Consider the following 57,671-nt stretch of genomic DNA (forward strand, 5'->3'; position numbering starts at 1 on the left):
GGCAGATCATCCGGCAACTCGCCATCTTTCATACGGTTACCCGCTGCACGATGAGCATTGGCCGCCGCCTCTTCACCGTGGAAGCGCGCAACGATCTCTTCAGCCAGCTTGATTTTGACGTCGCGCGGATTGGCGCCAGCCTCTACATCGGAACGCAACGCATTGATCTCATCCATCGAGCGGAAGCTCAGCAGCTCGAAGTAACGCCACATCAATGCATCCGGAATCGAAACCAGCTTGCTGTACATGACACCCGGCGCTTCTTGAATGCCGACATAGTTGCCCAACGACTTGGACATCTTCTTCACGCCATCCAGACCTTCAAGCAGCGGCATGGTCAGAATGCACTGCGCTTCTTGACCATAACCGCGCTGCAGTTCACGCCCCATCAGCAAGTTGAACTTCTGATCAGTGCCACCCAACTCCACATCCGCGCGCAGAGCCACCGAGTCGTAACCCTGAACCAGCGGATAGAGAAACTCGTGAATAGCGATTGGCTGGTTGGTCGTGTAGCGCTTGTCGAAGTCATCACGCTCAAGCATGCGCGCGACGGTGTACTGCGAAGTCAGACGAATGAAGTCCGCCGGCCCCATCTGATCCATCCAGGTGGAGTTGAATGCAACTTCGGTTTTCGCCGGATCAAGAATCTTGAACACCTGAGTCTTGTAGGTTTCGGCGTTTTCCAGAACCTGCTCGCGAGTCAGCGGAGGACGAGTGGCGCTCTTGCCGCTTGGATCACCGATCATCCCGGTGAAGTCCCCGATAAGGAAGATCACTTGATGCCCCAGCTCCTGGAACTGACGCAGCTTATTAATAAGCACGGTATGACCCAGGTGCAGATCCGGAGCGGTCGGATCAAAACCAGCCTTGATACGCAGCGGCTGGCCGCGCTTGAGCTTCTCGATCAGCTCGGACTCGACCAATAGTTCTTCCGCACCACGTTTAATCAGCGCTAGCTGCTCTTCAACCGACTTCATAACAGACCCGCAAGGCTCAGATTCAAAGGGAACCAACCATACAAGATCGCGCACCAATTACAAGTTTTGCCCGGCGCACGGACACCAATCCACAGACGTACTGTCTGTAGACTTGCTTCAGAGATGATTTGGTTATATTTTATACAGTTATTTCATCTTCATCATGTCATTCATCTTTTCCAATTCATCACTTTTCAAAGTCAAAATTACCTATGACCACAGAACCGTCTAAAGCGCCCCCGCTTTACCCGAAGACCCACCTGCTCGCCGCAAGTGGAATCGCCGCCCTTCTCAGCCTGGCTCTCCTGGTATTCCCTTCCAGTGACGTAGAAGCCAAAAAGACGACCCTGAGCCTTGAACTGGAAAGCCCTGCCGAACAACTGACACAAGATCAAGACGCAGCTGACGCAACTCAAGCCACAAATGAGCCAGTAACTTCGCCGTTTGCTCAAATCGAAAACAGTAACGAAAAAAACCCGCAAACCGCCGAAGCGGCACCTGCGCCAGCCGCCGAAAAGCCAAAGTCACCTGGCCATCGTGAAGTCATCGTAGCCAAGGGCGATACGCTGTCGACCCTGTTCGAAAAGGTCGGCCTGCCCGCCGCCTCCGTTCATGAAGTTCTGGCCAGCGACAAGCAAGCCAAACAATTCAGCCAGCTTAAACACGGCCAGAAACTCGAATTCGAATTGAACCCTGAAGGCCAGCTGACCAGCTTGCACAGCAAGGTCAGCGACGTCGAAACCATTACCCTGACCAAGAATGACAAGGGTTATGCGTTCAATAGGGTCACCGCAAAGCCGACCGTTCGCACCGCTTACGTCCATGGCGTCATCAACAACTCGCTTTCACAATCTGCTGCCCGTGCCGGCCTCTCCCACAGCCTGACCATGGATATGGCCAGCGTCTTTGGCTACGACGTCGACTTTGCTCAGGACATCCGTCAGGGCGACGAATTTGATGTGATCTACGAGCAGAAAGTGGTTAATGGCAAATCGGTTGGCAATGGCCCGATCCTGTCTGCCCGCTTTACCAACCGCGGCAAAACCTACACCGCCGTGCGTTACACCAACAAGCAAGGCAACAGCAGCTACTACACGGCTGACGGCAATAGCATGCGCAAGGCGTTCATCCGTACGCCGGTGGATTTCGCTCGCATCAGCTCGAAGTTCTCAATGGGCCGCAAGCACCCGATCCTCAACAAGATCCGCGCCCACAAAGGCGTCGATTACGCAGCGCCACGCGGTACGCCAATCAAGGCTGCCGGTGACGGTAAAGTGCTGCTGGCCGGACGTCGTGGTGGCTATGGCAATACCGTCATCATCCAGCACGGCAACACCTACCGCACGCTCTACGGCCACATGCAAGGCTTCGCCAAAGGCGTGAAGACTGGCGGTACCGTGAAACAGGGCCAAGTCATCGGCTACATCGGCACCACCGGTCTGTCCACCGGCCCGCACTTGCATTATGAATTCCAGGTCAACGGCGTTCACGTCGACCCACTGGGGCAGAAGTTGCCGATGGCTGACCCGATAGCCAAGGCCGAACGCGCTCGCTTCCTCGCGCAGAGCCAACCGCTGATGGCACGCATGGATCAAGAGAAAGCCACCATGCTGGCTTCGAGCAAGCGTTAAGTCATGGCCCTGTATATCGGCGTGATGTCCGGAACCAGCCTCGACGGTCTGGACATTGCCCTGATCGAACAGACCTCGGCGATCAATTTGATCGCCACGCACTACATTCCCATGCCTGAATCCCTGCGCGCCGAGCTGCTCGGCTTGTGCGCCAGCGGCCCTGACGAAATCGCCCGCTCGGCGATTGCCCAGCAGAACTGGGTGAAGCTCGCTGCGCAGGGCATTCACACCCTCCTCGCTCAGCAACAACTCAAACCCCAAGACATTCGAGCGATTGGCAGCCACGGCCAGACCATTCGCCACGAACCGGCGCGCGGTTTCACCGTGCAGATCGGCAACCCGGCGCTGCTGACCGAACTGACCGATATCACTGTCGTCAGCGACTTCCGCAGCCGCGATGTCGCAGCCGGCGGCCAAGGTGCGCCGTTAGTTCCTGCATTCCATGAAGCTTTGTTCGTAGAGCGTACCGGCAACCAGGCCGTCTTGAATGTCGGCGGTTTCAGCAATTTGAGTCTGATAGAGCCGACCAAGCCTGTAGCCGGTTTCGACTGCGGCCCAGGGAATATGCTGATGGACGCCTGGATTCAGCAGCAACGTGGTGAAAACTACGATCGTAATGGCGACTGGGCAAAAACCGGTTCGGTAGAGCCGACGTTGCTGGAAGCACTGCTCAGTGATCCGTTCTTCGTTACCAAGGGCCCAAAAAGTACTGGCCGCGAAGTGTTCAACCTGCCATGGCTGGAGCGACATCTGTCACGGCTCCCAGCCTTCGCTGCGGAAAACGTGCAGGCCACATTGCTTGAGCTGACTGCGCTGACCATCGTCGAGTCGCTGCACAGTGCTCAATCCGATACCCAAGAGTTGTTGGTCTGCGGGGGCGGCGCACACAACAGCACACTGATGAAACGCTTGGCCGATCTGCTACCCGACACGAAGGTAGCCAGCACCGAGACCCACGGCGTTGATCCGGACTGGGTAGAAGCCATGGCTTTCGCATGGCTGGCCCATTGCTGCCTCGAAGGAATCGCCGCCAACCGCCCAAGCGTCACAGGCGCACGCGGTCTACGGGTACTCGGCGCCATCTATCCAGCCTGATCAACTCGCACACAGCAAAACGCCGCAGAACCGTAAGGCTCTGCGGCGTTTTGTTGTCTGTAACGAAAAGCGATCAGATCGAGAACGAAGACCCGCAACCACACGTCGTGGTGGCATTCGGGTTTTTGATCACGAAACGCGAACCTTCCAGACCTTCCTGGTAATCCACTTCAGCACCGGCCAGGTACTGGAAGCTCATCGGATCAACCACCAGACTCACGCCTTCGCGCTCGACGATCGTGTCGTCATCGGCCACGTCTTCATCGAAGGTGAAACCGTACTGAAACCCTGAACAACCACCGCCCGTAACGAATACGCGCAGCTTCAAGCGATCATTCCCCTCTTCATCGACCAGGCTCTTCACCTTGTGCGCAGCACCTTGAGTGAATTGCAAAGCCGTGGGGGTGAAGGATTCGACGCTCATGCTGACTATCTCCCGGCGTTACGCCGCCATAATGCGTGATGACGCGCATTATCCGCTTGTCCTAGAAAATCGGTCAACTATTGTTACGGTATATCAATAAAGCCGACGAGCTGTCTGGAATGCAAAAAGGCCCGTTTGACGGGCCTTTTCGCTGTGTTGCCGAAAGTGTTACGGCAGCATGCCGGCGTGGGACAAACCGAAGCGCTCATCCAGCCCGAACAGGATGTTCATGTTCTGCACCGCCTGACCCGACGCACCTTTGACCAGATTGTCGATCACCGACAACACCACCACCAGATCGCCATCCTGCGGACGGTGAACGGCGATACGGCAAACGTTGGCGCCGCGAACACTGCGCGTTTCCGGATGGCTGCCGGCCGGCATCACATCGACGAACGGTTCGTTGGCGTAACGTTTTTCGAACAACGCCTGCAGATCCACCGAACGATCAACCACGGTCGCGTAAAGCGTGGAGTGAATGCCACGAATCATCGGGGTCAGGTGCGGGACGAAAGTCAGCCCTACATCCTTGCCCGCAGCGCGACGCAGACCCTGGCGTATTTCCGGCAGGTGACGGTGACCTTTGACCGCGTAGGCCTTCATGCTTTCAGACGTCTCGGAATACAAGGAGCCTACGGCCGCACCACGACCAGCGCCGCTGACACCGGATTTGCAGTCAGCGATCAAACGCGAAGTATCCGCCAGACCGGCTTCCAGCAATGGCAGGAAACCCAACTGGGTAGCGGTCGGATAGCAACCCGGCACCGCGATCAGGCGGGCCTTCTTGATCTGCTCGCGATTGACTTCCGGCAGACCGTAAACCGCTTCATCCAGCAACTCTGGGGCACCGTGCGGCTGGCCGTACCATTTGGCCCACTCTTCAGCGTCTTGCAGACGGAAGTCCGCCGACAGATCGATCACCTTGGTGCCCGCTGCCAGCAATTCGCCTGCCAATGCGTGAGCTACACCGTGCGGCGTGGCGAAGAACACCACGTCGCAAGCGCCGAGGGTCTTGATGTCCGGCACGCTGAAGGCCAGGCCGTCGTAGTGGCCGCGCAGGTTCGGGTACATGTCAGCCACGGCCAGACCGGCCTCGGATCGGGAAGTGATCACAACCACTTCTGCCTGCGGATGCTGCGCCAACAGACGCAGCAGTTCGACACCGGTGTAACCCGTGCCGCCGACGATACCGACCTTGACCATAAACCTGCCCTCAACGAACCCACTGGAAAGCCGTCGATAATAGGGGCCGCGCGCGCCTGCGACAACCGTCAAGGTGACGTGCGGACGCTCAAGCCTCTACTATCCGGCTTACCGTGAATTAGGGAATAACTAAAAATGCTCTATCTGTGGATCAAAGCGTTTCACATTGTCAGTGTTGTTTGCTGGTTTGCCGGGCTGTTCTATTTGCCGCGACTGTTCGTTTATCACGCGCAAAGCGAAGACACGATCAGCAAAGAGCGCTTCAGCCTCATGGAGCGCAAGCTGTATCGCGGCATCATGGGCCCGGCGATGATTGCGACGCTGATCTTCGGCGGCTGGCTGATTTACCTGAACCCGAGCATTTTCAGCATGGGTGGCTGGATTCACGCCAAACTGACCCTGGTCGTGTTGCTGATCGGCTACCACCACATGTGCGGCGCGCAGGTAAAACGTTTTGCCCGTGGCGAAAACACCCGCAGCCATGTCTTTTATCGCTGGTTCAATGAAGTCCCGGTTCTGATATTGCTGGCTATCGTAATTCTGGTCGTGGTCAAGCCGTTCTAACTTCAACAAGAACAGATCTTTGGGGTATTCATAATGTCGCTGCCCGCTTTGCTCGAACAACGTCTGCGTCTGCCTGTGGTAGCCGCGCCGATGTTTCTGATTTCCAACCCGGATCTGGTACTCGCCTGCTGCCGTAATGGCGTCGTCGGCAGCTTCCCGGCGCTGAACCAGCGTGAAAGCAGCGGGTTCAAGGCCTGGCTGGAACAGATCGAAGCGGGACTGGCGGCACTGGATAACCCGGCCCCCTATGCAGTGAATCTTATCGTTCACAACAGCAATCCGCGCTTGCAGGCAGACCTGAACATTTGCGTCGAACATAAAGTGCCGATCGTCATCACCAGCCTCGGCGCGGTAAAGGAACTGGTCGATGCGGTGCACAGCTATGGCGGTCTGGTCTTCCATGATGTCACCACTCGCCGGCATGCCGAGAAGGCGGCCGAGGCCGGTGTCGACGGCTTGATCGCCGTGGCGGCCGGCGCCGGGGGCCATGCCGGGACCTGGAGTCCATTCGCGCTGATCGCAGAGATCCGTCAGTTCTTCGATAAAACCCTGCTGCTTGCAGGATGTCTTAACCACGGTCATGAAATTCTCGCCGCGCAACTGCTCGGCGCGGATTTGGCCTACTTCGGTACGCGATTTATCGGTACCACAGAAAGTCATGCGCCTGACGCCTACAAGGAGATGCTGCTGACAGCCAAGGCTGCAGACATCATCCATACTCCAGCGGTGTCGGGGGTGCCGGCGAGTTTTATGCGCCAGAGTCTGGAGGCGGCCGGCTTCGATATGGCGGCTTTGCAAGGCAAAGGCGAAGTGAATTTCGGTGACAAGCTCAAGCCGATCAATGATGAAGCCAAAGCCTGGAAAACCGTGTGGTCCGCCGGTCAAGGCGTAGGGCAGATCGATGATCTGCCGAATGTGGATGATTTGATCGCACGACTGGACGCCGAGTATCGCCAGGCGCAGGAACGCGCGGCACAGTTGCCGAAACGCTGGCCACGCTAAGAAAAATCAGGCCAGCCCCAATGGGCTGGCCTTACACTGCTGACCTTTCAATCCATTCGCGACAAGGATGCCTCGGCCATGAGCGAACCCCGTTACAAGATCGTCTTCGACGGTGCTCTACAGCCCGGTGTCGATCTCACCACTGCCAAACTCAATCTGGCGGATCTGTTCAAAAGCGATGTGACCGCCATTGAGCGCCTGTTTAACGGCAGCGTCGTCGCACTCAAGCGCGAGCTCTCCCACAGTGATGCTCAAACGTACCTGCAGGCACTGAACAAAACCGGGATCGCTGCGCGAATCGAGACGGAAACAGCCATTGAGCTGAATCTGGCCGATGTCCATGAGCAGGCTCAGGTTGTCGCAGAACCTGACTCTCCTTACGCGCCACCTCGCGCCAGCGTCGGTGAAAATCTGCCGGAGTTCGCCACGCTCAAGCCGTTCAGCGTCGAAGGGCGGATCGGACGCCTGCGTTTTCTGGCCTGGACAATGGTGCTGAGTCTGGTGACATTGCCCATTGTCGGCGTGTTCGCCCTGCTGGCTCTGGGGCTGGTCAGCGGTGATTCCACTACCGGCCTGATCATCGGCGGGATCTTCGCGTTTTTCCTGTTTATCGCTTTCCTGATTGTCAGCATTCTGTTCAGCGTTCAACGCCTGCACGACATCGGTTGGTCGGGTTGGCTCTGGCTGCTGAACCTGGTGCCTTTCGTGGGTAGCTTCTTTCCGCTGGTGATCATGGTTGTACCGGGCAACACCGGCGCTAATCGCTATGGCCCTCCCCCGCCGGCAAACAGCACTGCAGTAAAAGTGCTGTGCTCCCTGTGGATCGTGTTCTTCGCGCTGATTTTCGCAGGTGGAATGCTGGGCGGGATCTCGGCGATCCAGCAGGAATACGAAAGCAACCTGGAAAGCAGCTACGAAAGTGGCTCGGTGACCACTGATGAAGTCGAAGTAGAAGTCGAATCACCCGTGGATTCCGCCGACGAAGCAGCCGAAGCGGCGCAGGCCCCTGTAGACTCTGCGAAAGAATGAACAGCGCTCCCCGCCGTGACACCCGCGTCGCTGGCGCGGAGCTGTTGCGATGGAGAATTGCATGACCCGTTACGCTCTGATCACTGGCGCTTCCAGCGGCATTGGCCTGGCCATGGCCGAAGCGCTGGCCCGGCGCGGCCGCAGTTTGATTCTTGTGGCTCGACAGCGTGATCAGCTGGAAAGTATTGCGATCGAGTTGACCCAGCGCTTCGGCGTCGAGGTGTTGTTCCGCGCCTGCGATCTGGGCGAGCCGCTGCGCTTGTCCGGCTTTTTGCTGGAGCTGGAAGAAGGCGACCGGCAGATCGACTTGCTGGTGAACTGCGCGGGCATTGGCACCTGCGGCCCGTTTCTCGCGCAGGACTGGATGACCGAGCAGGACCTGATCGAAGTGAACATCCTCGCCCTCACCCGCCTGTGCCACGCGATCGGCAACAGCATGGCGCTGCAGGGTGGCGGGCAGATTCTCAACGTTGCTTCGGTGGCCGCGTTCAATCCCGGCCCGTGGATGAGCACTTATTACGCCAGCAAGGCCTATGTTCTGCACTTCTCCGAAGCCTTGCGAGTAGAGCTCAAACAGAGTGCAGTGAAGGTTTCGGTGCTTTGCCCCGGGCCGACGCGCACGGCATTTTTCCGTACGGCGCAACTCAACAGCGACAAACTCAAAGACAGCAAATTGCTGATGAGCCCCGAGGAAGTTGCGCTGTACACCGTCCGCGCCCTCGACAAGAACCGAGCGATCATCATCCCGGGGCGCCGCAACCGCTGGTTCGCCTTTTTGCCGCGACTCGGTTCGCGCTGGCTTAATCGCACCATTGTCGGCATGGTCAACAAAGCCTATTGCCCGCGCTAAAGAATCCGGATTCAACGCGGTACACTCGATTCAGCCCAAACAACGGAGAAAACAGCAGTGGATACTCTGTTCACCAAGATCATCAACCGGGAGATCCCGGCCAAGATCATTTACGAAGACGACCAGGTTCTGGCGTTTCACGACATCGCCCCTCAGGCACCGGTGCATTTCCTGGTGATCCCGAAGAAACCGGTGCGCACCCTCAATGACCTGACCGAAGACGACAAGGCACTGGCCGGGCATATTCTGTTCACTGCGCAGCGTCTGGCGCTGGAACTGGGTTGCGAAGAGGGTTTCCGCGTGGTGATGAACTGCAATGAAAAGGGCGGCCAGACGGTCTACCACATTCATATGCACGTACTCGGTCAGCGCCAGATGAACTGGCCACCGGGCTGATCGATCGCACCTCTCTGCGTAGGAGCTGCCGAAGGCTGCGATCTTTTGATCTTTAGAGAACTTACAGCAAGATCAAAAGATCGCAGCCTTCGGCAGCTCCTACATATAAGCCCATCAAGCGTGGCAAATGACCCAGCGCAAACCTTCCCCGGCCGATTCGGTTAAACTGGTCGCCGAGATTCTTCCCGGAGGTCAGCATGACTACCCAACGTCACTACTCGCCGATTGACCGTCTTCTGCTGCAAGCCGATGCCGCGATGCGTACCCTGCTGCCCTTCAGCGGCCAGCCGTACCGTCCGTCGCCAGCCATCCTGCAGCCGGATACGCAGATGAGCGATGAAGACACCCGCCACGTCGCCGGCCTGATGCGCATCAATCACACCGGTGAAGTCTGCGCCCAGGCGCTGTATCAGGGGCAGGCGCTGACCGCCAAGCTACCGCAAGTGCGCGCGGCCATGGAGCACGCGGCCGAAGAAGAGATTGATCACCTGGTGTGGTGCGAACAGCGCATTCATCAGTTGGGCAGCCATACCAGCGTTTTGAATCCACTGTTTTACGGTATGTCGTTCGGAATTGGCGCGGTGGCCGGATTGATCAGCGACAAGGTCAGCCTCGGGTTTGTCGCGGCGACCGAGCATCAGGTGTGCAAGCATCTGAACGAACACCTGGAACAGTTGCCGGCTGAGGACGAAAAGTCCCGGGCGATTCTGGAACAGATGCGCATTGATGAAGAACATCATGCGGAGAGTGCGCTTGAGGCTGGCGGTTTCCGTTTTCCGGCGCCGGTGAAGTTCGGGATGAGCTTGTTGGCCAAGGTGATGACCAAAAGCACTTATCGGATCTGAGATCTGTTTGGGTGCTGAGGGCCTCATCGCGAGCAGGCTCACTCCTACAGGGTTCTTTGTTTGAGCAATAAAAAAGGCGATTGTCCTGAGACAGTCGCCTTTTTTGTGCCCGGGAATCTTAGGTCGGCATGTTGCGCGCGTAGAAGATTTCGAGCATTTCGTGTTTCACCCGGTCGGTCACCTGAGCGCGCTGCTCGGAAGACAGGTTGCTGGTGGCGTCGCCGAACAGGTAGTTATCCAGTTCGAAGTTTTTCAGCAGCATTTTGGTGTGGAACAGGTTTTCCTGGTACACGTTCACGTCGGTCATCTGGTACGCGTCGCGAGTGTCTTCGGAAAGGTAGTTCTGGATCGAATTGATCTCGTGGTCGATGAAGTGCTTGTTGCCTTCAACGTCACGGGTGAAGCCGCGCACACGATAATCCACAGTCACGATGTCCGAATCGAACTGGTGAATGAGGAAATTGAGCGCTTTCAGCGGTGAGATGACACCACAAGTCGACACGTCGATGTCCACACGGAAGGTTGCAATACCGTCGTCCGGATGGATCTCCGGGTAGGTGTGCACCGTGATATGACTCTTGTCGAGGTGGGCCAGGATAATTTCGGGCAACGGGCCCGGCGATTCTTCGATCTGGCTTTCAGTCGGGGTTACCGGCTCTTCAGAAATCAGAATCGTGACGCTGGCGCCCTGAGGTTCATAGTCCTGACTGGCAATGTTCAGGATGTTGGCACCAATGATCTCGACAACTTCTGTGAGAATCTGCGTCAGGCGTTTCGCGTTGTACTCTTGATTGATGTACTCGACGTAAGCCTGCTGGTCTTGCGGGGTTTCCGCGTAGCAGATGTCATAGATGTTGAAGCTCAAGGTCTTTGTCAGGTTATTGAACCCGTGGAGCTTGAGTTTGCTTTTCACCGTTAAAAACTCTCTATGTATGCGGCGCAGCCGCGTGATCAAGCATGCCCGTCAAGTGCGAACAACGCACCTGCGTAGGACGGTTAACACCTCTTCGCGATGGCGATTTTGGTTATCTGTTCAGGCGGATGACCTGTCGGCTGACCGATCACTGCCCTGAAAAAAGTGGCGCATTATGCAGACGTCAGCGGGGGATCGCCAGAGTCTGCACTGCTTTTATGATAGTTGAATGTCGGTTCAACCGAGTTCGACGATTTCGTAATCGTGAGTGATTGCCACGCCAGCGGCGCCGAGCATGATCGAGGCCGAGCAATACTTCTCGGCGGACAGCTCGATCGCGCGTTTGACCTGGGCTTCTTTCAGACCACGACCCTTGACCACGAAATGCATGTGGATCTTGGTGAACACCTTCGGATCTTCGGTCGCGCGCTCGGCTTCGAGGAAGGCTTCGCAGCTTTCAACAGCCTGACGGGACTTCTTCAGAATGCTGACCACGTCGAAGTTGCTGCAACCGCCCACGCCCAGCAGGAGCATCTCCATCGGGCGAACACCCAGATTACGGCCACCGGCGTCCGGCGGACCGTCCATCACCACGACATGACCGCTGCCGGATTCGCCGAGGAACATGGCTTCGCCAGCCCATTGGATGCGTGCCTTCATCGCCCAGACTCCACTGTAAAAAAAGGGTCGCCAGCTTAGCACAGGGCTTTGCCCGGACAGCGAGCGACATTCCTAGGACAGATGCTTCTGCGCTGTAGGTAATTTCTCGAATTTGCGACGAAGTGTCTGTTAAGCTGGCGCCAATTCGCTGGCGCCCACGCCAGCTGTGTAGCGACCGCCTTCAGCGCCTCATAAAAAAATCAAACATCACCGTGCAGTCTTTTCGGGATACAACCATGGTTGCTATTACCCCCACACCCAAAATCAAGAACCTCGACAAGCTGTTGATGCATTGTCAGCGCCGTCGCCATGCGGCCAAAAGCAATATCATCTGTGCGGGCGATCGCTCGGACACGCTGTACTTCATCATCAAGGGCTCGGTGACGATCCTGATCGAGGATGACGACGGCCGCGAGATGATCATCGCTTACCTCAATGCCGGGGATTTCTTCGGTGAGTTGGGGCTGTTCGAGCAGGCAGGTCAGGAGCAGCAACGCAGTGCCTGGGTGCGGGCCAAGGTCGAATGTGAAACCGCAGAAATCAGCTACGTGAAATTCCGCGAGTTGTCGCAACAGGATCCAGACATTCTTTACGTGCTTAGCGGACAAATCGCACAACGCCTGCGCAACACCACGCGCAAGGTCGGCGATCTGGCGTTCTTCGACGTGACCGGTCGTGTAGCCCGCTGCCTATTGGAATTATGCAAGCAGCCGGACGCGATGACGCACCCGGACGGCATGCAGATCAAGGTGACCCGTCAGGAAATCGGCCGGATTGTCGGTTGTTCGCGGGAGATGGTTGGTCGCGTGCTCAAGGATCTTGAGGAACGCAACCTAGTCGATGTGAAGGGCAAGACCATGGTGGTCTTCGGTACCCGCTAAGGCCGAAACTCAGGCGCGGTACATCTGCGCCAGCATCAGACGAAACAGCTCATCGAGACGTGCCAAGGCCTGTGGCGCGTTGAATTTTTCATGCAGGGCAATGTGGCTTTCAGCCCGCACGCGTTGCTCCAGGCCGCACGCTTCGTTGAAGCGATTGACCGCCGCAACCATCGACTCGCGCTCGTTATCCATCAGCATCGCACCGTGCACCAGACCGACCGGACGCTGTCCGCCCTGGCTTTGGCGCCAACGCTGGGCGGTGCCAACCATTTTGCGGCCATCGAGGTTGACGTTGAAGCGACCGTCGCAGAATGCGCCATCGATTTCGCCCAACGATGATGTGCCGCCCAACTCGTCCAGTAACTCACAGATCGGATCGCAGAGACGGTGGTAGCCGGTTTCTATGCGGTTCAAATCACCTTCGCTGCGGGGTGGCGCGTAGACGAGCGCGATATTGATTGTCGCGGCCGATTGCGGGACGGGTTCGCCACCCGTTTCACGCAAGAGCACCGGCCAGCCAGCGGCGGCAGAGACTTCGCAGGCGTGGTCGAAACCGGGAAGACGATTGAGGCGGCGCGGCATGACCAGAGCGCGATCGCTGGGTTGCCAGAATAGAAGGCCGAATTCGGCGTCGCCGGCGCAGACCGAGGCCAGCAAGTCTTGTTCGGCTTGCAGGCCGGCTTCGATGGTCAGGCGGGTTGGCAGCGACATTGAGGGCTCCGGCAGATCTGGAATCTTTGGGGATTTCTAGGACCTCATCGCGAGCAGGCTCACTCCTACAATTGAAATGCGTTCTCCTGTAAGAGCGAGCCTGCTCGCGAATGAGTCGACTCGGTCTGAATGAATCAGTCGAGGGTCGAACCACTGATCGAAGCACCACGCTCCGGGAAGAACAGGCGCTGCAGTTCAGTGCCCGGACTTTCCGCACGCATGAACGCTTCACCGACCAGGAACGAATACACGTCGCTGATTTCCATCAGCTCGACATCAGCGCGATTGAGGATGCCGCTCTCGGTAATCACCAGTCGATCGCGCGGAATGCGCGGCAGCAGGTCGAGGGTGGTTTCCAGGCTGACATCAAACGTGTGCAGATTACGGTTGTTGACACCCACCAGCGGCGTGTCGAGGGTTTTCAGCGCACGCTCCAGCTCATCACCGTCGTGCACTTCGACCAACACATCGAGACCGACGCCTTTGGCGACCGAGGCCAGTTCAGCCATTTTCACGTCATCCAGTGCGGAGACGATCAACAGCACACAGTCGGCACCCAGCGCACGGGCTTCGACGATCTGGTACGGATCAATCATGAAGTCCTTGCGGATCACCGGCAGTTTGCACGCGGCACGGGCCTGTTGCAGGTAGGCATCGGCGCCCTGGAAGTAGTCGATGTCGGTCAGTACGGACAGGCACGTCGCCCCGCCCTTCTCGTAGCTTTTGGCGATGTCGGCGGGAACGAAGTTCTCGCGGATCACGCCTTTGCTCGGCGAGGCCTTTTTGATTTCGGCAATCACCGCTGGCTGTTTTTTCTTGGCTTGCGCCAGCAGTGCCTGGGCAAAACCACGGGGTGCATCGGCCGCCTTGGCCAGACCTTCCAGCTCGCTCAGGCTGACGCGAGCGCTACGCTCGGCGACTTCCTGAACTTTGCGCGCCAGAATGTTTTCCAGAACCGTCGGTACACTCATCCCTCATTCTCCACTCTGAATACCGCGGTAAAGGCACCCAGCTCCTCGAGTTTTTCCCGAGCAAGACCGGTGTGCAGAGCGTCGTGCGCAAGCTCCACGCCCTGTTTCAAACTGCTGGCCAGGTCAGCGGCGTATAGCGCTGCACCGGCATTGAGGACAATCATTTCAGCGGCTTTCTGACCGTTTTCGGTCTTGCGCTTGCCGAGTGCGTCGCGGATCAATGCCAGCGACGCTTCCGGGCCTTCGACCGACAGGCCGTGCAGGCTCTGGCTCTTCATGCCGAGGTCTTCCGGCTCGACCCAATATTCGGTGATTTCGTTGTTCTTCAACTCGGCTACGAAGGTCGGTGCGGCGAGGCTGAACTCGTCCAGGCCATCCTTCGAATGCACGACCAGCACATGCTTGCTGCCCAGACGCTGCAAGACTTCGGCCAATGGCCGGCACAATGCCTGGGTGAACACGCCCACCACCTGATGTTTGACACCGGCCGGATTCGTAAGCGGGCCGAGCATGTTGAACAGCGTACGCAGGCCGAGATCGCGGCGCGGGCCGGCGGCGTACTTCATGGCTTTGTGGTGGGTCTGGGCGAACATGAAGCCGATGCCGACGTTGTCGATGCAACGCGCAACCTGCACCGGTGTCAGGTTCAGATAGATGCCGGCAGCTTCCAGCAGGTCGGCGCTGCCGCTTTTGCCCGAGACTGCGCGGTTGCCGTGCTTGGCCACGGTGCAACCGGCAGCGGCAACAACAAACGAAGAAGCGGTCGATACGTTGAAGATATTGGCACCGTCACCGCCGGTCCCGACCACATCGACCACGCCGTCGAGGGTCTTGAGTTCAACCTGATCGGCCAGCTCACGCATGACCGACACGGCGCCGACGATCTCGTCGATGCTCTCGCTCTTCATGCGCATGGCCATCATGAACGCGCCGATCTGCGCGTCGGAGCATTGGCCAGTCATGATTTCGCGCATCACGTCGCGCATTTCATCGGTGCTGAGGTCGAGGTGATCGACGATACGGCTCAGGGCTGTCTTGATATTCATGGGAAGTCCTTAGCGCGTGCCGCCGGTTTGTTTGAGGAAGTTGGCAAACAGTTCATGGCCCTGCTCGGTCAGGATCGACTCGGGGTGGAACTGTACGCCCTCAATGTTCAGGGTCTTGTGACGCAGGCCCATGATTTCGTCGACGCTGCCGTCATCGTGTTGCGTCCACGCGGTCAGCTCCAGGCAATCGGGCAACGTCTCGTGCTTGACGATCAGCGAGTGATAACGGGTTACGGTCAGCGGATGGTTGAGACCCTGGAAAACACCCTTGTCCTCGTGGAATACCGGGCTAGTCTTACCGTGCATCACTTGGCGCGCGCGCACCACATCACCGCCAAAGGCCTGGCCAATGGACTGGTGGCCGAGGCAGACACCGAGAATTGGCAGTTTGCCGGCAAAGTGCTTGATCGCTTCGATGGAAATACCGGCTTCGGTCGGCGTGCACGGGCCTGGGGACACCACGATGCGCTCAGGCTTGAGTGCTTCGATCTCGGCGACGGTCAATTCGTCGTTACGCACGACTTTGACGTCGGCACCCAATTCGCCAAGGTATTGCACAACGTTGTAAGTAAAGGAGTCGTAGTTGTCGATCATCAGCAACATGGCGTTTCGAACCTCTTGAATTCTGACTTGGAGACAGCCTTCAGATGACTTGCCCGCAGGGTGCTGCACGATGTCGGACGCAGTTAGGCGCGTCGGCACAGCGGCATTTCAAACAGGCAAGGAAGGCAAAGCGATACAGATCCGGCGGGGCCGGCAGAAAAGATTCAGGCGCGCCAACGCCAGCGGGCGTGTGCCTTGATGACTTGATCCAGAAGTTTGCTGGTGATCAACACGGGGAAGGTCTCGTTCATACGTTCCGGCACAGTAACTTAGCTGGGCGGGGCGTGCAATATGGCCGGGCCTTCGGGGGATAAATCCAGGGGAGGATTCGCGACCGATGGCAAAACGCCGGGAGTTTTTGGTACTGTCGTTTCGTTCACCTACAACAATAAATAAACGGACTTGCTCATGATCAAACAGACGTTGTTTGTACCGCTGGCTGGCTGTCTGCTCGCACTGGCGTGTGCTCAGGCCAATGCCGCACCCAATCCCTATTCGAGTTTCATTGTTTTCGGCGACAGCCTGAACGATGCCGGGACCTTTACCGATACCGGCGGCCCGGCCGGCGCCACCCAGCGCTACACCAACCGGACGGGGCCGGTGTATCTGGATGGCAGCGGTGAGCTGCGCTCGCTGAACTCCACGCAATTGCTCGGCGGGCGCCTTGGCTTCACAGCGGATCAGACCGCATCGTCCAGCTCGGCGGTGCGCGCCAATGAAGGTTTGCCGGACGGCAACAACTGGGCGGTCGGCGGTTATCGCACCGACCAGATCCTCGACTCGATTACGACGCAATCGGCTACCGGTGAACGTACCCGTGCCGGTTACCTGCCCTCGAACGGCTTGCGCGCCGACCCAAATGCGCTGTATTACATCTCGGGCGGCGGTAACGACTTCCTGCAAGGTCGTATTCTCAGCCTGCCGCAAGCCAACGCCGCCGCCGATCGACTGGCCGACAGTGTGCAAACCCTGCAAACCGCCGGCGCCAAATACGTGATGGTCTGGCTGTTGCCTGACGTCGGCCTGACGCCGGCCATCAACGGTACGCCGCTGCAAGCCTTCAGCAGCCAACTCGCCACGCAGTTCAACAGCCAGTTGGTCACACGTCTGCAAGGCATCAACGCCGAAATCATTCCGCTGAACATTCCGGTGCTGCTGTCAGAAGTGTTTGCCGACCCGGGACGCTTTGGCCTCGCCACCGATCAGAATCTCACCGCGACCTGCTTCAGTGGCAGCGGCTGCACCGAAAACACCCGTTACGGGATCAACAGTGCAACGCCAGATCCGACCAAGCTGATCTACAACGACGGCGTGCACCCGACCGAGGCCGGGCAAAAGCTGATCTCCGACTATGCCTATTCCCTGCTCGCCGCACCGTGGGAACTGACGCTGCTACCAGAAATGGCCCACGCCACGCTGCGCGCGCATCAGGATGAACTGCGCAACCAATGGCAGGCGGACTGGGAAAACTGGCAAGCGGTGGGTCAATGGCGCGCCATTGTTTCGGCGGGCGGCCAACATCTGGATGTCGACAGCCAAAGCAGTGGCGTCAGTGCCGATGGCAGCGGTTACAACCTCAACGTCGGTGGCAGCTATCGTTTGAATGACGCGTGGCGCGTCGGTGTGGCGGGCGGTTTCTACCGGCAGAATCTGGAGGCCGGTCATAACGATTCGGACTACAAACTCAATAGCTACATGGCCACGGCATTTGCCCAGTTCCAGCAAAACCGCTGGTGGGCTGACGCGGCGTTGACCGGCGGCAAACTCGACTATGACAACCTCAAGCGCAAGTTTGATCTGGGCGTGAGCGAAGGCGCGGAAAAAGGCGACACTGACGGTAGCCTCTGGGCCTTCAGTACCCGCGTCGGTTACGACATCGCCCAGCCGGGCAGCGAGTGGCACCTGTCGCCATTCGTCAGTGCCGACTACGCCAGCGTTGATGTCGACGGCTACTCAGAGAAGAGCAATCGCGCCACAGCGCTGACCTTCGATGATCAGACCCGTGACTCGAAGCGCCTCGGCCTCGGTTTGCAGGGCAAGTACAACATCACCGCGCAAACTCAGGTGTTCGGCGAGTACGCCCACGAGCGTGAATATGAAGATGACGTGCAGAAGGTGCGTATCGCACTCAATACCCTGCCGGCCAACGACTTCAAGCTTGAGGGTTATACGCCGCAGAGCCATTTGAACCGTTTGAGCCTGGGCGTCAGCCACAAGCTCACGGCGGATCTGGCGCTGCGTGGCGGCTACTCGTTGCGCAAGGATGATGACTTTACCCAGCAAGGGGTTAACGTCGGAGTCGTGCTGGACTTCTAAATCACTGGCAGAAAAAAAGCGGTGCCCTCACAGGCGCCGCTTTTTTATGGCTGAACACAAATCGAATGTGGGAGCGAGCTTGCTCGCGAAGAGGGTGTGTCAATCGCCATGAATGTTGACTGAGCCACCGCTTTCGCGAGCAAGCTCGCTCCCACAGGGAAGATCAGTGATCAGTCCGGGGTTTGCTCGGCCAAAGCCACGGCGCGGAACATCGCGCGGCGTTTGTTCAGGGTTTCTTCCCATTCCAGCGCCGGCACCGAGTCAGCAACGATGCCGCCACCGGCCTGCACGTGCAGCTCGCCGTTCTTGATCACCGCCGTGCGAATCGCAATCGCGGTGTCCATGTTGCCGTTCCAGGCGAAGTAACCGACTGCACCGCCATATACACCACGCTTGACCGGTTCCAGCTCGTCGATGATTTCCATCGCGCGAATCTTCGGTGCGCCCGACAAGGTGCCGGCCGGCAGAATCGCCCGCAGTGCGTCCATCGCCGTCAGCCCTTCTTTCAACTGGCCGGTGACGTTGGAAACGATGTGCATCACATTGGAATAACGCTCGATGACCATTTTCTCGGTGAGTTTCACCGAACCGATTTCCGAGACGCGACCGGTGTCGTTACGACCCAGATCGATCAGCATCAAGTGCTCGGCGATCTCTTTGTCGTCCGACAGCAGGTCTTCTTCCAGCGCCACGTCCGCTTCTTCGGTGGCGCCACGCGGGCGCGTACCGGCAATCGGGCGCACGGTGATCAGGTTGTCTTCAACGCGCACCAGCACTTCCGGCGAACTGCCAACGACGTGGAAGTCGCCGAAGTTGAAGAAGTACATGTACGGCGTCGGGTTGAAGCAACGCAGAGCGCGATACAGATCGATCGGTGCAGCCTTGAAGTCGATCGACATGCGCTGCGACGGCACGACCTGCATGCAGTCACCGGCAAGGATGTACTCCTTGATGGTGTCGACGGCTTTTTCGTAATCGTCCTGAGTGAAACTGGAACGAAACACCGGATCAGCCGCTTGCTGCTTGCTGAAATCCAGACCGCGGCGCGGGGTGATCGGCTGGCGCAGTTTCTCCAGCAATGCCTGCAACTGCGCCTGACCTTGTTCAAAGGCATCGGCCTGCGCAGGATCGGCCAGCACGATTGCGTGCATCTTGCCAGCGAGGTTATCGAACACCACAACAGCGTCGGAAACCATCAGCAGAATGTCCGGCACGCCCAGCGGATCCGGGTTCGGACACTTGCCCAAGCGCTTCTCGACATAACGCACGCAGTCGTAACCGAAATAACCGACCAGACCGCCGTTGAAGCGCGGCAGACCGGCGATGGTCGGCACGTTGTAACGCGCCTTGAAGGTTTCGACGAAGGCCAGCGGGTCTTCGACGTCGTGGCTTTCGGTTTCGACGCCATCAACGGTGATGCTCACGTGATGATCGTGAACCCGCATGACTGTGCGGCACGGGAGGCCGATGATCGAGTAACGGCCCCATTTCTCGCCGCCCTGCACCGATTCGAGCAGGTAGGAGTTGGGTTGGTCGGCCAGTTTCAGGTAGATCGACAGCGGCGTGTCGAAGTCGGCCAGGGTTTCGCAGGCCAACGGAATGCGGTTGTAGCCGTCAGCGGCCAAGCGCAGGAATTCTTCGCGGATCATAAGGTGCCTCGTGGTGTGAGGGGCAAATCAGTCAGGTATGCAAACGCGCCGGCGGGCCGGCCAGGAACAAGTCAGGCGCGCCAACGCCAGCGGGCCAGGGCCTTGATGACTTTCATCCAGAGTTTGCGAGTGACCACCACGATGGCGTTTCCAGCAGGGGGTTGAACAGCGTCGGGCAACGTTATCCCACCGGCCAGATCCAGGCAACCGGGAATTAGCTTGCGCAGATCGTCGATCACCAGCGCCGGTGATTCTTCGGCAATCGGCCTGCCGTGGTTGTAGCCATAACTCAGCGCTACGCATTTGACCCCCGCCGCTTTCGCCGCCAGCACGTCGCTGCGCGAGTCACCGACGAACAACGATTGCGAGGCCGGGATATTGGCCATTTTCATCACGAAGAACAGCGCCGCCGGGTCAGGTTTCTTCTGCGGCAAGGTATCGCCGCCGATGATCCACTTGAAGTAGCGGCCGATCTTCATCTGATCCAGCAGCGGCGCGACGAAACGCTCCGGCTTGTTGGTGATCAGCGCCATGGCCACGCCTTGCTTGTGCAGCCACTTGAGGGTGTCGCGCACGCCGGGATAGACCACGGTCAGCTCATGGCTGGCGCCGTAGGCTTCCATGAACACCTCCAGCGCGTGCTCGGCCTCGACGTCATCTACCGCCGAATGATCAATGCCACCGGCCAACGCGCGGCGCACCAGAACGGGCGCGCCATTGCCCACCCATTCGCGCACCGAATCGATGCCCGCCGGTTGACGGCCGAGGGAGAGCAGCATGGTGTCCACCGCGGCTGCCAGATCCGGAACCGAGTCGATCAGCGTGCCATCCAGATCGAACATCACCAGCCGTGGCAGTTTCCCCGGGAACAGCTGCTCAAACCCGCTCATGGGCGAGCCAGCGCCAGTTCGGAACGCATCTTGTCGATGACTTCCTGATAGTTCGGCGCGTTGAAGATTGCCGAGCCGGCGACAAAGGTGTCAGCGCCAGCCGCCGCAATTTCGCGGATGTTGTTGACGTTGACGCCGCCGTCGATTTCCAGACGAATGTCACGGCCCGAGGCATCGATGATCGCCCGCGCTTCGCGCAGCTTGTCGAGGGTGCCGGGAATGAATTTCTGCCCGCCGAAGCCCGGGTTGACGCTCATCAGCAAGACCATGTCGACCTTGTCGATCACGTACTTGAGCACGTCCAGCGGGGTCGCCGGGTTGAACACCAGGCCGGATTTGCAGCCGCCTTCACGGATCAGTTGCAGCGAACGATCAACGTGCAAAGTGGCTTCCGGGTGGAAGGTGATGTAGGTGGCGCCAGCCTCGATGAAGTCGCCGACGATGCGATCCACCGGGCTGACCATCAGATGTGCGTCGATCGGCGCGGTGACGCCGTACTTGCGCAGCGCCGCGCAGACCATCGGACCGATGGTCAGGTTTGGCACGTAGTGGTTGTCCATGACATCGAAGTGAACGAAGTCGGCGCCAGCGGCGAGAACGTTGTCCACTTCCTCGCCGAGGCGGGCGAAGTCGGCGGAGAGAATCGACGGAGCAATTACGAAGGGCTGCATGACGCACCTTTTCTGAGCTAAATCACGATGGCGCGCATTGTATACCTCAAGTTTCCAAGCGCGCACCGTGACCGCGATGATTGGGTTGTGCCATGACCGGTGACCGGCGCTGGCTCAATACGCCGCGCGATAGATCTTCTCGATGTCGGCAGCGCTGAGTTTGCGCGGGTTGTTGCGCATCAAGCGCTCGATGCCCGCCGCCTCCACCGCCATCGCCGGGATTGCGTCTTCCGGTACGCCGAAACTACGCAGCCCGGCAGGGATTTCCACCGCCGCGCACAAGTCGGTCATGGCCTGCACGGCTTTGTCCGCGGCTTCGGCTGCACTCAGATGAGCAGTCTTTACCCCCATGGCTTCGGCGATATCCTGCATGCGTTCGACGCAGGCCATCTTGTTCCAGGTCATGACATACGGCAGCAGCAAGGCATTGCTGACGCCATGAGCAATGTTGAAACGCCCGCCCAGCGGATACGCCAGCGCATGCACCGCCCCCACCCCGGCATTGCCGAACGCCATGCCGGCCATCAGGCTGGCGGTGGCCATGTCTTCGCGGGCTTGCAGGTGGGCGCCGTTGGCGTAGGCCTTGGGCAACGCGTTGGCGATCAACTTGATCGCACCGATGGCCAGAGAGTCAGTGATCGGCGAGGCATGCACCGACAGATAGGATTCGATGGCGTGCACCAGCGCGTCGACGCCGCTGGCGGCCGTGACACTGCGCGGACAGGTCAGGGTCATCTGCGGGCTGACCAGCGCGACGTCAGGCAATAAATAGTCGCTGACGATGCCTTTCTTCAGCTGCGCGTGTTTGTCCGAGAGGATAGCGACATTGGTCACTTCAGAACCGGTGCCGGCGGTGGTCGGGATGGCGATCAGCGGCGGGCCTTTGCGCGGTACCTGATCAACGCCGAACAGGTCTTCCAGCGCACCGTGGTAACCGGCGTAGGCGGCAACACTTTTGGCGATGTCGATGGCACTGCCGCCACCGAGGCCGATCAAGCCGTCATGCCCGCCTTCGCGGTAAACGCGCATGCAGTCTTCGACGATGGCAATTTCCGGGTCGGGCAGTACGCGATCGAAAATCTCGTAGTCGCGGCCACCCAGTTGCACCAGCGCCAGCTCTACCGTGCCGGATTTGACCAGCGCGGCGTCGGTGACGATCAGTGGGTTATCGATGTCGAGGCGGGCGAGTTCGGCGGCCAGTTGCTCGATGGCGGCGGCGCCGGTGATCAGTTTGTGAGCGATTTTGAACTGGGACAGACTCATGTGCGCAGCCTCTTATAGATGTGGGAGCTGGGCACAAGATTAGCTGAGGGTTTGGGGTTGTCTGCTATTCAGGTGGTGAATGACCCATCAAGGGCAAGATCAACAGCCCCTCACCCTAGCCCTCTCCCGGTGGGAGAGGGGACTGACCGAGTTGTACTCTCGAAGTACATCGACCTGAATTACCGAGTCGAACTCAGGCCTTGAACAGCACAACGATCTGCTCTCTTTCCCACAAAGGTAAAAAGACTGACCGAGGTGGATGGGCGAGGTACACCGACTTGCGATACCGAGGCGAACTCAGGTTTTGAAAACCATGAAGATCTGCTCCCTTTCCCCCCTCGCCCCCCTGGGGGAGAGGGCTGGGGTGAGGGGGTAAGCTTTTGATCTGGCCCTTAAACCTGAGCGGTACGCAGTTTTTCGCTGCGGCCTCGTAACCATTCCAGGGTCAGCAGCAGGATGACGGAAAAGGCGATCAGCAACGTCGCAGCCGCAGCAATCGTCGGACTCAAGTTCTCCCGAATCCCGCTGAACATCTGCCTTGGCAACGTCGCCTGCTCAGGCCCCGCAAGAAACAACGTCACCACCACCTCATCAAACGAAGTCGCAAACGCAAACAGCGCTCCGGAAATCACCCCCGGCGCAATCAGCGGCAACGTCACCCGACGAAACGCAGTCAACGGCGATGCACCGAGACTAGCCGCCGCCCGCACCAGATTATGGTTAAAGCCCTGCAACGTTGCCGACACCGTGATGATCACAAACGGCACACCCAGCACCGCATGCACCACGATCAACGAGAAGAAGCTGTTGCCCAACCCCAGCGGCGCAAAAAACAGATAACTCGCCACACCAATGATCACCACCGGCACCACCATCGGCGAAATCACCAGCGCCATCACCAGCGATTTGCCAGGGAAGTCACCACGGGTCAGGCCAATCGCCGCCAGCGTGCCGAACACCATGGCCAGCACCGTCGCCGCCGGGGCTACGATGATGCTGTTCTTCAGTGCGCGCATCCATTCCGCCGAGGCGAAGAAATCCTGATACCAGTGCAGCGAAAAGCCCTGCAACGGATACACCAGAAAACTGCCCGAGTTGAACGACAGCGGAATGATCACCAGCACCGGCAGAATCAGGAACAACAAAATCAAGCCGCAGAGGATCCGCAGGCTGTAGAACCACACCCGTTCGATGGGCGACATGTAAGGACTCAGCATTTCCAATTCCCCTTAGCTCAGGCGCAGGCGACTGGCGCCCACCAGCCAGCTGTAAATCAGATAAAGCACCACGGTCGCCAGCAGCAACAGCCCGCCCAGCGCGGTGGCCATGCCCCAGTTGATGCTGGTGTTGGTGTAGAAGGCGACGAAATAGCTGACCATTTGATCGTTCGGGCTGCCGAGCAGCGCCGGGGTGATGTAGTAGCCGATGGCGAGGATGAACACCAACAGACAGCCAGCGCCGACACCGGCGTAAGTCTGCGGGAAGTACACCCGCCAGAAACTGGCGAACGGGTGGCAGCCCAGGGAAATCGCCGCGCGCATGTAGGTCGGCGAGATGCCTTTCATCACGCTGTAGATCGGCAGGATCATGAACGGCAACAGGATGTGCACCATCGAGATGTACACGCCAGTACGGTTGAACACCAGTTCCAGCGGTTTATCGATGATGCCCATGGCCAGCAGCGCGCTGTTGATCAATCCGCCCGATTGCAGCAGCACGATCCACGCCGCCACCCGCACCAGAATCGAGGTCCAGAACGGCAGCAGCACCAGAATCATCAGCAGGTTGCTTTGCCGCGATGGCAGATTGGCCAGCAGGTAGGCCAGTGGATAAGCCAGCAGCAGGCAGATCACGGTGATGATCAGGCCCATCCAGAAGGTGCGGGCGAAGATGTCGAGGTAGATCGCTTGATCCGGGGTGGCCGGGGCGATCTCGCCGAGGTCGTCGATGCGATGATCGACCGCTGCCAGCAGGTAATACGGGGTAATGCTGCTGGTGTTGCGTTTGACCGCTTGCCAGTAAGCCGGATCGCCCCAACGCTCGTCGAGACCTTCGAGGGCTTCTTTATAAGAGGCCGGTTCGCTGGCGAAGGGCAGCGCCCGGGCGGTTTTGGTCAGCAGGCTGCGATAGCCGGCCAATTCCATGTTCAAGCGCTTGGACAGATCGCCCAGCGTCTGGTTTTTGCGCGCTTCGGCGAGATCTTCGCCGGCGGCTTTGTACACCGGTTCAGCGGGCAGGCCACGGCCGTCCCAACTGGCGATGGCCGCCACGGTGCGCGGCATGCCGCCGACCACTTCGGGGTTGCCGACGCTTTTGTAGAGCAGCGCCACGATCGGCACCAGAAACACCAGCAACAGAAACAGCACCAGCGGCGCAATCAACGCCTGCGCCTTCCAGCGGTTGACCCGCTCGGCGTGCTTGAGCTTCTGCTTCAAGGTGGGACTGTTGCCCTCGTTCAGGGGAACGGCGATGGCCATGACGTACTCCGCAAATCTTTGGGTGGGCGGCATCACACACAGCGATGCCGCATTACATCAACACACAAGAAACACATCACCTCTGTAGGAGCTGTCGAGTGCAACGAGGCTGCGATCTCTTGATCTTGAAAGGCAAAGTCAAAAGATCGCAGCCTGCGGCAGCTCCTACATGGCGAAGGATTACTTCGCCGCCCAGGAGTTGAAGCGCTGTTCCAGTTGTTCACCGTTGTCAGCCCAGAAGCTGACGTCGATCTGCACCTGGTTGGCGATGTTTTCCGGGGTGGTCGGCATGTCTTTCAGGACATCCTTGGCCAGCAGCGGCACCGCCTGGGTGTTGGCCGGGCCGTAGGCGATGTTTTCCGAGTAGGTCTTCTGCTGCTGCGGCTGTACCGAGTAGGCGATGAATTTTTTCGCCGCTTCCGCGCGCTTGGCGTCCAGACCTTTCGGGATGGCCCAGGCGTCGAAGTCATAGATACCGCCGTTCCACACCACTTTCAGGTTGGATTCTTTCTGCACCGCCGCGATACGACCGTTGTAGGCCGAGCTCATCACCACGTCACCGGAAGCGAGGTATTGCGGCGGTTGTGCGCCGGCTTCCCACCATTGGATGTTCGGCTTCAACTCATCAAGCTTCTTGAACGCGCGATCCTGACCACCCTTGCTCGCCAGCTCTTTGTAGACGTCTTTCGGCGCTACGCCATCGGCCATCAAAGCGAATTCGAGGGTGTACTTGGCGCCTTTGCGCAGGCCACGCTTGCCCGGGAATTTCTTCGTGTCCCAGAAATCCGCCCAGCTTGTTGGTGCGGTTTTCAGCTTGTCGGCGTTGTAGGCCAACACGGTCGACCAGACGAAGAAGCCCACGCCGCAAGGCTGGATTGCGCCTTTGACATAGTCTTCAGTCTTGCCGAACAGCGCCGGGTCGAGTTGTTCGAACATGTCTTCGTCACAGCCTCGGGACAGTTCCGGCGATTCAACTTCGACCAGATCCCACGACACGCTCTTGGTGTCGACCATGGCTTTGACCTTGGCCATTTCGCCGTTGTATTCGCCGGCGACGATTTTGCCGTTGCCCGCCGCTTCCCACGGTGCATAGAAGGCTTTGACTTGCGCCGCCTTGTTCGCCCCGCCAAACGACACCACGGTTAAATCCGGGCCAGCAGCCATTGCGCTGGCCGCACCCATCAGGCCCAGGGTCAGGGCGGTGAACTTCAGGGATCTCAACATTTATTGTTCTCTCCACGTGCAGGGTTGGTGTTGGTACAACGGGGGGCGATCAGTTCGCCTCTAACAGCGGATCAAGCGCGCGAACGTGCTCGACCTGCCAGCCAAGCGGTACCACGTCACCGACCGCGAGCGCTGGATCGAGCTCGGCAATCGGTTGTTTCACGAAGAAGTCGGTCTTGCCGCAGACTTCCAGGCGCACCCGGACGTGGTCGCCCAGATAGATGAATTCCGCCACCCTCCCTGAGAAGCGGTTAACGCATTGATCGCTCGAACCGTTGAGACTGACGCGCTCCGGACGGATCGACAACGTCACCGGTTCGCCGGTCTGGCCGACGTTGACCGCCAGCGCCTCGACCTTTTCGCCACGACCCAACTCGACCACGCAGCGCTCGCCGCTCTGGCTGAGCAAACGGCCGTTGAGACGGTTGTTCTCACCGATGAAGTTGGCGACGAAGGTGTTTTTCGGTTCTTCGTAAAGGGTGCGTGGCGGCGCGATCTGCTGGATTTCGCCCTGGTGGAACACCGCGACCCGATCGGACATGGTCAGCGCTTCACCCTGATCGTGGGTCACGTAGACCACGGTCACGCCGAGGCGCTGGTGCAGGTGTTTGATTTCCATCTGCATGTGTTCACGCAGTTGTTTGTCGAGGGCACCGAGGGGTTCGTCCATCAGCACCAGCTGCGGTTCGAACACCAGCGCGCGAGCCAGCGCCACACGTTGCTGCTGACCACCAGACAATTGCGCTGGATAGCGGGAAGCGAACGCGTCGAGCTGAACCATGCTGAGGACTTTCTTTACCCGATCGCTGACGTCGCTTTTGTTCAGGCCACGGACCGTCAGCGGGAACGCGAGGTTTTCCGCCACGGTCATGTGCGGGAACAACGCGTAGTTCTGGAACACCATGCCGATGTCGCGCTTGTGCGGCGGCACGTTGTTGATCGAGCGCCCGGCCAGGAGGATTTCGCCGGCGGTCGGTGTTTCGAAACCGGCGAGCATCATCAGGCTGGTGGTCTTGCCGGAACCGGACGGCCCGAGCAGGGTGAGGAATTCGCCTTTGCGGATGTCCAGGTTGAGGTCTTTGACGATCAGGTTCTCGCCGTCGTAGCTCTTCTGCACTCCACGAAAGCTGACCAGCACATCGCTGGCCCCTGCGTTTGAATCGACCTGGCTCATACCCACACCTTTGTTGTTGATGACTGCTTGTGGGTTAAGCCTAGTGGCTGCTGACAGGCGCGCAAATCGGGGCGCAGGAGAGAATCGCCTCAGCCGGATGGAAGGTTGGGGGTAGGGATTGCCCTACAAGGATGGCGCTAATGGATAAGGCAGTTGCGAGCGTTGAGCTGCAAGCTGCAAGAACAAGCAAAAGCGTGTGTCGCTAACAGATATGCCCACACAAATCCCTGTAGGAGCTGCCGAAGGCTGCGATCTTTTGATGTTGATCGTTAAAAACAAAATCAAAAGATCGCAGCCTTCGGCAGCTCCTACACGGGTTGCGTCTGATCAGAGGAGTTTGTGTTCCATCGCGTACTTCACCAGCTCGGCCAGCGAGGTGATGTTGAGTTTCTGCATCAGCCGCGCCTTGTGAGTGCTGATGGTCTTGCTACTGAGGGCCAGTTGCTGGGCGATGTCGTTAACGTTGGCGCCTTGGGCCAGACGCTCGAACACCGAGAATTCGCGCTCGGACAGCAACGAATGCAGGGGGCGTGCATCGGTCAATCCGACTTCGAAGACCATGCGGTCGGCCAGATCCGGATCGATGTAACGCCCACCCGCCGCGACTTTGCGAATGGCGGTCAGCAAGAGCGCTGGATCGCTGTCCTTGGTCGCATACCCCGCGGCGCCAACCTTCAGCGCCCGTGCAGCCATCTGCGCTTCGTCATGCATGGACAGCACCAGAATCGCTGGCGGATTGTTTAACGCCCGGATACGCGGAATCGCTTCAAGCCCGTTGACGCCGGGCATCGAGATGTCGAGCAAGACCACTTCGCAAGGCACGCTGCGCAGGGTCTCGAGCAATTGCTCACCATTGCTCGCCTCGCCCACCACTTGCAGGTCCTTGGCCAGACCGATCAATTGCTTGATGCCTTCGCGGACGATGGTGTGGTCTTCGGCTACCAGTACACGGATCACGTTCTTCTCCAGAATTCAGGCATACACAGATCCCTGTGGGAGCGAGCTTGCTCGCGAAGGCGTCAGTCCAGACACCACAACATGTCAAACCTCACTTACCGGCACCCACACATTCAGACTGGTGCCCTCCCCCGGCTCACTCTCCAGCGCCAACCGCCCGCCCATGATCAGCACCCGCTCGCGCATGCCGACCAGGCCAAACGAAGTCGGCCGACCGGCAGCGGCCACAAATCCTACGCCATCATCACTGACCGTCAGGCACAATTCATCGCCCTCCAGCGCCAACGTCAGCTCCACAGTATGCGCCTGGGCATGCCGCATCACGTTCGTCAGCGCCTCCTGCAAAATCCGAAACAGACCGATTGCCTTGGCATCACTGAGCGCCGGCAGATTGTCCGGCACCTGCACCAGACACGGAATCTGCGTACGCGCTTCAAATCGCCGCGCCTGCCACTCGATCGCCGACGCAATCCCGGCATCGAGAATCGGCGGTCGCAGCGCCGTGGCCACGTCGCGCACCAACTGGAATAACTGAGCGATCAGGCGTTTCATGCTGTTCAGCCGTTCGTTCAGACCGGGATCCAGTTGCGCGTAGGCCAGTTCGCACATCGATGTTTCCAGCTTCAGCACGGTCAACATCTGCCCCAGTTCATCGTGAACCTCACGGGCAATTCGCGCCTTCTCTTCTTCACGCACGCTCTCAAGGTGCGCCGACAGTTCGCGCAGTTGCTCGCGCGACGCCGCCAGCTCGAGCTCGATACGCTTGCTCTCGGTGATGTCCCAGACAATGCCGTCCCAAACGTAAGCGCCATCCTCCAGCTGCCGGGTGATCGCCTTGATCTCGGCCCAGCGCTGCTCGCCCTGACGTGTGAGGATCCGGCCCTGCCACGACCAGTCGCTGTCAGTGTCCAGCGCCTGATCCTGAGTGCGGTGATAATCGGCCTTGTCATCCGGATGCACCAGGCTACGCAAGCCCATGTCCCGATGGGCGATCGCGGCCGGCGCGTAACCGACCAGGCTCTCGCTGCCTTCGCTGATATAGGCGAAGTCGATCTGTCCGGTCACCGGCGCGCGCTCCAGACGGAACACCAGCCCCGGCACGTTGGCGGCAATGCCCTGCAAGCGCGCCTCGCTTTCCTGCAACGCCGCCAGTGCACGGCGACGTTCGGTCACGTCAGTGAGGTAAACCACCAAATATTCACTGTCGCGAAAACGCAGAAAACTCAGCGACACATCCGCTGGCAACACACTGCCGTCGGCGCGCACGCAGCTGGTTTCGAAACTCAGCGGCCCTTCTTCGCTGGCCCGCGCGCGTTTCCACAGGTTGAGCCAGCGATCCATGTGCAGACCGGGTTCAAAGTCGATCAGCGGGCGCTCGATCAATCCGCCCGAGGGATACCCGAGCATGTTTTCCGCCGCGCGATTGGCGTAGCGCACATGGCTGTCCCAGTTGACCCAGAGGATGCCGACGGTGCTTTGGTCGATGGAGAACTGCGTCAACCGCAGCGCTTGTTCGTTGGCCGCGCGCAAGGCGATGTCTTCCCGGGCAGCCAGCAGTCGCTGTTCGAGGCTGTGCTGTTGGCGGCGCTGCCAAAACACGATCGCGACACAACTGAACAGCATCACCGCGAACAACAGACTGAGGTTCTGCCAGAAACCCGGCGACTCCGAGAGTCGCGGATATTTCGGTTGCAGCCATTGGTTGTGCAACTGCTCCAGATCCTTGGCCGGGATGGCACGCAGCGCACTTTGAATGATGCCGGCCAACTCTGGCCAATCGCGGCGCGAGCCGACTCGCAGCAGTTGCGGCAGGCCGATATCGCCGACCACCACCAGCTCGGCGAACTCAGGCTCTACCGACAGGCGCCCGAGCTGCGCCTCGTCGACCACGGCGTAGGCGGCCTGCTGACTCAACAGCAACTGCAACGCCTGACGCTCCAGCGGCACGCCTTGCAGATTCAGATGGGGGTAGTTGCCGCGTAGGTAATCGGCCGTGCTGCTGGGCATGCGTACGGCAACCCGAACCTGACTATCGAACTTCTCCAGGTCGACCACACCACTGGCCTTCTGATCGCTGACCACCAGTTGCGGCACGCGCATGTACGGATCGGAGAACTGCCACAGACGCAGGGCACTCGGGGTTTGACTCAGGCCCGGAGCAATATCGATCTCGCCCTCGCGCACGGCGGCTTCCAATTGTGCGAGATCCTGGAAGTTACGCCAGCTCAGTTCGACATTGAGCACCTTGGCCAGCAACTTCATCAGTTCGACGTTGGCCCCGGACAGCCGCTGCAAACGCCGGTCGTATTGTGCATAGGGCGCCTGCAACACCAGACCAACGCGCAATTCATTGTGTTGCGCCAGCCATTGCTGCTGGTCCGCCGACAACTGTGCGAGATGAGACGGCGGCGCAGGCGCCGCCCAGCCCATCAAGGGAACCCACAAACAGCCGATAACCCACAGGCAGCAAAATCGCTTCATTGAAGTCTCATACACTGACAAATTCTGACCAACCCATTAGGCTGCCGGGATACTTTCTGGCCTGGAATAACCGATGCCCTCTGTCTACCGCCTGGCAATGCCAGCATTGTGCCTGTCGCTGATCCTGCCTTGTGCGTTTTCCGTCGAAGCCGCCGATCCGGCGCCCGCCGCCACGGCGGAAAAACCTGCCGAAGCAAAACCGGCCGAACGCCAGCCACTGCTTGAGCGTAGTCAGGAAGAGGCCGCCGCACTGGAACGTAAAGTCCCGGCGCAAGAACAACAACAGTTGCAGGCCGGCAGCGACACCTTCCTCGCCCTGTGGAAACCGGCCAACACCGCCGAGCCCAAAGGCGCGGTGATCATCATCCCCGGCGCCGGCGAAACCGCCGACTGGCCGCAGGCAATCGGTCCATTGCGGCGCAAACTGCCGGATGCAAAGTGGAGCAGCCTGAGTATCACGCTGCCCGACCTGCAAAGCGACACCATTGCACCGCGCGTGGTCGAGGCACCCGCTGTGCCGAAAGCCCCGGAGTCTGGCAGCAAGGACTCCACCACCGCGCAGCCGATCGAGCAAGCCGCTGGCAGTGAAGCAGAAGTCGCGGATCAGGTGGTCGCCGAAACCACTGAAGAGCAATCCAGGGCTGACGCCGAACGCATCTTCGCGCGCATCGACGCGGCGATTGCCTACGCCGAGCAGCAGAGCGCACGCAGCATTGTCGTGCTTGGGCACGGCACCGGTGCTTATTGGGCTGCGCGTTATCTGAGCGAAAAACAAACGGCGCAGGTGGAAAAATTCGTCATGGTCGATGCGCAGATGCCAGGCAAGGCCAAGCCGCCACTGGCCGAACTGACGCCAACGCTGAAGCTGCCGACGGCGGATATTTTCTATATGGACAAGCCGCTGAATCGCAATGCGGCGCTGGAGCGTATGCAGGCGAGCAAGCGCTTGAAGACCTCGGCGTTCAGCCAGGTCGCGCTCAAGGCCCTGCCGGATAACAAGGCTGAACAGGAACAGTTGTTCCGCCGGGTGCGTGGCTGGTTGAATCCGCAGAACACGGACTGATAGAAGCAAAAGCAAAAGATCGCAGCCTGCGGCAGCTCCTACAGGGTTCGTATTCCATGTAGGAGCTGCCGCAGGCTGCGATCTTCTGATCTTGAAAACGCCTAACGAAAATCCCGCCGCTCACGAATCAACGTATAGGCATTGTGCAGCTCACGGGTTTTTTCGGTGGCTTCACGCACTTGCACTGGCGTCGCCCCCGTACCGGCAATCTTGTCCGGATGATGACGACTGAGCAGGCGCCGATAGGCGCGCTTGATCTGTGCCGGCTCACTCGACGCCGACACACCCAATAAACGCATCGCTTCCTGATAACTCACTGCGGCACTGACGATCGGTCGCTTGCCTGGTTCGTAATCGCTGGCCAATGCCTGCACCTGATGCGTCGTCCACCCCAGCCACTTGCCCCATTGAGCCAGCAATTCCCGCTCACTGACACCCGCACGACCATCGGCCCAGACCATCCGCCAACAGGCGCGCAACACGCCTTCGGCGGCATGCGGCTGCGCACTCAGGCGCCGTAGATAACCGCGCAGGTTGTCGCTGCCGGACTTGCCGCGATTGAACGCGGCAATCGCCCGACGCGTCGCCGGCTCGCTCATTTCCAGCGCACGCATTTCGTTACGCGCCTGCTGGATATGCCCGTCAGTGACCCGACCGTCACTCTTGGCCAGGCGCCCGAGCAGTACAAACAACAATTCGTCGTTGCGCAACATCGGCCGCCCGCCGAGTTTTTCCCGCAAATGCCCAAAGCTTTGCAGGTTCAGGCGCCGATCCAGCGCCTGCCCCAACAATGCCCCAAGCATGGCCCCCGGAATGCTGGCGATCGCAAAACCCGCTCCGGCTCCAATCAGAGTCCCTGGCCACAGCATGTCAGCGACTCGCTTCTATCAAGGTTTCAGCTTCGGCCAGACGCTCATGCGTACCGACATCCACCCAGTGACCTTTCAGACGCTCGCCTGTCACTTCGCCGTCTGCCATGGCTTTACGCAGCAGCGGCGCTAGTTTGAAAGCGCCGTCCGTGCAGCCATCGAACAACTGCGGATGCAGCACGGCGATGCCGCTATAGGTCAGGGTCGGCGAGTCCGGTTGGCCGTCGTGCACCTTCCCGTCGATCAGAGTGAAATCACCAGTCGGGTGATGCGCGGGATTATCGGCCAGTACCAGATGCGCGAGCCCGTTGATCGGCTGATGCAGCACGCTGAAATCGTAATCGGTCCAGATATCACCGTTCACAACGAGAAAGGCATCATCGCCGAGCAGTGGCAGCGCACGGAAAATCCCGCCGCCGGTTTCCAGTGGCTCACCTTCCGGCGAGTACTGAATGCGCACGCCAAATTGCGCACCGTCGCCCAGGTAATCTTCGATCTGCTGACCGAGCCAGGCGTGGTTGATCACGATCTCGTTGAACCCTGCGGCCGCCAAGGCACGCAGGTGATATTCGATCAGCGGGACACCGCCGGCACGCACCAGTGGTTTCGGCGTAGTCAGGGTCAGGGGGCGCATGCGCTCGCCTTTGCCTGCCGCCAGAATCATTGCCTTCATGCTGTTGCTCCACCCCGCAGGCTGGTGAACAGCGCTTGCAGTTCTGCCAATTCAGGACGACGCGCAATCACCGCCTCTATATAAGAGAAGAAACGCGGTACGTCGGCCAGATAACGCGGCTTGCCATCGCGATGACAAATGCGCGCGAAGATGCCGATGACTTTCAGGTGGCGCTGTACGCCCATCAGGTCGCTGGCACGCAGGAAGTCTTCGAAGTCCGGCTGCACCGGGATGTTCAGTGCCGAGGCTTGCTGCCAGTAGCTTTCCAGCCAGCCGCGCACACGTTCTTCAGGCCAGCTGAGAAAGGCGTCCTTGAACAGGCAGGTCACGTCGTAGGTCACCGGGCCGTAGACCGCATCCTGGAAGTCCAGCACGCCGGGGTTCGGCTCGCTGAGCATCAGGTTGCGCGGCATGTAGTCGCGGTGCACCAGGACTTTCGGCTGGGCGAGTGCGCTGTCGATCAGCAGATTGCTGATCTGTTGCCATTGTTGTTGCTGAGTCGAATCGAACTCGACGCCGAGTTCATGTTTCACGTACCACTCAGGAAACAGTTCCAGCTCACGACGCAGCAAGGCAACGTCGTAACTCGGCAGCGGCGCGACCATCGGCAACTGCTGAAAAGCGAGCAGCGCTTGCAAGGCATCTTTGAACAAAGCGTCGGCATTTTCGCCATCGATCACGTCGAGATAGGTCTTGTTACCCAGGTCATTGAGCAAAAGAAATCCACGTTCGAGGTCTTCGGCATAAATTTTCGGCACATTTATTCCGGATTTCTCCAGTAAAAAGGCGATATCCACGAACGGTTTGCAGTTTTCCCGGGGTGGCGGCGCGTCCATCACGACGAAGGTGCGACCCGCGCCTTCCCAGCGGAAGTAACGGCGGAAACTCGCGTCGCTGCTGGCCGCGGTCAACGTGGCCGGGGGCACGGCGCCCCAGCCCTGATCTGCAAACAGGATTGCCAACTGCTCATCGAGCCAAACTTTCAGGTGTTGCAAGCGTACATCTTGGTCAGGCATTGCAAGGGTCTCCGACGGCGCTAGCCGTCAAGCGGGTCATGCTTTATTATCCAGCATCTTTTTCAGACCATCGAGAGGCGTGCGGCCCACACCGCGGGCAGATGGCACGCAGGAAGCCCGGACTAATAAGATGGCATTGAAATCCCCCGCGTTTCGTAAAAAATTTCCGTTGTTGGTAACCGGCAGTCTGCTGGCTATGCAACCTCTGGCCAGTCAATTCGTTGTTGCCGCCGAGCAGTATGACTGCTCCGTCTCGGCTTCGGGTGGTTGGGCCTGTGCGCCCAAATCAACCGCTGCTGCGTTGCCGCCGCGCCCAGTGCATGACGGCAGTGCCGTCAGCGCTACCGGCGAAGCCGCGACCGAGAACGGTGCGGTTGCCGACACAGCGCCTAAAACGGCGCTGGTCACCGAAGCCAAGGGCCGCGGTCTGAAATCCCGTAGCGAAGACTTCAGTCACCTCGACTGGGTTCCGCGCGAGAAGCTCACCGCCGCCCAATTGGCCGAGACCGGGCCTTACTGCTCTGGTGCCTATATCGAACCGATTCGTCCTGGCATGAATGACAAGACGAATAAAAGCGATGCACCGACCTTTATCGGCGCAAAAGCCTCGCGCTATAACACCGATGATCAAGTCGGTACGCTGGCCGGCGATGTCGTCCTGCGTCAGGGCAGCATGCAGGTTGAATCCGACGAGGCCAGCCTGTATCAGGCCGAGAGCCGCGCCGAGCTCAACGGCGATGTGCGCATCCGCGACAACGGTGCGCTGATCGTTGGCGACCACGCCGACGTGCAACTCGACACCGGTGAAGCCAAGGTCGACAACGCCGAATACGTGATGCACAAATCGCGTATCCGCGGTAACGCGCTCTACGCCAAGCGCGCAGAAAACGCGATCATTCGCCTGAAGGACGGCACGTACACCACGTGCGAACCGAACAGCAATGCCTGGCAGCTCAAGGGCAACAACATCACCTTGAACCCGGCCACCGGTTTCGGTACCGCGACCAACGTGACGTTGCGCGTCAAAGACATTCCGATTCTGTACACGCCGTACATCTATTTCCCGATCGACGACCGTCGCCAGTCGGGTTTCCTGCCGCCGACCATCGGCAGCGGCAGCGATACCGGCTTCATGCTGGTTACGCCGTACTACTTCAACCTGGCGCCGAACTACGACGCCACGTTGTACCCGCGCTACATGAGCAAGCGTGGCATGTTGGTGGAAGGCGAATTCCGCTACCTGACCAAGTCGAGCGAAGGTCAGTTTGGTGCCGCGTATCTGAATGATGACGATACCGAGCGCAGCAAGCAGACCGACTACGAAAAAACCCGCTACATGTACAACTGGCAGCACAAGGGCGGTCTCGACTCCCGCGTGCTCACCGAAGTCGATTACACCAAGATCAGCGATCCGTATTACTTCCAGGATCTGCAGACTGATCAGATTGGTGTGAAAAGCAGCGACTTCGTCAACCAGCAGGGCGCGATCACTTACCGTGGCGACAGCTACACCGCACGCCTGAATGCTCAGCAGTACCAGTTGGCGACCGTTTCCAACATCACCCCGTATGGTCGTCTGCCGCAGATCACCTTCAATGGTCAACTGCCGTACCACCCGGAAGGTCTGAACTTCGATTACGAGACCGAGCTTGTTCGGTTTGATCGTGATCTGAAAACCGGCACTTTCACTCAGGAAGACGGCATTACGACTGAGCCGAGACTGGACAACAACGTTCAAGGCTTGGCCCGCGCTAACGGCGACCGTCTGAACCTGAAGCCTGGTGTCAGTCTGCCAATGAACTGGACCTACGGCTTCCTGAAGCCATCGCTCAAGTATCAGTACACCCAGTACCAACTGGACCTGGACGGTACCGGCAAGTCGCAGATCGTTGCTCAGCAAAATGCCGCCAATGCGGCAGGTACCGAGTACATCGGTGGCAAGTTCGGTAGCAACCAGAACCGCGGCGTACCTATCGCGAGCATCGACAGTGGTCTGTATTTCGACCGCAATACGTCCTTCTTCGGCAAGAACTATCGCCAGACACTGGAACCGCGACTGTTCTACCTCTATGTGCCTGAAGAAAATCAGGAAGACATCCCTGTATTCGACACCAGCGAATACACCTTCAACTACGCCTCGCTGTTCCGCGACAACCGCTTTTCCGGTGCCGACCGTGTCGGCGACGAGAACAAGCTGTCGCTGGGCGTGACCAGCCGCTGGATCGAAGACGACGGTTTCGAACGTCAACGCATCAGCGTTGGTCAGGCCGTGTATTTCAAAAATCGTGAAGTACAGCTGCCAGGCATTGATCCAAAAACCCGGGACGATGCGAAATCCAAAGTATCGCCATACGCCCTGGAATACGAATACCGCTGGAACCGCGACTGGCGCACCACGGCCGACTACAACTGGGATCCGGACAGCCGTAGCCCGCGTTCCGGCAGTGCGATGTTCCACTACCAGCCTGAAGACAACCCGAACAAGGTCATCAACGCCGGTTATCGCTATCGCAATGACCAGGTTCGTTATGACCAGAACACCGGTAAATGGACCGTGGGCGGTGGTGACTACGGCACTCCTGGTCAGCCTGGCTACGTGAAGGACTACTACAAGATCCAGCAGCATGACTTCTCGGTCATCTGGCCGATCGTTCCGCAGTGGAACGCGATCAGCCGCTGGCAGTATGACTACAACCGTAACCGTACCCTGGAAGCCTTCGGTGGTTTCGAGTACGACAACTGCTGCTGGAAACTGCGCCTGATCAACCGTTACTGGGTTTCCTATGACGAGTTCAGCCAGGAAGCTCCGCAAAACGAAAAAGGCGACCATGGCGTCTTCCTCCAAATTGTTCTGAAGGGACTCGGCGGCCTCACCGGCGCCAAGGTAGAGAGCTTCCTCGACAAAGGCATTCAAGGTTATCGTGAACGTGAAGACCAAGCTTTCTGATTGTCTGCGCCCGCTGATGCTGGGCGCGCTGTTCCTGGGTACTGCGGCTAACGCCGCAGTTCAATCCATCGACAAAGTGGTAGCGATCGTCGACAACGACGTGGTCATGCAGAGTCAACTGGACCAGCGCGTCCACGAAGTTCAGCAGACCATCGCCAAGCGTGGCGGCGGCCTGCCGCCTCCCGGCGTACTGGATCAACAGGTGCTCGAACGCCTGATCGTCGAAAACCTGCAACTGCAGATCGGCGAACGCTCGGGCATCCGCATCACCGACGAAGAGCTCAACCAGGCAGTCGGCACCATTGCCCAGCGCAACAACATGACGGTTGAGCAGTTCCGTGCCGCCCTGGCTCACGACGGTCTGAACTATGACGACGCCCGTGATCAGATCAAGCGCGAGATGATCATCAGTCGTGTGCGTCAGCGTCGTGTGGCAGAACGCATTCAGGTCTCCGAGCAGGAAGTGAAGAACTTCCTCGCCTCCGACCTGGGCAAAATGCAACTGTCCGAAGAACTGCACTTGGCCAACATCCTGATCCCGACGCCGGAAAGCGCCAACTCTGACGCCATTCAGAGCGCTGCCCGTCAGGCCATGGAGGTTTACCAGCAGCTCAAGCAAGGCGCTGACTTCGGCCAGATGGCCGTTGCCAAGTCCGGCAGCGACAACGCGCTGGAAGGCGGCGACATGGGCTGGCGTAAAGCAGCACAACTGCCACCGCCATTCGACCGCGAGCTGAGCAGCATGGCCGTCGGCGACATCACTCAACCTGCACGCACACCGGGTGGCTTCATCATCCTCAAGCTGCTGGCAAAACGGGGTGGCGAAGCGCAGATGCGCGATGAAGTGCATGTACGCCATATTCTGGTCAAGCCGAGCCCGATTCGCGACGAAGCGAAGACCAAGGCGCTGGTTCAATCCTTGTACGAGCGCATTCTGGCCGGTGAAGATTTCGCCACTCTGGCCAAAAGCTACTCCGAAGATCCGGGTTCCGCGCTCAATGGCGGCGACCTGAACTGGATCGACCCGAACGCACTGGTTCCGGAATTCCGCGAAGTGATGGCCAAGACCCCACAAGGTCAGCTGTCCAAGCCGTTCCAGACCCAATACGGCTGGCACGTTCTGGAAGTCCTTGGCCGTCGCGCCACCGACAGCACCGAACAGGCCCGTGAGCAGCAAGCCATGACCGTACTGCGTAACCGCAAATACGACGAAGAGCTGCAAACCTGGCTGCGTCAGATCCGTGACGAAGCGTACGTAGAGATCAAACTCCCTGGTGCAGACCAGGCAGCGCAGTGAAACCCCGGCGTTTCGCGCTGACACCCGGCGAACCAGCCGGCATCGGTCCCGACCTGTGCCTGCTGCTCGCCTCGCAAGCCCAGCCACATCCCCTGATTGCCATCACCAGCCGCGACCTGCTCAAAGAGCGGGCCGTGCAGCTGGGGCTGGCTGTCAACTTGCTGGACGTCGGGCCGGATCACTGGCCGGACGCTCCGGCGCCCGCCAACAGCCTGTACGTCTGGGATACGCCGCTGAGCGCCCCCGTGGTTGCCGGGCAACTGGACAAGGCCAACGCCGCGTTCGTCCTCGAAACCCTGACCCGCGCCGGTAACGGTTGCCTCAACGGCGACTTCGCCGCAATGATCACCGCCCCAGTGCACAAGGGTGTGATTAACGAATCGGGGATCGCTTTTTCCGGGCACACGGAATTCCTCGCAGACCTGACTCATACCGCCCAAGTGGTGATGATGCTCGCCACGCGTGGTTTGCGCGTGGCGCTGGTCACCACTCACCTGCCCCTGCGCGAGATTGCCGACGCGATCACACCAGAACGGCTGGAGCGCGTGACGCGGATTCTGCACAGCGACCTGCAACACAAATTCGGCATCGCCCAGCCACGCATCCTGGTCTGCGGGCTCAACCCGCACGCCGGTGAAGGCGGACACCTGGGCCATGAAGAAATCGACATCATTGAACCGACATTAGAGCGCCTGCGCGGCGAGGGCATGGACCTTCGTGGCCCGCTGCCTGCCGACACTCTGTTTACCCCCAAATATCTGGAGCACTGCGACGCAGTGCTGGCGATGTACCACGATCAGGGTTTGCCTGTGCTCAAGTACAAAGGCTTCGGCGCTGCCGTCAACGTGACCCTGGGTCTGCCGATCATCCGCACGTCGGTCGATCACGGCACGGCCCTGGATCTGGCCGGTAGCGGCAAGATCGACACCGGCAGCCTGCAAGTCGCCCTGGAAACCGCCTACCAGATGGCCGAGACCCGTTTATGACCGAGCAATACCAACACAAGGCGCGCAAACGCTTTGGCCAGAACTTCCTGCACGATGCCGGCGTTATCGACCGCATCCTGCGCTCCATCAGCGCCAAGCCTGCAGACCGCCTGCTGGAAATCGGTCCGGGCCAGGGCGCATTGACCGCCGGCCTGCTTAACTCCGGCGCGCAACTCGACGTGGTGGAACTGGACAAGGACCTGATCCCGATCCTCAACCAGCAGTTTGCCGGCAAGAGCAACTTCAACCTGCATCAGGGCGACGCACTGAAGTTCGACTTCAACACCCTGAATGCCGCGCCGAACAGCCTGCGCGTGGTCGGCAACCTGCCGTACAACATCTCGACGCCGCTGATTTTTCACCTGCTGAACAACGCCGGCATCATTCGCGACATGCACTTCATGCTGCAGAAAGAAGTGGTTGAGCGTCTGGCCGCAGGCCCTGGTGGCGGTGACTGGGGTCGTCTGTCGATCATGGTTCAGTACCACTGCCGTGTAGAGCACCTGTTCAACGTTGGCCCGGGCGCGTTCAACCCGCCGCCGAAAGTCGACTCGGCGATCGTCCGTCTGGTGCCGCACGCGGTATTGCCGCACCCGGCCAAGGATCATCGTCTGCTGGAGCGCGTCGTCCGCGAAGCGTTCAACCAGCGTCGCAAGACCTTGCGCAACACCCTCAAGCAATTGCTCAGCAATGCCGAGATCGAAGCCGCCGGCGTCGATGGCAGCTTGCGCCCTGAGCAGCTGGATCTGGCGGCGTTTGTGCGCCTCGCCGACCAGCTCGCCGTACAAGTCCCGGCCTCCCCCGCCGCCGACTGACAAGCGATGAACGCTATCGGGCAGGACGCCACTCTGGTTTACTGCCCGATACTTGCCTAGACTGATCTCTCATCAGCTACGCCCCGCGTTCCGCTTCGTTAAGGCCCTTTGCATGTCCGATTCCCGTTACCAGGTCGATGTCAGCGTCGTTACCCACTATCTGGCAGACCAATCGCAACCCGAGCACGACCGCTTCGCCTTCGCGTACACCATCACCGTGCAGAACAATGGCGAGCAGCCCGCACGTCTGATGTCGCGACATTGGGTGATCACCGATGGCGACGGCCATGTCGAAGAAGTTCGTGGCGCAGGCGTGGTGGGTCAGCAACCGTTGATCGACGCTGGCCAGAGTCATACCTACAGCAGCGGCACGGTGATGACCACCAAGGTCGGCACCATGCAGGGCACCTACGAAATGGTCGCCACGGACGGCAAACATTTCGACGCCATCATCAAACCTTTCCGTCTGGCGGTGCCCGGAGCCTTGCACTGATGGCAACGTATGCCGTCGGCGACCTGCAAGGCTGCCTCGAACCGCTCAAGTGCCTGCTCAAGCAAGTCGCGTTCGACACGAAACTCGATCGGCTATGGCTGGTGGGTGATCTGGTCAACCGAGGCCCGCAATCACTGGAAACCCTGCGTTTTCTCTATGGCATGCGTGAGTCGCTGGTCTGCGTGCTCGGCAATCACGATCTGCATCTGCTGGCGGCTGCAAAAAACATCGAGCGCCTGAAGAAAAGCGACACCCTGCGCGAGATTCTCGAAGCGCCGGACTGCGCAGAACTCCTTGAATGGATTCGCCAGCAAAAGCTGATGCATTACGACGAGACACGCGATGTCGCCATGGTTCACGCCGGCATTCCACCGCAATGGTCGCTGAGTCGCGCATTGAAGTGCGCCAGCGAAGTCGAAGCCGCCCTGCGTGATGACAATCTGTTCCCCGCCTACCTCGACGGCATGTACGGCAACGATCCGGCGAAATGGGACAACGACCTTAAAGGCGTCACTCGCCTGCGGGTCATCACCAACTATTTCACGCGCATGCGCTTCTGCACCGCCGAAGGCAAGCTCGACCTCAAGAGCAAGGAAGGCCTCGACACTGCCCCGCCCGGCTATAAACCGTGGTTCCAGCACCGGGACCGCAAGACTAAAGGCCTGCGGATCATTTTCGGTCACTGGGCGGCACTCGAAGGCAATATCCATGAGCCAGGCATCTCGGCGCTGGACACCGGTTGTGTCTGGGGCGGCAGCCTGACCCTGATGAACGTCGACAGCGGTGAACGCCTGTCCTGCAAATGCGATGATCACGGCGGCCTCGCCCCGACCGTCGCACCACTTATCCCCGAAACTTCGCCAGTCAGCGCACCGCGTTAGACTGCGCTTTCAGCCGAGCAACAGGAACCCGCCATGAGCGAATTCAAACGAATCCCCCCGGAACAGGCCCAGGCCCTGCGTGAACAAGGCGCCGTTGTCGTCGATGTCCGTGATCCTGCGACTTTCGCCGCCCTGCACATCAGCGGCTCCAGGCATCTGGACAATCATTCTCTGCACGCTTTCATTCAAGGCGCCGACCTTGACGCACCGACCGTCGTCGTCTGCTACCACGGTAATTCCAGCCAGGGTGCTGCGGCCTACCTGATCAGCCAGGGTTTCTCCGACGTCTACAGCATGGATGGCGGCTTCGAGTTGTGGCGTACGACTTATCCTGCGGAAACTGCCCAAGGCAGCGCCGAATAATTTTTTTGTCACGCGCAGGCCCCGGCTGCCGTGGGCCTGCGCGGGCAGACGAACGGTCCTGCCACAACTAATTACGTATCTCGCCTTTACCTGCCGAATTCCCAACTATCCTTAAGCGCAGGCCATCCAAAACAGGGGAGAGCCGGTACACCGGCGCACGGGTCATCGGGAGTGACTTTCACGATTGTCGGTCGTGAAAGTGTTCTGGGGGGTAAACAATCAGCTGCTACTGCGGCTGCTTGCCAGCATCGACTGAGTGATCCGGCGTCGGCTCCACGTATCGAGCGAGGTGACGTCATGAGTATCTTTAGCCACTTCCAACAACGCTTTGAGTCCACACGCCAGGAAGAACTCTCGCTGCAAGAGTACCTGGAGCTGTGCAAGAAGGACCGCAGCGCTTACGTTTCCGCCGCCGAGCGTCTATTACTGGCCATCGGTGAGCCGGAGCTGCTCGACACCTCGACCAATTCGAGGCTGTCACGCATCTTCTCCAACAAGGTGATCCGTCGCTATCCGGCCTTTGAAGACTTCCACGGGATGGAAGAATGCATCGACCAGATCGTCTCGTATTTCCGCCATGCCGCCCAAGGCCTGGAAGAGAAGAAACAAATCCTCTATCTGCTCGGCCCCGTCGGTGGCGGTAAATCGTCCCTGGCCGAGAAGCTGAAACAACTGATTGAAAAAGTGCCCTTCTACGCAATCAAAGGCTCGCCGGTATTCGAATCGCCACTGGGTCTGTTCAACGCCACCGAAGATGGCGCGATCCTGGAGGAAGACTTCGGTATTCCACGGCGCTACCTGAACACCATCATGTCGCCGTGGGCGACCAAACGCCTGGCCGAGTTCGGCGGCGACATCAGCCAGTTCCGCGTGGTCAAGCTGTACCCGTCGATCCTCAACCAGATCGCCGTGGCGAAGACCGAACCGGGCGACGAGAACAACCAGGACATTTCCGCGCTGGTCGGTAAAGTCGACATCCGCAAACTCGAGGAATATCCACAGAACGACGCCGATGCTTACAGCTACTCCGGTGCGCTGTGCCGGGCCAACCAGGGCCTGATGGAATTCGTCGAAATGTTCAAGGCACCGATCAAGGTGCTGCACCCGTTGCTGACCGCCACTCAGGAAGGTAACTACAACAGTACCGAAGGCCTCGGCGCGATTCCGTTCACCGGGATCCTGCTTGCTCACTCCAACGAATCGGAGTGGCACACCTTCCGCAACAACAAGAACAACGAAGCCTTCATCGACCGGATCTACATCGTCAAAGTGCCGTACTGCCTGCGCGTCAGCGACGAAGTGAAGATCTACGACAAGCTGCTGTTCAACAGCTCCCTGGCCAAGGCGCATTGCGCGCCGGACACCTTGAAAATGCTCGCGCAGTTCACTGTGCTGTCACGCCTCAAGGAGCCGGAAAACTCCAACATCTATTCGAAAATGCGCGTCTACGACGGCGAAAACCTCAAGGACACCGATCCAAAGGCCAAGTCGATTCAGGAATACCGCGACTCGGCAGGTGTCGACGAAGGCATGAATGGTCTATCGACCCGCTTTGCGTTCAAGATCCTGTCCAAGGTGTTCAACTTCGATCCGCATGAAATCGCCGCCAACCCGGTGCACCTGCTCTATGTACTTGAGCAACAGATCGAACAGGAACAATTCCAGGCTGAAACCCGTGAGCGCTATCTGCGCTACCTGAAAGAGTACCTGGCACCGCGTTATATCGAGTTCATCGGCAAAGAGATCCAGACCGCGTACCTCGAGTCTTACAGCGAGTACGGCCAGAACATTTTCGACCGTTACGTGCTGTATGCGGACTTCTGGATTCAGGATCAGGAATACCGCGATCCGGAAACCGGCGAGATCCTCAACCGCGTGGCCCTCAACGAGGAACTGGAAAAAATCGAAAAACCGGCCGGCATCAGCAATCCGAAGGATTTCCGCAACGAAATCGTCAACTTCGTCCTGCGCGCCCGGGCCAACAACAACGGCAAGAACCCGACCTGGCTCAGCTACGAAAAACTGCGGGTGGTCATCGAGAAGAAAATGTTCTCGAACACCGAAGATCTGCTGCCAGTCATCAGTTTCAACGCCAAGGCCAGCAAAGAGGATCAGCAAAAGCACAACGACTTCGTCACTCGAATGGTCGAACGCGGCTACACCGACAAACAGGTACGGCTTCTTTCCGAATGGTACCTACGGGTCCGGAAATCGCAGTAAAACAGCTACAAGCCTCAAGCTACGAGCTGCAAGAAAAAAGCAGGTGAACGCTGTGCTTCTACTTGCAGCTCGCAGCTCACAACTTGAAGCTGCCCGGAGGGCCTCCTATGAGCTATGTGATCGACCGACGTCTCAATGGCAAGAACAAGAGCACGGTGAACCGCCAGCGTTTTCTGCGGCGTTACCGTGACCACATCAAGAAGGCTGTCGAAGAGGCGGTCAGCCGGCGTTCCATTACCGATATGGAACACGGCGAACAGATCAGCATTCCCGGTCGCGACATCGACGAACCGGTGCTTCACCATGGCCGCGGCGGCAAGCAGACCGTGGTTCACCCTGGCAACAAGGAATTCACTGCCGGCGAACACATCGCCCGGCCACCGGGCGGTGGCGGCGGACGCGGTCCGGGCAAGGCCGGCAATTCCGGCGAGGGCATGGACGAATTCGTCTTCCAGATTACCCAGGAAGAGTTTCTCGAGTTCATGTTCGAAGATCTCGAACTGCCCAATCTGGTCAAGCGCAACCTCAGCGGTACCGACACCTTTAAAACCGTGCGCGCCGGGATCAGCAACGAAGGCAATCCGTCACGGATCAACATCATCCGCACCCTGCGCTCGGCCCATGCCCGGCGCATTGCCCTGTCCGGCAGCAGCCGGGCGAAACTGCGCGAAGTCAAAGAAGAACTTGAACGCCTGAGACGCGAAGAGCCAGACAACTTCGGCGATATTCAGGAACTCGAGGCCGAAATCGAAAAACTCAGCGCGCGCATCCATCGTGTGCCGTTCCTCGACACGTTCGACTTGAAATACAACCTGCTGATCAAACAGCCCAATCCCAGTTCGAAAGCAGTGATGTTCTGCCTGATGGACGTCTCTGGCTCGATGACTCAGGCGACCAAGGACATCGCCAAACGCTTTTTCATCCTGTTGTACCTGTTCCTGAAACGGAACTACGACAAGATCGACGTCGTGTTCATCCGCCACCACACCAGCGCCCGGGAAGTCGACGAGGAGGAGTTTTTCTACTCGCGGGAAACCGGCGGCACCATCGTATCCAGCGCCCTGAAGCTGATGCAGGAAATCATGGCCGAGCGTTATCCGAGCAATGAATGGAACATCTACGCGGCCCAGGCTTCCGACGGCGACAACTGGAACGATGACTCGCCGATCTGTCGTGACATTCTGATCAACCAGATCATGCCGTTTGTGCAGTACTACACTTACGTGGAGATCACCCCGCGCGAACATCAGGCCTTGTGGTACGAGTACGAACGCATTGCCGAAGCCTTCTCTGACACTTTTGCCCAGCAACAACTGGTCTCGGCCGGGGATATCTATCCGGTCTTCCGTGAACTCTTCCAGCGCAGGTTAGTGACATGACCGCCAAAGAGCAGAAGCGCCAACCCATTTCCACCGGCTCCGAATGGACATTCGAGCTGATTCAGACCTACGACCGCGAAATCGCCCGGATCGCGGCCCGCTATGCGCTGGATACCTATCCCAACCAGATCGAGGTGATCACCGCCGAGCAGATGATGGACGCGTACGCCTCGGTGGGCATGCCGCTGGGCTATCACCACTGGTCTTACGGTAAACACTTTCTCAGCACCGAAAAATCCTACAGTCGCGGGCAAATGGGCCTGGCCTACGAAATCGTGATCAACTCCGACCCGTGCATTGCCTACCTGATGGAAGAAAACACCATCTGCATGCAGGCGCTGGTGGTGGCGCACGCGTGCTACGGGCACAACAGCTTCTTCAAGGGCAATTACCTGTTTCGTACCTGGACCGACGCCAGCTCGATCATCGATTACCTGGTGTTCGCCAAGCAATACATCATGCAGTGCGAAGAGCGCCATGGCATCGATGCGGTGGAAGACTTGCTCGACTCCTGCCATGCCCTGATGAACTACGGCGTCGATCGCTACAAGCGTCCGTATCCGATTTCCGCCGAAGAGGAACGCCGGCGGCAGAAAGATCGCGAAGAACACATGCAAAAGCAGATCAACGATCTGTGGCGCACCATTCCCAAAGGCGCGGACAAGTACAGCGACAGGGACAACGCACGCTTCCCGGCCGAGCCGCAGGAAAACATCCTTTACTTCATCGAGAAACACGCGCCGTTGCTGGAGCCGTGGCAGCGCGAAATCGTGCGGATCGTGCGCAAGATCGCCCAGTATTTCTATCCACAACGTCAAACCCAGGTGATGAACGAAGGCTGGGCGACGTTCTGGCACTACACGCTGATGAATGACCTGTACGACGAAGGCCTGGTCACTGATGGGTTCATGATGGAATTCCTCACCTCGCACACCAGCGTGGTGTTTCAGCCTGGATTCGATAGCCCGTATTACAACGGCATCAACCCCTACGCGCTGGGCTTTGCGATGTACCGTGACATCCGGCGCATGTGCGAAGAACCTACCGAAGAGGACCGTCGCTGGTTCCCGGAAATCGCCGGGACCGATTGGCTGTCGACCATCAAGTTCGCCATGAGCAGCTTCAAGGATGAGAGCTTTATCCTGCAGTACCTGTCACCGAAAGTGATCCGCGACCTGAAACTGTTCAGCATTCTCGATGATGACCAAAAGGACGACCTGCTGGTGCCGGCCATCCACGATGAACCCGGTTACCGGATCATTCGCGAAACCCTCGCCGCGCAGTACAACCTCGGCAACCGCGAACCCAACGTGCAGATCTACAGCATCGACCGGCGCGGTGACCGCTCACTGACCTTGCGTCACCAACAGCACGACCGCAAACCGCTGGGCGATTCCACCGACGAGGTGCTCAAACACCTGCATCGCTTGTGGGGCTTCGATATTCATCTGGAAACCCTGCAAGGCGACCAGATCATGAAAACCCATCACGTTCCGCCACGCAGTGAACACAGCGAAGGGGATTACGGTCGACTGGATCTGGCCGTCATTCATCTTTGATTCGCTTGCGGCCTCCGAAAGTCTGACGCAAGGGTTATCCTGTCAGGCTAACGGAGGTTTTTTATGCAGATTTTCAAGGTTGGCGGCGCGGTTCGTGATCGCTTGCTGGGCAAACCGGTCACCGACATCGATTGGGTGGTGGTCGGTGCCACCACGGAAGAAATGCTCGCCAAGGGCTATCGTCCGGTCGGTGCGGATTTCCCGGTGTTTCTTCACCCAAAAAGCGGCGAGGAATACGCCCTCGCCCGCACCGAGCGCAAAAGCGGTCGCGGTTACGGCGGCTTCACCTTTCATGCCAGCCCTGAAGTGACGCTTGAAGAAGACCTGATTCGCCGCGACCTGACCATCAACGCCATGGCCGAGGACGACCAGCACAATCTGACGGACCCGTACCATGGCCAGCGCGATCTTCAAGCCCGAATTCTGCGCCATGTATCGCCGGCGTTCGCCGAGGATCCACTGCGAGTGCTGCGTGTTGCCCGCTTCGCTGCGCGTTATGCCGGATTAGGCTTCACCGTCGCGCCCGAGACGCTGGAACTCATGCGGCAGCTAAGCCAATCCGGCGAACTGGAGGCACTGACCGCCGAGCGCAGCTGGAAAGAAATCTCCCGCGCGCTGATGGAAGATCAGCCTCAAGTGTTCATTCAGGTGCTTCGCGACTGTGGCGCGTTGAAAGTACTGATGCCGGAAGTCGACGCACTTTTTGGTGTGCCACAACCGGAAGCGCATCACCCGGAAATCGACACCGGCCTGCACACGCTGAGCGTGCTGGAACAGTCAGCGCTACACAAACAACCGCTGACGGTTCGTTGGGCCTGCCTGCTGCACGACCTCGGCAAAGGCCTGACCCCGGAAGCAGAGTGGCCACGGCACATCGCCCATGAACACACCGGGTTGAAGCTGATCAAAGCGGTTAACGAGCGCTTCAAGGCGCCAAAGGATTGCCAGGAACTGGCGTTACTGGTCGGCCAGTACCACACCCATGGCCACCGGGCGCTGGAGCTGAAGGCTTCGACGCTGCTGGAGCTGCTGCAGAGTTTTGACGTGTATCGCCGGCCGCAGCGATTTGAGGAGTTTATCGTCGCGTGCGAAATGGACGCCCGAGGCCGCAAAGGGCTGGAGCAGAGAAGTTATCCACAGGCGGATTACTTGCGTGGCGCGGCCAAGGCTGCGCGGGAAGTTGCGGTGCAGCCGTTGCTGGAGAAGGGATTCAAAGGGCCGGAACTGGGCGAGGCGCTGAAGCGTGAGCGACTGAAGGCGCTGAAGGCCTACAAAGAGAAAGCCTGAAGCAAGATCAAAAGATCGCAGCCTTCGGCAGCTCCTACATGGGATTAAGCGTTTTCCTGTAGGAGCTGCCGAAGGCTGCGATCTTTTGCTTTTAAAGATTCTGCGGGGTCAATTGCGCGCCCCGCCATTCGAATGCAACCGGCGCCAGAACCTGATCAATCTGCGCCTCAGCCCACAACGTCGCGAAGCTTTTTCCCACACCGGGATGCACACGATCCGGCGCAATCAACGACAACGGCCACAACACAAAAGCATTTTTCAGAATTTCCGCACGCGGCAATACCAGACCGTCGAAATTTCCCGCCAGTTCGCCGTACAACAGCACGTCGATATCCAGCGGCAAACCCTTGCGATCCGGCGCGTAGCGGCCATTATCCGCCTCAATGAACTTCAAGCGTCGATCCAGTTCCATCAATGGCAGATCGGTATAGGCCGACACCACAAAGTTGAAGAACGGCCCGCTCTTGATCCCTACCGGTTGGCTCTCGAAAACCGCCGAACAGCGGATATCTACCAGAAACGTCGCCAAAGCATCGAGCCCGGCACGCAAATGGGTTTCGCGCTCGATATTGCTACCGAGCCCGAGGTAGACCTGAGTCAGCGACATCCGCGCTCGATCTCCACACCCACGCCACCTTTCGCAGCCGGGACAGCGCCTGGCTTGGTCAACTTCAGGCGAACCCAGGTGATACCGAATTCGCTCATTAGCACTTCGACCAGACGCTCGGCGAATGTCTCGACCAGTTGAAACTGCGCCTGCTCGGCAAAAGCCTGAATTCGCGTAGAAACGCTGGCGTAGTCGAGCGCCAGGGTCAGGTCGTCACCGGCGGCGGCCGGGCGATTGTCCCAGGCGAAGCTCAGATCAAGTCGCAGGCACTGTCGGATGCCGCGCTCCCAGTCGTAGGCACCAATGACGGTGTCGACTTCCAGGCCCTCGATAAACACTCTGTCCAAGCACTTCTCTCCGCTGCACGACAAGGGCGCAATGCGCCGTTAGAATCAGGGCGTCCTCGCCCGGAATAGTTAGCATGTTTTGGTTACTGGCGACTTTCGCCTACCTGCTCGGCTCGCTGTCCTTCGCCATTTTGCTCAGCCGCCTGACCGGAAATCCGGATCCGCGAATGAGTGGCTCGGGCAATGCCGGTGCCACCAACATGCTGCGCCTGGCCGGTCGCAAACTCGCGATCCTGACCCTGCTGGGTGATCTGTGCAAAGGCCTGGTGCCGGTGCTGATCGCCTCGGCTGCAGGCCTTTCGCTGCAGGATCAGGCATGGATCGGCGTGTGCGCCGTGATCGGTCACCTGTTCCCTCTGTACTTTCGCTTTCGTGGCGGCAAGGGCGTCGCCACCGCCGCCGGCATGCTGCTTGGCCTTTATCCCCCCGCCGCGCTGCTGGCAGTATGCGCCTGGTTGCTGACGTTTTACCTGACCCGCACCAGTTCGCTTGCTGCCCTGATCGCCACGCCACTGACCCTGCCGTTGCTGGCCTGGCAGGAACCAGAGGCGCTGTTGCCGATGAGCGCACTGACCTTGCTGATCGTCTGGCGCCACCGCGGCAATCTACGCGACCTGTTTGCCGGGCGCGAACGGCATTTTTAAATAGCGCCCACGACGCCTCTCATCACAACGGCGACAATTGCTCCATTGGCCAGCGCGCCTGCACGCTGATCGCCAGAGTTTCCTGCTGACCGGCCTGCAAGCGCTGGCAACCGGCGAACGCGATCATTGCGCCATTGTCGGTGCAGAACTCCGGGCGGGCGTAAAACACATCGCCCTTCATGTCGCCGAGCATCTTCTCCAGCGAAACACGCAAGGCCTTGTTGGCACTGACGCCGCCAGCGATCACCAGACGCTTCATGCCCGCCTGCTTCAGGGCTCGCTTGCACTTTATGGTCAAAGTCTCCACCACGGCCTGCTGGAACGCCAGCGCGATGTCGCAACGGGCTTGCTCGTTGTCGTCTCCGGCGCTGACACACTGCTGCCAGGTATTCAGGGCAAAGGTTTTCAAACCGCTGAAGCTGAAATCCAGACCCGGACGATCACACATCGGACGCGGAAAGGTGAAACGTCCCGCGACGCCCTTCTCCGCCAACTTGGCGATTTCCGGTCCGCCCGGATAATTGAGGCCCATCATCTTTGCGGTCTTGTCGAACGCTTCGCCGGCGGCATCGTCGAGCGTCTCGCCGAGCAGGCTGTATTGACCAATACCATCGACCTGAACCAGCTGCGTATGACCTCCGGAGACCAACAAAGCGACGAACGGGAATTCCGGTGGTTTTGGCTCCAGCATCGGCGCCAGCAAATGCCCTTCCATGTGGTGCACGCCGAGCGCAGGAATGCCCCAGGCAAAGGCCAGCGCCTGAGCGCAGGAAGCACCGACCAGCAACGCGCCAACCAGCCCAGGACCCGCGGTATAGGCGATGGCGTCGATCTCGGTCGGCACACAGTCAGCCTCGGCCAACACCTGACGAATCAAGGGCAGCATGCGCTTGACGTGGTCACGCGAGGCGAGCTCCGGCACCACGCCGCCATAGGCGCGGTGCAGGTCGATCTGGCTGAACAATGCATCGGCCAGCAAGCCGCGTTCGCTGTCATATAATGCGACGCCGGTTTCGTCGCAGGAGGTTTCTAATCCCAGTACTAGCATGGGTTTGCGCCTTGTTTAGGCTGAATTCGAAGGCGCGCATAATAGTCGCCACGTGATGCCCCGACCAGCGGTTTTCGATCAGAGGCTTTGCATTCCGAGCGATGAGGGGTTAACATCCGCAACCCTTAAAAACCGACGTCTTCAAGTGCTCTTTTGCCGCGAGGATGTTGACCCCGGTAATGAATGAAGGTAGCTCTGGATGCCAGCCGTCAAAGTTAAAGAGAACGAACCCTTCGACGTAGCTCTGCGTCGTTTCAAGCGCTCCTGCGAAAAAGCCGGTGTACTGGCTGAAGTTCGTAGCCGCGAATTTTACGAGAAGCCAACTTCTGAGCGTAAGCGCAAAGCAGCAGCCGCTGTTAAGCGTCACGCCAAGAAAGTTCAGCGCGAACAGCGCCGCGCCGTTCGTCTGTACTAATACACAGACGTTCGTAGCAAGCTTCTTGCCTAAGCCCGGCTCTGAGCCGGGCTAATGGCATTTGCGTAAAACGCTTGATGCTTCACCGTCGAAGCCGCACACGCGACCAAGACAAATCTGCTTCACGCGTCAGACCTGGCTCTTTTGCCAGCGGTGCACGTCTTTTCTGACGAGCCTTTCAAGGCTACTGACGAGCACACCCACTGATTCCTCTTACGACGATCAGCCCAAGGCACCTGCATGCGTGCCCGCTTTATTGAGCTATCCGAGGCCCTTTATCGGCCGTCAGCGGATTCAGCGCAACACTTTCAAATAGTCGAAGACTGATCGGTACTAACGTCAGTGGATTTTCGGCAGATACACTTCCCGACAGCGATAACGCAGACGACACCGGTCGAGCCGCCTATTTTGCGTGCCTACAGTAACGACCCGCGTCCGACAGCCGTTCGTATCGGACTCATTACAGCGCAGACGACGAGAACGCCATGGCCGGGCTGATTCCCCAGAGCTTCATTGACGACCTGCTGAACCGCACCGATATCGTCGATGTGGTCAGTTCGCGCGTGCAATTGAAGAAGGCCGGCAAGAACTACACCGCCTGTTGCCCGTTCCACAAAGAGAAAACCCCGTCTTTCAGCGTCAGCCCCGACAAGCAGTTCTACTATTGCTTCGGCTGCGGTGCCGGCGGTAACGCCCTCGGCTTTCTCATGGATCACGACAACCTGGATTTCCCCCAGGCCGTTGAAGATCTGGCGAAAGCCGCCGGCATGGAAATCCCTCGCGAGGAAAGCGGCCGCCCGCACAAACCGCGCCAGCCGACCGATTCGCCGCTGTATCCGCTGCTGACTGCCGCCGCCGACTTTTACCGGCAGGCGCTCAAGAGCCATCCCGCGCGCAAAGCCGCCGTGGATTACCTCAAGGGCCGCGGCCTGACAGGCGAAATCGCGCGGGATTTCGGGCTCGGCTTCGCGCCGCCCGGCTGGGACAACCTGTTCAAGCATTTGAGCAGCGACACCCTGCAGCAGAAGGCCATGATCGACGCCGGCCTGCTGATCGAGAACGCTGAAACCGGCAAACGCTATGACCGCTTCCGCGATCGCGTAATGTTCCCGATCCGCGACACCCGTGGGCGCATCATCGCTTTCGGCGGCCGCGTACTCGGCGACGACAAACCGAAATACCTGAACTCACCGGAAACCCCGGTATTTCATAAAGGCCAGGAACTTTACGGCCTCTATGAAGCACGCAAGAACAACCGCAACCTCGACGAAATCATCGTCGTCGAAGGCTATATGGACGTCATTGCTCTCGCCCAGCAGGGGCTGAAAAATGCCGTCGCGACGCTCGGCACTGCGACCAGCGAAGAACACTTGAAGCGCCTGTTCCGGGTAGTGCCGAACGTACTCTTCTGCTTCGACGGTGACCAGGCCGGCCGCAATGCTGCCTGGCGCGCACTGGAAGCAACACTTCCGTGCCTGCAGGACGGACGCCGTGCGCGCTTTCTGTTTCTGCCCGAAGGCGAAGACCCGGATACCCTGGTGCGCGCCGAAGGCACCGATGCGTTCAAGGCGCGAATCAATCAGCACGCACAGCCGCTGGCGGACTATTTCTTCCAGCAACTGACCGAAGAAGCCGATCCGCGCTCGCTCGAAGGCAAGGCCCATATGGCCACCCTCGCTGCCCCGCTGATCGACAAAGTGCCGGGCGCCAACCTGCGTATCCTGATGCGCCAGCGCCTGACCGAAATTACCGGCCTGAGCAGCGAGACCGTCAGTCAGCTCGCACAAAGCGCGCCGCAGGAAGCGCCGCCCGCCTACGATCCGGGCATCAATTACGACGCAATGCCGGACTACAGCGACTACCATCAGCCGCAGGCACAGGACATGTATGTGCCGCAGCAGGAGTGGACGCCAAAGAAACCCGGCGCGGGCGGCAAGAAATGGGACAAGAAACCCTGGGACAAGAACGGCAAGCGTGGCGGTGATCGCGATCAGCAACGCCCGCGCACGCCGATTGGTGTCGAGTCGCCGACCCTGACCGCCCTGCGCACCCTGCTTCATCACCCGCAACTGGCCGAGCGCGTCGAAGATGCCGGGCACATTGCAGACGAGAATCAGACCAACGCCCAGCTACTTGTGGCGCTGCTCGAAGCCGTACAGAAGAATCCCAAGCTAAACTCATTTCAGTTGATCGCGCGATGGCACGGCACTGAACAGGGTCGCTTGCTCAAGGCACTGGCAGAAAAGGAGTGGCTGATTGACGGAGATAACCTTGAACAACAGTTTTTCGACACCATTACTAGCTTGTCAGCCCGCCAACGCGAGCGAAATCTGGAACAGTTGCTCAGGAAAGCGCGTCAAAGCGAACTGAGTATTGAAGAGAAAAATCAACTGCGCGACCTTCTAAGTCGCAATGTTTCCGCATCAAACCCGACCTCAACTGGCGCGTGAGGTCATAGCTCAGGTATAATCCTCGGCTTGTTTTTTGCCCGCCAAGACCTTCAGTGGATAGGGTGTTATGTCCGGAAAAGCGCAACAGCAGTCTCGTATTATTGAGTTGATCAAACTGGGTCGTGAGCAGAAGTATCTGACTTACGCCGAGGTCAACGACCACCTGCCCGAGGATATTTCAGATCCAGAGCAGGTGGAAGACATCATCCGCATGATTAACGACATGGGGATCCCCGTACACGAGAGTGCTCCGGATGCGGACGCCCTTATGTTGGCCGACGCCGATACCGACGAGGCCGCTGCGGAAGAAGCAGCGGCTGCGTTGGCAGCGGTGGAGACGGATATCGGTCGCACCACTGACCCAGTGCGCATGTACATGCGTGAAATGGGTACGGTCGAGCTTCTGACTCGTGAAGGCGAAATCGAAATCGCCAAGCGTATCGAAGAGGGCATCCGTGAAGTGATGAGCGCAATCGCGCACTTCCCTGGCACGGTTGACCACATCCTCTCCGAGTACACTCGCGTCACCACCGAAGGGGGTCGCCTGTCCGACGTCCTGAGCGGTTATATCGACCCGGACGACGGCATTGCGCCGCCTGCCGAGGTGCCGCCGCCTGTCGAAGCGAAAGCGGCGAAAGCTGACGACGACACCGATGACGATGAAGCCGAATCTTCCGATGACGAAGAAGAAGCCGAAAGCGGTCCGGATCCGGTCATCGCTGCCCAGCGCTTTGGCGCCGTGGCTGACCAGATGGAAATCACCCGCAAGGCCCTGAAAAAGCACGGTCGCAACAACAAGGCAGCGATTGCCGAGTTGCTGGCACTGGCCGAGCTGTTCATGCCGATTAAACTGGTACCGAAGCAATTCGAAGGCTTGGTCGAGCGTGTTCGCGGTGCCCTGGATCGTCTGCGTCAGCAAGAGCGCGCGATCATGCAACTGTGCGTACGTGATGCACGTATGCCACGCGCTGATTTCCTGCGTCAGTTCCCCGGCAACGAAGTCAACGAAAGCTGGTCCGACGCCCTGGCCAAAGGCAAGAGCAAGTACGCCGAAGCCATCGGTCGCGTGCAGCCGGACATCATTCGTTGCCAGCAGAAACTGATCGCGCTGGAAACCGAAACCGGTCTGACCATCGCAGAAATCAAGGACATCAACCGTCGCATGTCGATCGGTGAGGCCAAGGCCCGCCGCGCGAAGAAAGAGATGGTTGAAGCCAACCTGCGTCTGGTGATCTCGATCGCCAAGAAGTACACCAACCGCGGCCTGCAATTCCTCGATCTGATCCAGGAAGGCAACATCGGTCTGATGAAAGCGGTGGACAAGTTCGAATACCGTCGTGGTTACAAGTTCTCGACTTATGCCACCTGGTGGATCCGTCAGGCGATCACTCGCTCGATCGCCGACCAGGCCCGCACCATCCGTATTCCGGTGCACATGATCGAGACGATCAACAAGCTCAACCGCATTTCCCGGCAGATGTTGCAGGAAATGGGTCGCGAACCGACCCCGGAAGAGCTGGGCGAACGCATGGAAATGCCTGAGGACAAGATCCGCAAGGTATTGAAGATCGCTAAAGAGCCGATCTCCATGGAAACCCCGATCGGTGATGACGAAGACTCCCATCTGGGTGACTTCATCGAAGACTCGACCATGCAGTCGCCAATCGATGTCGCCACTGTTGAGAGCCTCAAAGAAGCGACTCGCGAAGTGCTGTCCGGCCTCACTGCCCGTGAAGCCAAAGTACTGCGCATGCGTTTCGGTATCGACATGAACACCGACCACACACTCGAAGAAGTGGGCAAACAGTTTGACGTAACGCGTGAGCGGATCCGTCAGATCGAAGCCAAGGCGCTGCGCAAGCTGCGCCACCCGACGCGAAGCGAGCACCTGCGCTCCTTCCTCGACGAGTGATACCAGAACCCCCGGCCCAGGCCGGGGGTTTTGTTTATATGGCAGATTAAATTCCTCGCAACGCCCCTCCCCCGCATACCCCGTCTACACTCGAAACAATCATCCCCGAGCCATAACGAGAGCGTTATGCCCAGATTGGCGTCCGTGCTTTTTTTGCTGTCACTGATGATCTGGACCGCAACGGCTGACGCGCTGACTCTGACCGATGAAGAACGTAGCTGGCTGGCGGCTCACCCGGACTTGCGCCTGGGTGTCGATGCATCGTGGCCGCCCTTTGAATACCGTGACGACCAGAACCGCTATCAGGGCCTGGCGGCCGACTATATCGATGTGATTCGCCAACGCCTGGCAATCAAGTTGACCCCCATCGAGCCAGTGAGCTGGACGGTGGTGCTGGAACAGGTCAAGGCGGGCAAGATCGACCTTCTGCCCGGCATCATGTCCACCCCCGAACGCCAGACCTACCTGTCGTTCACCCGCCCTTATCTCGACTTCCCGATCGTCATCCTCGCCCATATCGGTGGCGCGCAACCGCGCAAACTTGACGATCTGTACGGCCTGAAGATCGCCGTGGTGGAAAACTACGCGCCCCACGAACTGCTGCGCACCCACCACCCCGATCTGAATCTGGTGGCCATGCCCAATGTCAGTTCAGCGTTGCAGGCGCTGGCGACCGACGAAGTGGATGCCGTTGTCGGCGACCTCGCCTCCAGCGTCTGGAGCCTGCGCCAGCTCAAGCTCGACGGTCTGTACGTCAGTGGCGAAACCCCGTATCGCTACCAACTGGCCATGGCTGTGCCGCGCGACAACAAGGTATTGGTGGGGATTCTCGACAAAGTGCTCGCGGACATGAGCCCTGATGAAATAAGCAGCATTCAGGAGCATTGGGTCGGCAACGTCCTAGATCATCGGACATTCTGGTCGGATCTGCTGATCTACGGCCTACCGGGGCTGTTGCTGCTGGTGACGATCCTCGCCGTGGTGATCCGCATCAACCGACGCCTGAGCTCGGAAATCGCCCGACGCATCGACCTCGAACAGGAACTGCGCAGCAGCGAGTATCACTATCGAGGCCTGGTCGAGAGCCTGTCGGCCATCGCCTGGGAAGCGCGAATGAGCGACTTCACCTACAGCTATGTCTCGCCCCACGCCGAAGACTTGCTCGGCTATCCACAATCGCACTGGCTGATCCCCGGTTTCTGGCACAACATCATTCACCCCGCCGATCTGACCCGCACACAGAGCTACTGCAAAGAGGCGCTTCGCGAGGGTCGCGATCACATCGTCGATTATCGCGTGATCACCGCGGATGGCCGCTGTTTGTGGGTGCGCGACATCGTCAGCCTGATCGAACATGGTCACGAGCCGGTGATGCGCGGCTTGATGATCGACATCAGCGAAATCAAGCGCACTGAAGAGGCGCTGCGGCTCTCGGAGCAAAAATTCGCCTCGGTATTCCAGCAGTGCCCGGACATTCTGGTCATTGCACGGCTATCC

Annotated in this window: 52 protein-coding genes (2 of these 52 only partly in view); 27 read left to right on the forward strand and 25 right to left on the reverse strand. The window is 59.0% G+C overall.

Annotated elements, in window-relative coordinates:
* On the reverse strand, positions 1-977 hold the 5' portion of the coding sequence (tyrS, locus tag P3G59_RS26190) for a tyrosine--tRNA ligase (RefSeq protein WP_277759510.1). 223 nt of this gene lie to the left of the window's left edge; the window shows 977 of its 1,200 coding nt (coding positions 1-977); it begins with the start codon at positions 975-977; its stop codon lies off the left edge, out of view.
* 212 nt (positions 978-1,189) lie between these two features.
* On the opposite strand from tyrS, the gene P3G59_RS26195 reads away from it, so the two are divergent.
* Positions 1,190-2,608, forward strand: a complete 1,419-nt coding sequence (locus P3G59_RS26195; RefSeq protein ID WP_277759511.1) for a peptidoglycan DD-metalloendopeptidase family protein — start codon at positions 1,190-1,192, stop codon at positions 2,606-2,608.
* A gap of 3 nt (positions 2,609-2,611) precedes the next feature.
* Positions 2,612-3,703 carry an anhydro-N-acetylmuramic acid kinase gene (locus tag P3G59_RS26200; protein WP_277759512.1) on the forward strand — a complete coding sequence of 364 codons (1,092 nt, stop codon included), beginning with the start codon at positions 2,612-2,614 and terminating at the stop codon, positions 3,701-3,703.
* Between the two features lie 73 nt (positions 3,704-3,776).
* Here P3G59_RS26200 and erpA read toward each other — a convergent pair whose 3' ends face one another.
* Together erpA and argC are read right to left on the reverse strand one after the other, a co-directional pair.
* Positions 3,777-4,127, reverse strand: a complete 351-nt coding sequence (gene erpA, locus P3G59_RS26205) for an iron-sulfur cluster insertion protein ErpA (protein ID WP_007918905.1) — start codon at positions 4,125-4,127, stop codon at positions 3,777-3,779.
* A gap of 168 nt (positions 4,128-4,295) precedes the next feature.
* Positions 4,296-5,330 carry an N-acetyl-gamma-glutamyl-phosphate reductase gene (gene argC, locus P3G59_RS26210; protein ID WP_034155112.1) on the reverse strand — a complete coding sequence of 345 codons (1,035 nt, stop codon included), beginning with the start codon at positions 5,328-5,330 and terminating at the stop codon, positions 4,296-4,298.
* A 135-nt stretch (positions 5,331-5,465) separates the two neighbouring features.
* Between argC and hemJ the strand changes: the two genes are divergently transcribed.
* The 6 genes from hemJ (at position 5,466) to coq7 (ending at position 10,016) form a co-directional block, all read left to right on the forward strand.
* A complete protein-coding gene (gene hemJ, locus P3G59_RS26215) occupies positions 5,466-5,894 on the forward strand; it encodes a protoporphyrinogen oxidase HemJ (protein WP_277759513.1) in 429 nt (142 codons plus the stop codon).
* Between the two features lie 33 nt (positions 5,895-5,927).
* Positions 5,928-6,896 (forward strand): nitronate monooxygenase family protein, encoded by a 969-nt coding sequence (locus tag P3G59_RS26220; protein ID WP_277759514.1) that lies wholly within the window; start codon positions 5,928-5,930, stop codon positions 6,894-6,896.
* Between the two features lie 78 nt (positions 6,897-6,974).
* Positions 6,975-7,925 carry a DUF805 domain-containing protein gene (locus P3G59_RS26225; RefSeq protein ID WP_277759515.1) on the forward strand — a complete coding sequence of 317 codons (951 nt, stop codon included), beginning with the start codon at positions 6,975-6,977 and terminating at the stop codon, positions 7,923-7,925.
* Positions 7,926-7,986: 61 nt separating this feature from the next.
* On the forward strand, positions 7,987-8,775 hold the full coding sequence (locus P3G59_RS26230; protein ID WP_034155108.1) for an SDR family oxidoreductase: 789 nt from the start codon (positions 7,987-7,989) through the stop codon (positions 8,773-8,775).
* Positions 8,776-8,832: 57 nt separating this feature from the next.
* A complete protein-coding gene (locus tag P3G59_RS26235; RefSeq protein WP_003228789.1) occupies positions 8,833-9,171 on the forward strand; it encodes a histidine triad nucleotide-binding protein in 339 nt (112 codons plus the stop codon).
* A gap of 197 nt (positions 9,172-9,368) precedes the next feature.
* A complete protein-coding gene (coq7, locus tag P3G59_RS26240; protein ID WP_277759516.1) occupies positions 9,369-10,016 on the forward strand; it encodes a 2-polyprenyl-3-methyl-6-methoxy-1,4-benzoquinone monooxygenase in 648 nt (215 codons plus the stop codon).
* Between the two features lie 118 nt (positions 10,017-10,134).
* Here coq7 and speD read toward each other — a convergent pair whose 3' ends face one another.
* Both speD and P3G59_RS26250 read right to left on the reverse strand, forming a co-directional pair.
* Positions 10,135-10,929 (reverse strand): adenosylmethionine decarboxylase, encoded by a 795-nt coding sequence (gene speD, locus P3G59_RS26245; RefSeq protein ID WP_034155105.1) that lies wholly within the window; start codon positions 10,927-10,929, stop codon positions 10,135-10,137.
* Between the two features lie 237 nt (positions 10,930-11,166).
* On the reverse strand, positions 11,167-11,589 hold the full coding sequence (locus P3G59_RS26250) for an OsmC family protein (protein ID WP_003228794.1): 423 nt from the start codon (positions 11,587-11,589) through the stop codon (positions 11,167-11,169).
* A 236-nt stretch (positions 11,590-11,825) separates the two neighbouring features.
* On the opposite strand from P3G59_RS26250, the gene crp reads away from it, so the two are divergent.
* Positions 11,826-12,470, forward strand: coding sequence for a cAMP-activated global transcriptional regulator CRP (crp, locus tag P3G59_RS26255; RefSeq protein ID WP_277759517.1), 645 nt, complete (start codon positions 11,826-11,828; stop codon positions 12,468-12,470).
* Positions 12,471-12,479: 9 nt separating this feature from the next.
* Here crp and P3G59_RS26260 read toward each other — a convergent pair whose 3' ends face one another.
* The 4 genes from P3G59_RS26260 to P3G59_RS26275 all read right to left on the reverse strand — a co-directional run bounded on the left by P3G59_RS26260 (position 12,480) and on the right by P3G59_RS26275 (position 15,801).
* On the reverse strand, positions 12,480-13,181 hold the full coding sequence (locus tag P3G59_RS26260) for a lipoate--protein ligase family protein (RefSeq protein ID WP_277759519.1): 702 nt from the start codon (positions 13,179-13,181) through the stop codon (positions 12,480-12,482).
* A 134-nt stretch (positions 13,182-13,315) separates the two neighbouring features.
* Entirely contained in the window at positions 13,316-14,152 is an 837-nt protein-coding gene (gene trpC, locus P3G59_RS26265; RefSeq protein ID WP_277759520.1) for an indole-3-glycerol phosphate synthase TrpC, read from the reverse strand.
* The gene (trpD, locus tag P3G59_RS26270) at positions 14,149-15,198 is read right to left on the reverse strand and encodes an anthranilate phosphoribosyltransferase (RefSeq protein WP_277759521.1); all 1,050 of its coding nucleotides are present in this window, start codon (positions 15,196-15,198) and stop codon (positions 14,149-14,151) included. The genes trpC and trpD overlap by 4 nt, the downstream gene beginning before the upstream one ends.
* A 9-nt stretch (positions 15,199-15,207) precedes the next feature.
* Entirely contained in the window at positions 15,208-15,801 is a 594-nt protein-coding gene (locus P3G59_RS26275; protein ID WP_277759522.1) for an aminodeoxychorismate/anthranilate synthase component II, read from the reverse strand.
* A gap of 408 nt (positions 15,802-16,209) precedes the next feature.
* Here P3G59_RS26275 and estP point away from each other — a divergent pair, with 408 nt between their 5' ends.
* On the forward strand, positions 16,210-18,117 hold the full coding sequence (gene estP / locus P3G59_RS26280) for an esterase EstP (protein WP_277759523.1): 1,908 nt from the start codon (positions 16,210-16,212) through the stop codon (positions 18,115-18,117).
* A 170-nt stretch (positions 18,118-18,287) separates the two neighbouring features.
* Here estP and trpE read toward each other — a convergent pair whose 3' ends face one another.
* The 10 genes from trpE to P3G59_RS26330 form a co-directional block, all read right to left on the reverse strand.
* Complete coding sequence (trpE, locus tag P3G59_RS26285) at positions 18,288-19,766, reverse strand: anthranilate synthase component I (protein WP_277759524.1); 1,479 nt, start codon at positions 19,764-19,766, stop codon at positions 18,288-18,290.
* 71 nt (positions 19,767-19,837) lie between these two features.
* Entirely contained in the window at positions 19,838-20,656 is an 819-nt protein-coding gene (locus P3G59_RS26290; RefSeq protein ID WP_277759525.1) for a phosphoglycolate phosphatase, read from the reverse strand.
* Positions 20,653-21,327 (reverse strand): ribulose-phosphate 3-epimerase, encoded by a 675-nt coding sequence (rpe, locus tag P3G59_RS26295; RefSeq protein ID WP_007918813.1) that lies wholly within the window; start codon positions 21,325-21,327, stop codon positions 20,653-20,655. Before rpe ends, P3G59_RS26290 begins: the two co-directional genes overlap by 4 nt.
* A 114-nt stretch (positions 21,328-21,441) precedes the next feature.
* Complete coding sequence (locus P3G59_RS26300; protein WP_277759526.1) at positions 21,442-22,590, reverse strand: iron-containing alcohol dehydrogenase; 1,149 nt, start codon at positions 22,588-22,590, stop codon at positions 21,442-21,444.
* Positions 22,591-22,982: 392 nt separating this feature from the next.
* The gene (locus P3G59_RS26305) at positions 22,983-23,807 is read right to left on the reverse strand and encodes an ABC transporter permease (protein ID WP_194935297.1); all 825 of its coding nucleotides are present in this window, start codon (positions 23,805-23,807) and stop codon (positions 22,983-22,985) included.
* A gap of 12 nt (positions 23,808-23,819) precedes the next feature.
* On the reverse strand, positions 23,820-25,067 hold the full coding sequence (locus P3G59_RS26310) for an ABC transporter permease (protein ID WP_277759527.1): 1,248 nt from the start codon (positions 25,065-25,067) through the stop codon (positions 23,820-23,822).
* A 180-nt stretch (positions 25,068-25,247) separates the two neighbouring features.
* Entirely contained in the window at positions 25,248-26,291 is a 1,044-nt protein-coding gene (locus P3G59_RS26315; protein WP_016983607.1) for an ABC transporter substrate-binding protein, read from the reverse strand.
* 49 nt (positions 26,292-26,340) lie between these two features.
* Positions 26,341-27,465, reverse strand: coding sequence for an ABC transporter ATP-binding protein (locus P3G59_RS26320; RefSeq protein WP_201236584.1), 1,125 nt, complete (start codon positions 27,463-27,465; stop codon positions 26,341-26,343).
* Positions 27,466-27,792: 327 nt separating this feature from the next.
* Positions 27,793-28,422: a response regulator transcription factor gene (locus P3G59_RS26325; RefSeq protein ID WP_116028308.1), complete on the reverse strand. Its 630-nt coding sequence runs from the start codon at positions 28,420-28,422 to the stop codon at positions 27,793-27,795.
* An 84-nt stretch (positions 28,423-28,506) separates the two neighbouring features.
* Positions 28,507-30,903 (reverse strand): sensor histidine kinase, encoded by a 2,397-nt coding sequence (locus P3G59_RS26330; protein ID WP_277759528.1) that lies wholly within the window; start codon positions 30,901-30,903, stop codon positions 28,507-28,509.
* A 73-nt stretch (positions 30,904-30,976) separates the two neighbouring features.
* On the opposite strand from P3G59_RS26330, the gene P3G59_RS26335 reads away from it, so the two are divergent.
* A complete protein-coding gene (locus P3G59_RS26335) occupies positions 30,977-31,966 on the forward strand; it encodes an alpha/beta hydrolase family protein (protein ID WP_277759529.1) in 990 nt (329 codons plus the stop codon).
* Between the two features lie 101 nt (positions 31,967-32,067).
* On the opposite strand, the gene P3G59_RS26340 is transcribed toward P3G59_RS26335, so the two are convergent.
* From P3G59_RS26340 to P3G59_RS26350, 3 genes are read right to left on the reverse strand one after another with little or no spacing between them, the layout of a single operon-like run.
* On the reverse strand, positions 32,068-32,835 hold the full coding sequence (locus P3G59_RS26340; protein ID WP_277759530.1) for a TerB family tellurite resistance protein: 768 nt from the start codon (positions 32,833-32,835) through the stop codon (positions 32,068-32,070).
* A 1-nt stretch (position 32,836) separates the two neighbouring features.
* Positions 32,837-33,508: an N-acetylmuramate alpha-1-phosphate uridylyltransferase MurU gene (gene murU, locus P3G59_RS26345; protein WP_277759531.1), complete on the reverse strand. Its 672-nt coding sequence runs from the start codon at positions 33,506-33,508 to the stop codon at positions 32,837-32,839.
* On the reverse strand, positions 33,505-34,524 hold the full coding sequence (locus tag P3G59_RS26350) for a phosphotransferase (RefSeq protein ID WP_277759532.1): 1,020 nt from the start codon (positions 34,522-34,524) through the stop codon (positions 33,505-33,507). Before P3G59_RS26350 ends, murU begins: the two co-directional genes overlap by 4 nt.
* Positions 34,525-34,654: 130 nt before the next feature.
* Here P3G59_RS26350 and P3G59_RS26355 point away from each other — a divergent pair, with 130 nt between their 5' ends.
* The 11 genes from P3G59_RS26355 to P3G59_RS26405 all read left to right on the forward strand — a co-directional run bounded on the left by P3G59_RS26355 (position 34,655) and on the right by P3G59_RS26405 (position 48,751).
* The gene (locus tag P3G59_RS26355; RefSeq protein WP_277759533.1) at positions 34,655-37,471 is read left to right on the forward strand and encodes an LPS-assembly protein LptD; all 2,817 of its coding nucleotides are present in this window, start codon (positions 34,655-34,657) and stop codon (positions 37,469-37,471) included.
* The gene (surA, locus tag P3G59_RS26360) at positions 37,446-38,768 is read left to right on the forward strand and encodes a peptidylprolyl isomerase SurA (RefSeq protein ID WP_277759534.1); all 1,323 of its coding nucleotides are present in this window, start codon (positions 37,446-37,448) and stop codon (positions 38,766-38,768) included. The genes P3G59_RS26355 and surA overlap by 26 nt, the downstream gene beginning before the upstream one ends.
* Positions 38,765-39,754 (forward strand): 4-hydroxythreonine-4-phosphate dehydrogenase PdxA, encoded by a 990-nt coding sequence (pdxA, locus tag P3G59_RS26365; RefSeq protein ID WP_277759535.1) that lies wholly within the window; start codon positions 38,765-38,767, stop codon positions 39,752-39,754. The genes surA and pdxA overlap by 4 nt, the downstream gene beginning before the upstream one ends.
* Positions 39,751-40,569 carry a 16S rRNA (adenine(1518)-N(6)/adenine(1519)-N(6))-dimethyltransferase RsmA gene (gene rsmA, locus P3G59_RS26370; protein ID WP_277759536.1) on the forward strand — a complete coding sequence of 273 codons (819 nt, stop codon included), beginning with the start codon at positions 39,751-39,753 and terminating at the stop codon, positions 40,567-40,569. Before pdxA ends, rsmA begins: the two co-directional genes overlap by 4 nt.
* Positions 40,570-40,681: 112 nt before the next feature.
* Positions 40,682-41,062 (forward strand): Co2+/Mg2+ efflux protein ApaG, encoded by a 381-nt coding sequence (apaG, locus tag P3G59_RS26375; RefSeq protein WP_008085199.1) that lies wholly within the window; start codon positions 40,682-40,684, stop codon positions 41,060-41,062.
* Positions 41,062-41,943: a symmetrical bis(5'-nucleosyl)-tetraphosphatase gene (locus tag P3G59_RS26380; RefSeq protein WP_277759537.1), complete on the forward strand. Its 882-nt coding sequence runs from the start codon at positions 41,062-41,064 to the stop codon at positions 41,941-41,943. The genes apaG and P3G59_RS26380 overlap by 1 nt, the downstream gene beginning before the upstream one ends.
* Before the next feature lie 33 nt (positions 41,944-41,976).
* On the forward strand, positions 41,977-42,306 hold the full coding sequence (glpE, locus tag P3G59_RS26385) for a thiosulfate sulfurtransferase GlpE (protein ID WP_277759538.1): 330 nt from the start codon (positions 41,977-41,979) through the stop codon (positions 42,304-42,306).
* A gap of 297 nt (positions 42,307-42,603) precedes the next feature.
* Entirely contained in the window at positions 42,604-44,526 is a 1,923-nt protein-coding gene (locus P3G59_RS26390) for a PrkA family serine protein kinase (RefSeq protein ID WP_007910115.1), read from the forward strand.
* 107 nt (positions 44,527-44,633) lie between these two features.
* Positions 44,634-45,905: a YeaH/YhbH family protein gene (locus P3G59_RS26395; RefSeq protein WP_007910114.1), complete on the forward strand. Its 1,272-nt coding sequence runs from the start codon at positions 44,634-44,636 to the stop codon at positions 45,903-45,905.
* The gene (locus P3G59_RS26400) at positions 45,902-47,464 is read left to right on the forward strand and encodes a SpoVR family protein (protein ID WP_277759539.1); all 1,563 of its coding nucleotides are present in this window, start codon (positions 45,902-45,904) and stop codon (positions 47,462-47,464) included. The genes P3G59_RS26395 and P3G59_RS26400 overlap by 4 nt, the downstream gene beginning before the upstream one ends.
* 63 nt (positions 47,465-47,527) lie before the next feature.
* Positions 47,528-48,751, forward strand: a complete 1,224-nt coding sequence (locus P3G59_RS26405) for a multifunctional CCA addition/repair protein (RefSeq protein WP_277759540.1) — start codon at positions 47,528-47,530, stop codon at positions 48,749-48,751.
* Between the two features lie 91 nt (positions 48,752-48,842).
* Here the strand turns inward: P3G59_RS26405 and folK are convergent, their stop codons facing one another.
* Both folK and folB read right to left on the reverse strand, forming a co-directional pair.
* Positions 48,843-49,358, reverse strand: coding sequence for a 2-amino-4-hydroxy-6-hydroxymethyldihydropteridine diphosphokinase (gene folK, locus P3G59_RS26410; RefSeq protein ID WP_277759541.1), 516 nt, complete (start codon positions 49,356-49,358; stop codon positions 48,843-48,845).
* Positions 49,349-49,705 carry a dihydroneopterin aldolase gene (folB, locus tag P3G59_RS26415; protein ID WP_277759542.1) on the reverse strand — a complete coding sequence of 119 codons (357 nt, stop codon included), beginning with the start codon at positions 49,703-49,705 and terminating at the stop codon, positions 49,349-49,351. The genes folK and folB overlap by 10 nt, the downstream gene beginning before the upstream one ends.
* A 74-nt stretch (positions 49,706-49,779) precedes the next feature.
* Here folB and plsY point away from each other — a divergent pair, with 74 nt between their 5' ends.
* The gene (gene plsY / locus P3G59_RS26420) at positions 49,780-50,349 is read left to right on the forward strand and encodes a glycerol-3-phosphate 1-O-acyltransferase PlsY (protein ID WP_242208955.1); all 570 of its coding nucleotides are present in this window, start codon (positions 49,780-49,782) and stop codon (positions 50,347-50,349) included.
* Between the two features lie 22 nt (positions 50,350-50,371).
* Here plsY and tsaD read toward each other — a convergent pair whose 3' ends face one another.
* Positions 50,372-51,397: a tRNA (adenosine(37)-N6)-threonylcarbamoyltransferase complex transferase subunit TsaD gene (gene tsaD / locus P3G59_RS26425; protein ID WP_277759543.1), complete on the reverse strand. Its 1,026-nt coding sequence runs from the start codon at positions 51,395-51,397 to the stop codon at positions 50,372-50,374.
* A gap of 199 nt (positions 51,398-51,596) precedes the next feature.
* Here tsaD and rpsU point away from each other — a divergent pair, with 199 nt between their 5' ends.
* The 4 genes from rpsU to P3G59_RS26445 form a co-directional block, all read left to right on the forward strand.
* Positions 51,597-51,812: a 30S ribosomal protein S21 gene (rpsU, locus tag P3G59_RS26430; protein ID WP_002551877.1), complete on the forward strand. Its 216-nt coding sequence runs from the start codon at positions 51,597-51,599 to the stop codon at positions 51,810-51,812.
* A 485-nt stretch (positions 51,813-52,297) separates the two neighbouring features.
* Complete coding sequence (gene dnaG / locus P3G59_RS26435) at positions 52,298-54,262, forward strand: DNA primase (RefSeq protein ID WP_277759544.1); 1,965 nt, start codon at positions 52,298-52,300, stop codon at positions 54,260-54,262.
* A 67-nt stretch (positions 54,263-54,329) separates the two neighbouring features.
* Positions 54,330-56,174, forward strand: a complete 1,845-nt coding sequence (gene rpoD / locus P3G59_RS26440; protein WP_277759545.1) for an RNA polymerase sigma factor RpoD — start codon at positions 54,330-54,332, stop codon at positions 56,172-56,174.
* Positions 56,175-56,300: 126 nt separating this feature from the next.
* Positions 56,301-57,671, forward strand: the 5' portion of a protein-coding gene (locus P3G59_RS26445; RefSeq protein ID WP_277759546.1) for a bifunctional diguanylate cyclase/phosphodiesterase. 2,376 nt of this gene lie beyond the right edge of the window; the window shows 1,371 of its 3,747 coding nt (coding positions 1-1,371); it begins with the start codon at positions 56,301-56,303; the stop codon falls past the right edge of the window.

This window comes from Pseudomonas sp. A34-9, assembly GCF_029543085.1.
In the GTDB taxonomy this organism is placed as follows: Bacteria; Pseudomonadota; Gammaproteobacteria; order Pseudomonadales; family Pseudomonadaceae; genus Aquipseudomonas.

Excerpts from the sequence above, each read along its gene's own strand:
- P3G59_RS26195 (WP_277759511.1), top strand. The coding sequence starts at position 1,190 with ATGACCACAGAACCGTCTAAAGCGCCCCCGCTTTACCCGAAGACCCAC.
- P3G59_RS26200 (WP_277759512.1), top strand. The coding sequence starts at position 2,612 with ATGGCCCTGTATATCGGCGTGATGTCCGGAACCAGCCTCGACGGTCTG.
- erpA (WP_007918905.1), bottom strand. The coding sequence starts at position 4,127 with ATGAGCGTCGAATCCTTCACCCCCACGGCTTTGCAATTCACTCAAGGT.
- argC (WP_034155112.1), bottom strand. The coding sequence starts at position 5,330 with ATGGTCAAGGTCGGTATCGTCGGCGGCACGGGTTACACCGGTGTCGAA.
- hemJ (WP_277759513.1), top strand. The coding sequence starts at position 5,466 with ATGCTCTATCTGTGGATCAAAGCGTTTCACATTGTCAGTGTTGTTTGC.
- P3G59_RS26220 (WP_277759514.1), top strand. The coding sequence starts at position 5,928 with ATGTCGCTGCCCGCTTTGCTCGAACAACGTCTGCGTCTGCCTGTGGTA.
- P3G59_RS26225 (WP_277759515.1), top strand. The coding sequence starts at position 6,975 with ATGAGCGAACCCCGTTACAAGATCGTCTTCGACGGTGCTCTACAGCCC.
- P3G59_RS26230 (WP_034155108.1), top strand. The coding sequence starts at position 7,987 with ATGACCCGTTACGCTCTGATCACTGGCGCTTCCAGCGGCATTGGCCTG.
- coq7 (WP_277759516.1), top strand. The coding sequence starts at position 9,369 with ATGACTACCCAACGTCACTACTCGCCGATTGACCGTCTTCTGCTGCAA.
- P3G59_RS26250 (WP_003228794.1), bottom strand. The coding sequence starts at position 11,589 with ATGAAGGCACGCATCCAATGGGCTGGCGAAGCCATGTTCCTCGGCGAA.
- crp (WP_277759517.1), top strand. The coding sequence starts at position 11,826 with ATGGTTGCTATTACCCCCACACCCAAAATCAAGAACCTCGACAAGCTG.
- P3G59_RS26260 (WP_277759519.1), bottom strand. The coding sequence starts at position 13,181 with ATGTCGCTGCCAACCCGCCTGACCATCGAAGCCGGCCTGCAAGCCGAA.
- trpC (WP_277759520.1), bottom strand. The coding sequence starts at position 14,152 with ATGAGTGTACCGACGGTTCTGGAAAACATTCTGGCGCGCAAAGTTCAG.
- trpD (WP_277759521.1), bottom strand. The coding sequence starts at position 15,198 with ATGAATATCAAGACAGCCCTGAGCCGTATCGTCGATCACCTCGACCTC.
- P3G59_RS26275 (WP_277759522.1), bottom strand. The coding sequence starts at position 15,801 with ATGTTGCTGATGATCGACAACTACGACTCCTTTACTTACAACGTTGTG.
- estP (WP_277759523.1), top strand. The coding sequence starts at position 16,210 with ATGATCAAACAGACGTTGTTTGTACCGCTGGCTGGCTGTCTGCTCGCA.
- trpE (WP_277759524.1), bottom strand. The coding sequence starts at position 19,766 with ATGATCCGCGAAGAATTCCTGCGCTTGGCCGCTGACGGCTACAACCGC.
- P3G59_RS26290 (WP_277759525.1), bottom strand. The coding sequence starts at position 20,656 with ATGAGCGGGTTTGAGCAGCTGTTCCCGGGGAAACTGCCACGGCTGGTG.
- rpe (WP_007918813.1), bottom strand. The coding sequence starts at position 21,327 with ATGCAGCCCTTCGTAATTGCTCCGTCGATTCTCTCCGCCGACTTCGCC.
- P3G59_RS26300 (WP_277759526.1), bottom strand. The coding sequence starts at position 22,590 with ATGAGTCTGTCCCAGTTCAAAATCGCTCACAAACTGATCACCGGCGCC.
- P3G59_RS26305 (WP_194935297.1), bottom strand. The coding sequence starts at position 23,807 with ATGCTGAGTCCTTACATGTCGCCCATCGAACGGGTGTGGTTCTACAGC.
- P3G59_RS26310 (WP_277759527.1), bottom strand. The coding sequence starts at position 25,067 with ATGGCCATCGCCGTTCCCCTGAACGAGGGCAACAGTCCCACCTTGAAG.
- P3G59_RS26315 (WP_016983607.1), bottom strand. The coding sequence starts at position 26,291 with ATGTTGAGATCCCTGAAGTTCACCGCCCTGACCCTGGGCCTGATGGGT.
- P3G59_RS26320 (WP_201236584.1), bottom strand. The coding sequence starts at position 27,465 with ATGAGCCAGGTCGATTCAAACGCAGGGGCCAGCGATGTGCTGGTCAGC.
- P3G59_RS26330 (WP_277759528.1), bottom strand. The coding sequence starts at position 30,903 with ATGAAGCGATTTTGCTGCCTGTGGGTTATCGGCTGTTTGTGGGTTCCC.
- P3G59_RS26335 (WP_277759529.1), top strand. The coding sequence starts at position 30,977 with ATGCCCTCTGTCTACCGCCTGGCAATGCCAGCATTGTGCCTGTCGCTG.
- P3G59_RS26340 (WP_277759530.1), bottom strand. The coding sequence starts at position 32,835 with ATGCTGTGGCCAGGGACTCTGATTGGAGCCGGAGCGGGTTTTGCGATC.
- murU (WP_277759531.1), bottom strand. The coding sequence starts at position 33,508 with ATGAAGGCAATGATTCTGGCGGCAGGCAAAGGCGAGCGCATGCGCCCC.
- P3G59_RS26350 (WP_277759532.1), bottom strand. The coding sequence starts at position 34,524 with ATGCCTGACCAAGATGTACGCTTGCAACACCTGAAAGTTTGGCTCGAT.
- P3G59_RS26355 (WP_277759533.1), top strand. The coding sequence starts at position 34,655 with ATGGCATTGAAATCCCCCGCGTTTCGTAAAAAATTTCCGTTGTTGGTA.
- rsmA (WP_277759536.1), top strand. The coding sequence starts at position 39,751 with ATGACCGAGCAATACCAACACAAGGCGCGCAAACGCTTTGGCCAGAAC.
- apaG (WP_008085199.1), top strand. The coding sequence starts at position 40,682 with ATGTCCGATTCCCGTTACCAGGTCGATGTCAGCGTCGTTACCCACTAT.
- P3G59_RS26380 (WP_277759537.1), top strand. The coding sequence starts at position 41,062 with ATGGCAACGTATGCCGTCGGCGACCTGCAAGGCTGCCTCGAACCGCTC.
- glpE (WP_277759538.1), top strand. The coding sequence starts at position 41,977 with ATGAGCGAATTCAAACGAATCCCCCCGGAACAGGCCCAGGCCCTGCGT.
- P3G59_RS26390 (WP_007910115.1), top strand. The coding sequence starts at position 42,604 with ATGAGTATCTTTAGCCACTTCCAACAACGCTTTGAGTCCACACGCCAG.
- P3G59_RS26395 (WP_007910114.1), top strand. The coding sequence starts at position 44,634 with ATGAGCTATGTGATCGACCGACGTCTCAATGGCAAGAACAAGAGCACG.
- P3G59_RS26400 (WP_277759539.1), top strand. The coding sequence starts at position 45,902 with ATGACCGCCAAAGAGCAGAAGCGCCAACCCATTTCCACCGGCTCCGAA.
- P3G59_RS26405 (WP_277759540.1), top strand. The coding sequence starts at position 47,528 with ATGCAGATTTTCAAGGTTGGCGGCGCGGTTCGTGATCGCTTGCTGGGC.
- folK (WP_277759541.1), bottom strand. The coding sequence starts at position 49,358 with ATGTCGCTGACTCAGGTCTACCTCGGGCTCGGTAGCAATATCGAGCGC.
- plsY (WP_242208955.1), top strand. The coding sequence starts at position 49,780 with ATGTTTTGGTTACTGGCGACTTTCGCCTACCTGCTCGGCTCGCTGTCC.
- tsaD (WP_277759543.1), bottom strand. The coding sequence starts at position 51,397 with ATGCTAGTACTGGGATTAGAAACCTCCTGCGACGAAACCGGCGTCGCA.
- rpsU (WP_002551877.1), top strand. The coding sequence starts at position 51,597 with ATGCCAGCCGTCAAAGTTAAAGAGAACGAACCCTTCGACGTAGCTCTG.
- dnaG (WP_277759544.1), top strand. The coding sequence starts at position 52,298 with ATGGCCGGGCTGATTCCCCAGAGCTTCATTGACGACCTGCTGAACCGC.
- rpoD (WP_277759545.1), top strand. The coding sequence starts at position 54,330 with ATGTCCGGAAAAGCGCAACAGCAGTCTCGTATTATTGAGTTGATCAAA.